Source organism: Mesorhizobium sp. LNHC232B00, assembly GCF_000502435.1.
GTDB classification, from domain to species: Bacteria; Pseudomonadota; Alphaproteobacteria; order Rhizobiales; family Rhizobiaceae; genus Mesorhizobium; species Mesorhizobium opportunistum.
Genome location: NZ_AYWP01000023.1, coordinates 57,672 through 114,160 on the forward strand (window position 1 = coordinate 57,672; position 56,489 = coordinate 114,160).

The following is a 56,489-nucleotide window of genomic DNA, read 5'->3' on the forward strand; positions in this document are numbered from 1 at the left end:
TCGGGATAACATTCGTACGGCTGTGCCTTGCGCAGGTCCCATGACGCTCCAGATCCACGCACCATCACACCGGAAAAACCCCACGCCCAGGCATCTTCCAGCCCGATCGCGCCGACATCGACATTGCGTTGCTTGAAAATACGGCTGCCGGTGAGCAAATCGTCGAGATTGTCGCAGACCTTGAGGAATGGGTCGCAGAAAGCCTGGATATCGTCCAGCAGCTTTGGCGGCAGATCCTGGTGCACGCCGCCGATCCTGAAATAGTTCGCATGCATGCGGGCGCCGGAGGCACGCTCGTAAAAGACCATCAGCTTCTCGCGCTCCGCAAACCCCCAGAGCGGTGGGGTCAGCGCTCCGATGTCCATGGCTTGGGTCGTGACGTTGAGGAGATGCGACAGAAGCCGGCCTATTTCACAAAACAGGACGCGGATGAGCTGTCCGCGCCTGGGCACCGATATTTCGAGCAATTTCTCGGCGGCAAGGCAGAAGGCATGCTCCTGGTTCATCGGCGCGACATAGTCGAGCCGGTCGAAATAGGGCAGGGCCTGCAGATAGTTCTTGTACTCGATCAGTTTCTCGGTGCCGCGGTGAAGGAGCCCGATATGCGGATCGGCGCGATCGACGATCTCGCCATCGAGTTCGAGCACCAATCGAAGAACACCGTGGGCGGAAGGATGCTGCGGTCCGAAATTGATGGTGAAGTTGCGAACGGCGGCTTCGGCCATGACGGCTCTCTGCAAGTGCGTTTGTTGGTTCGCAGCGTGATCCTGTCGGCGCGCCGCTCAAGTCGTCGTCTGGATGATCAGCGTCAAAGTGCCATCGCCATCGATGTTTGCCGCGACGACCTGCGAGGAGTTGAGCCCGTTCGCCCTCAATGCCGAGCTCGCCTGAGGCGAAGCGTCGACGGAGTTTTGCAGCCGAAGCAAGTCTTGCGCACTGGCCTGATTGATCACGGCATCCGCCTGCGCCTTGATTTCTGCAGGCAAATCCTCGACCGCGACAACGGCGACGCCGGTGAAATTCAAATCAGGAGAGCGTTGATTGGGCAGCGTCTGCTCCGGTTGGACTTCCCCCTGCGGTGACGTCATCTGGGGGAGCTGCGGGGTGATGGTTTGCCCATGGATGGGCTGAGTGATGACCGCCCCGGAAAGTGCGATGGCTATCGTCAAAATCCGCATGGTCGCTCCTTCATCCTCGAGAGACATCGAAAGAAACCCCTATGCCGGGGGGATGGTTCCGCAACTCTGACCACATCGGGACGTTTTTGCCCGGCAAACGTCTGATGGGATTTGGGAGGAATGCGGCTAGCGCTTTTCGGCCTTCGGTGTTGGAGACCGCAGCAGCAGGGCGAGCGGCACCAGGACCGCCGTCGCTACCGCGCAATACCGAAATACATCGACATAGGCGAGCAATGAGGCCTGGCGTGCTATCAACTGCCCGATCCAGCCGATCGCCTGCTGTTTTGCCTCGACCATCGGCGAGCCCTGAGCCACGAAGTGCTCGGTTGCCTGACGCAGCACCTGCTGGTAGGCCGGCGACGACTGTGCCGTGTGGCCGACGAGGTGTGCCTGGTGGAGTTGCGCGTTTTGGGCGATCACCGTGTTGGACAAGGATACGCCGATGCTGCCGCCGATATTGCGGGCGACATTGATCAGCGCAGATGCCTGGTTGGTCTGCTGCGGCGCCAGACCGACATAGGCCGCGGTCGAAATGGGGATGAACAGGAACGGCAGGCCGATCATCAGGAAGACGCGCGCAAACGCAAAGAAGCGGAAGCTGGCGTCCGGGGTCAGCGCCGTCATATGCCACAGGGCGATGGCGACAACGGACATCCCCGCCATGATCAGATATTTTGGCTGGATGATGCTGCCTGCAAATCCGGAAATCGGCATCAGTATCAGCATGGCGATGCCACCCGGCATCATCGAGAGGCCCGATAGTGTCGCCGTATAGTCGAAGGCGGTCTGCTGCAGCTGCGGCATCAGCTGCGTGGTGCTGAACAGCACCGCGCCCACGGCCATCATCACCAGGAACGACGTGCCGAACTGGCGGCTGAACAGCAAGCGGATATCGACGATCGGATCGCGGTGGTTGAACTCCCAGGGGATCAGCAGCAGGAACGAGATCGCCGAAATCACCGCGAAGGTCGTGATGAAGGCCGACGCGAACCAATCGTTGCGTTGGCCCTCGTCGAGAAAGATTTCCAGGCAGCCAAGCGCGGTGGCCACCAGAATGAACCCGACCCAGTCTATTCTGAGGCCGCCTTTCAGCCGCTCCAGGCGTTCGCGTTCAAGCACATCCGGTTCCACGACCAGCCACTGCACCAGGGCCAATGACATGATGCCGAACGGGACGTTGATGAAGAAGATCCAATGCCAGGAGAAATGATCGGTCAGCCAGCCGCCGATGGTCGGCCCCACCGTCGGCGCGACGATGACGGCGATGCCGTAGAGCGCGAACGCCTGAGAGCGTTTTTCGGGCGGAAAGGTGTCGGCGAGGATCGACTGTTCGCTGGGCGCCATGCCACCGCCGCCGAGGCCCTGCAGGATCCTGAAGACGATGAGCATTTCCAGGTTGGGCGCCAGCCCGCACAGCAGCGATGCGATGGTGAAGGTCGCCACGCAAAGCATGTAGTAACGCTTGCGGCCGATCACGCTGGCCAGCCAGCCGCTGACCGGGATGATCACCGAATTCGCCACCAGATAGGTGGTGATCACCCAGGTGCTTTCATCCATCCCGGCCGCCAGGCTGCCGGCGATGTTGCGCAGCGCGACGTTGGCGATGGAGGTGTCGAGCACCAGCATAAAGGTGGCGATCGAGACGACGATTGCAATCAGCCAGGGATTGCGCCCACCGGCGGCGGATCTGCTTTCGCTTTGCGCGCCGGCCATCTCGCCACTCACCGCACCTTGACGGTCGGCACCACCGACAGGCCCGGTCCCAGCAGCACGCCGGGCGGTTTGTCGAAGACGATCTTGACCGGCACGCGCTGCACGACCTTGACGAAGTTGCCGGTGGCATTCTCGGCCGGCAGCAGGCTGAAGGCGGTGCCGCTGCCCGCCTGGATACTGTCGACGCGGCCATGGAAGGATTTTTCAGGATAGGCGTCGATGTCGATGTCGACCGGCTGTCCAGGCCGCATCAGATCGAGCTGCGTTTCCTTGAAATTGGCCTTCACCCAGACCTCGTCGGGAACGAACATCATCAGCACCTGGCCGGGCTGGGCGTAAGTGCCCTGGCCAACCGAGATGCTGGTTGCATGCCCGGCAACCGGCGCGGTGATTGCGGTGCGCGACAGCGTGGTGTGCGCCTGGTCCTGGCTCGCCTTGGCTTGGTTGAGCTTGGCTTCGGCGCTCTTGCCCTGCGCCTGCAGGACCACGATCTGGCTCTTGGCGGCAGCCGCGTTGGCTTGGGCGCTGTCGAGAGCAGCCTGATCCTGGCGCAGCGTTGAAGCGGCCTGCTGGGCCTGCTGCTGCGTGGCCGTGCCCTTGGCCAGGAGCTCGCGGTTGCGCTGATCCTCGGCCTTGGCGAAATCGAGCGCCGCCTGGGCCTGGGCCACCTGTTTCTGCGCGGCGTCGATCTTTGCGTTCTGTGCTTCGATTTGGGCTTGAACGTCGGCAATCTCGGCCTGTGCCGCGGCCACACCTGCGTCTGCCTGTTTGAGGTTGGCCTGATAGTCGGCGTCGTCGATGCGCAACAGGATATCGCCCGCCTTGACCGGCTGGTTGTCCGTTACGGCGACGTCGGTGACGCGGCCAGATATCTCGGCGCCGATGGTCACCGTGCGGGCGTCGATGAAGGCGTCATCGGTCGATTCATACTGGCGCGCGTTCAGCCACCATAGGACGAGCCCCGCAGCGACCAGCAGCAGGACAATCAGGACGGCGATGGACAGGTAAGGACGCCGCCGCGGGAGGCTCAGCAGGCCAGGCTTCGCCTGCCCAGCGCTCTTGTCGCCCGCCTCATTCTCCGGGGCGTCGGTTCGCGCCGCAGCCCCTTTGCGTTTGGGCGAAGGGCCTGGCTTCGCCCGGCTCGAAGCTTCGCGCTTTTTGTACGTTTCATCTGGTTCTTTTGTCTGGGTTTTCGCGTCCACGGGAAAACTCTCGAGCAAAGGGTGCCGCCCGCTTTGTGGAGCCGAGTCAACGACAGCTGGCCGTAAAAGTTCCTGACGAAGGGTGCGACGGGCGCATTGCAGGTCTATTCTTCAGGTGCGGTGGCGGGGGCGGTGTAGCGGCGGCGCACGGCATCGAGCACCTGTTTGCGGCTCTCCTCGGCCGATAGCGTTTTGTCCTTCTCCGCTTCGGCGGTTTCGCGCGCCAGGTCCTTGTCCCTGATCTGGTTGCGGAACCATTTGGAATAGTCGCCGGCACGCAAGTGAAACTCCCAGGTCTTGTCGTCTATGCCTTCGGCGATCTGGGCGAAAATCATCAGATTGTGAGCCCTGAGGTTCATTGCATCGTCTGGTCCGTGGAAATAGAAGCTGCCCGCCTCATCGAGCTGGCCTTCGGCATATTTGCGGCTGTGCCGCTTCAGCGATTGGCGCGGCTCGACGACCTTGACCGTGGCGATTTTCTTGCGTTTCTGGGGCCGCCAGAACAACACCCGCTCGCCCTTGGGCGAGGACATGTCCTTTGGCGGGTCGATGCCGGTCTCGCGGCAGAAGACCTTCACGACGTCCTTCGCCTTGGGGCCAAGGGCAACAATGGCTGTTACCAGCCGAAGCGCATCGGTCGAGATCGCTTCGGGATGGACCGTGATCAAGACCGTGCCCGGCAATTCCAGTGACAGGACCGCACGCGTATCCTCGCGCCGCTTGGGAAGAAGATGGTGCGCTTCGTCGATGATCAGCCAGTGCGGTCTGGCCGTCCGGCGGCGGAAACTGCCGAGGTCGGGCAAAAGGTCGGCAAAGAAGTCCGGCCGCTCGTTGACGCGCAGCGCCAGCCCGTTGACGACGACATTGCTGTCGGCCTTGGCGATTAAGTCCAGCACTTGCGCTTTTGTCGGTGCGCTTGATCCGTCGCCCATCCGGACGGCGCCCTCGAGGCCGTCATAGTCGCCCTCGGGATCGAACACGCAGAACTGAAATCCGCTCTCGACGAAGCGTTCCGTCAGCGCTGTGGCCAAGGTGGATTTGCCGATGCCCGAACTGCCGGCGATCAGCACCGTATCGGTCGGCGACAAATAGACATCGTCGCCGGCGGCCGATCCCAGAACAATGCCGTCGTGCCGTCTCGAAACGATCTCGTGATCGTGTTTGATCAGTTTGTCGACCAGTTGCTCGACGCCTTTGCCGCGTGCGCCAGGCATGACCAGATCGGCGGTTTTCTTGACGGCGGGAATCGCGTTGTCCACGGCGACGCTGCAGCCGCAAGCTTGCAGGAAGGCATGGTCGTTTTCGGCGTCGCCGATGCCGACGACATTGTGTGGCGAGAGACGAAGATCCTGAAGCGCGACAATCAGTCCGGTGGCCTTGTTGATGCCGCTCGGCAGGACCATCACCGCTCCCTTGTTGAAGATGATTTCGAGTTCCAGGCCGGTCTCCTTGATGACGTCGAGCACTGTCGCCTGATGCGGCTCCCATGTCGCCACGATCGAGCGCCCCACCGAAAGCGGCTTGACGCCGAGCTTCTTCAGCCTGGCGACGAATTTGGGATCCGGCGCGGGCGAGATCGCCCGCTCCTCCTCGCTTGCCGGCGTGTAGATCAAGGCGCCATTTTCAGCCACCACCTTGTCGAACAGGCTGACTTCGGGAAAGACGCGTTTGACATCGGGCAGTTCGCGTCCGGTGACCAGAACCAGCTTGCGGCCACTCTTCTTGAAGCGCTCCAGGGCAGCGAGCGTTTTCTTGGAGACGATCCCGTCATGAGCCAGCGTGCCGTCATAGTCAGTCGCCAGGGCGATGAAGTACATTCTGCCCACCTTTCATCGTTGCCAGGTTGCGTTGAACTCAGGCTAGAACGAATGATCGCGATAAAGGCTCCCATTCGCAGGAGCTCCGGGAATCATTGGTTAAAAGAGTGGTGGTGTCCTCGCCTCTGAGATCCGGGCGGTCTCGGAACTGATCGTCCATGGCGCGTTTCAGATGCTCGACCTGTCGCCATTCAGTTACGAGCGCATACCGCGCAATGAACCCTTTCTCGAAGAAGCGGTGATCTCAGCATCGTCCCAGCGGCGCGGTCAGTCTACCTGTCACGTGGATTGCCGAATTTTGCGTCGCGCTTCCTCGAATAACGATCGATACGCGGCAGCTTGTCGTCGAATGCGACCCAAGGCAGCCTGAGTTCCCAATAGGCATGAGCTTGTGGGCGCAACCCTTCAGGTTTGTCGAAGAAGCCGATCGTTAGATAGAGTTCGTCCGGCAGGCCTTCGTCGCTGTAGCCGATGGAGCTCCCGCAGTCAGGGCAGAAGGTGCGGACCACGCCGGGTGTCCTCGAAAAGCTTTTCGGAGTTCCCTTCAAAAGCCGGAATTGGTCGGGCCGATACCCGACCCAGACCGTGAGCGGACCGCCAATGGCCCTACGGCAATCGTCGTCGTGATCGTAGCATATCCAGAAAGGCTCGCCGTCCATGACGGCGGCTATCGCACCGCAGAAGCAAGTCCCGGTCTCGCGCCGCGTCATCTGTCGCTCCCTGGTGCCGAAGCATCTGCCGCGTTTAGATCTCCCGGGATTGGCCATGCGGCCGCTCCCGGGACAGGGCAAATCCCTGATCAGGCGTCGTGATGCTCGGGCATTTTCTTGAGCTGATCCTTGGTCCAGTTGGTCACCGCGTGGACATCGCCATCTTCATCGCGCATGAAATCCAACTGGCTCGCGGGGACGGCCACCGGCTTGGCGCCGATGCCGAGAAATCCGCCGACGTCGATCACCACCTGACTGCCGGCGCCGGAACCATGAACATGGGAAACGGTGCCGACCTTGTTGTCGTCAGCGTCGTAAATCGTGGCGTCTTCCAAGATGTCAGGCGTCAATTCTGCGCTCGTGAGGCGGACGTGATTGGTGTGATCCATCGGTCAAGTCTCCTGTTGGGACGGGATAGTTGAACCACCCAGCGAGGCAATCGTTCCGAACGATTTTGGTGGTCTCGGATGGATGGGCTGGAGAACCACCCGAATTGAGCCAAGGTCCGATTTGACTCGCCAAATTCCGTACGAAATCGTACAAAGAGAAAATGGTTCGCGTGACGCTTGGGAAAGGCGATCGCGCTTTGGCCGGCACGAGGATGTCATGGCGAAAGAACCTGAGCGCCCGGGTCTGACGGCAGAGACGGTGCGTGCACTTGCGCGGGATTCCGGCGCTACGGAGCAGCAGATACGCGAGATAATATCGCTGGTCGGGTTCGACCGCGCCTCCATCCTGCGCGAGGCTCGTCTTGCGGCGAAAGATGGATAGCCCGCGAAGCCGCGATTTTTCCACAGCAGTAAATGTCGGTTTTATACCAACGTGCTAGCCCTCCTAGTGCTGCGTGAAGCGCAGTCTATGGTTCGTCACCGTCCGCTCGTTCGACGGGCGCGGCCGGCTAAGAGATGCGAGTGCTCTTGCCCAAGGGAGAGAGTCTCGTGGATCACCAGATCCTGCAAGCCAAGAGCGAATTGTTGCGCCGTATGAGCGTGGACGATTTCGCGCGGCTGAAGCCGCATCTCCAGAGCGTCTTCCTGGAGCTGCGCGCGCCGCTGGAAACCGCGGGTCAAAAAATTGAAGCTGTCTACTTTCTTGAAAGCGGGCTGGCATCGGTGGTGGCGAAGACATCGGCGAAGACCGAAGCCGAAGTGGGCATAATCGGCTTTGAAGGAATGACCGGCTCGGCGCTGGTGATGGGGGACGAACAGGCGAACTTCGACTGTTACGTGCAGTCGACGAGTGAAGCGATCCGCATACCGGCTGCCCCATTCGTCGAAGCCCTGGAGGACAGCCCGACGCTGCGGCCATTTCTGTTGCGCTATGTCCAATATCTTCACGTCCAGACCAGCTACACGGCAGCGATCAACGCGCGGCAAAGCCTGGAAGTTCGCCTGGCCAGGTGGCTTTTGATGTGCGGCGACCGCACTGTCGGCGACAGGCTCGTGATAACCCATGAATTTCTGTCCATCATGCTCGGCGTCAGACGCCCTGGAGTGACTGTCGGGCTGCAGATGATCGAGAGCTATGGGTATATCCGTGCCCGTCGCGGAGAAATCACGATCCGCAGTCGCGATGGCCTGCTGACGTTGGCGCGAGAGGCTTATGGGTCACCCGAAGCCCAATACCGCCGGCTTGTCGGGGACTTGGGTTCAAAAAACCCCGCAAGGCAGGAACGGCCTCCCACGTAAGCGTTGAGGGAAGCGGGACGGGTGCGTGCCTGTCGGGACCGGCTCGGATCATTTTGCGAGTGGCCGACGCGATGATGCCGGTGAGACACCATTGCCTAAGCCCGCGTCGGCCACTGCGGCATGAATTGGGGATGCCGCGTGGCCAATCTAGCGCTCCGCAAAAAGCCTGCAACGAACGCTCGAGGTTTGGTACGAACTGTACATAGCCTGGTAACGCATCGCATGCTGGGCAAATGGGTCACACTGCCTGTTCGATGCCGTGGAGATCGCGTGGTTGGCGGCCTCTCCCGCGATCGCGCTCAGAGACTCGCGACGGGTTCTGCGCCTGACAGTTGCTGTTCCGCCGAGCGGAACATGTCCTCGAATGCCAGCTCGGTTTCAAACACGGTGCTTCCGACACTGATCGCCAGGACGTCCTCGCTGCCCTTGGGCGCGAAATAGACCCGCGCGACGCCTGCCCGGATGCGCTCGCCAATGTCCTTGGCCTCGGCTTCGGTCGCACCCGGGAGGAAGACCCCGAACATCGATGTTCCTATGCGCCCCACCATATCCTCCTTGCGGACAGCGGACTGTATGGCCGAGGCAACGAGCCGCAAGGCCTCATCGCCCCAGCCGGGGCCGAAGCGCAGATTGATGGATCGAAGATGCTCGGCGTGGATCACCAGGAAGGCGCCCGAGCGTGGCCCCGACGCCGACGGCCTGGCTGTGCGCCGCTCGATCATCGAGGTGAAAACCGGACCATTCAGGCAGCCTGTCACCCTGTCATAGGTTCCAGACCTGTTGAGTTCCCGCCGGTAGCCGCGGATCTGGGTCTGCATCCAGCCGATCATCACGAAAAGCGGCAACCCAATGATCAGCGGCAACAGCACCGCGCTGACCATGCTGCGCCCGAACGGCGTCAGGGCATCGCTGAACAACAGCAGGTAGTTGAGGCCGACGGAGAGGCCAAGGCTCCCGACAGTTCCCAGAACGGTGAGCCAGGCGACGCTCTTCCACGCTGGGGCGGAGGCGTTCGCTGCGTTTTGTGCCATTGGCCAATCTCCTGTCAGATCAGCTGATATAGCACCGGCTCCCGCAATTTCAGTTTCGGCAAACCATACAATTTGATCGATGTGGGAGCGTCATCGATCCTGGCTGCTATTGCGGGGGGCCGAAGATTCCCATCTGCGTCTCTTCGGCGACCGCCTGCGCCTTGCCATAGATGCCGGTCGGCAGCGCCATCGCCCAGCCGTTGGACACAAGCCAGGCGCCGGCGTCCTGCTTGCCAAGACTGCACGGCGCGGCGATGGCGAAATGCTCTATGTCCGGCGGTACGAAACATTTCAGCGCGCGTCCCCGCAGCCAGGAGTTGAAGGCGTCTTGTGCGCGCTGGCCGCAAGGCCAGGCGACGTCTTGAAACGAGCAGGTTCTCTCCGGTTCGATGCTCGCGACGCCACTGATGATCACTTTGCGTCCCATGGATTCGAAAGTCGCCGACGACGTGGCGACCGGGCGAAAGAGCAGGGTTTCGCGCCAGTCACCGGGCCTCGGCCTTTTGGGGGGCACGGCGAGACCCAGATCGCCGAGCGGCGGCCGGGCTTCGGCCCGCTCGATTTCGGACAAGTCAATCGGCGGCGGCGCGACAAGGCTCTCGGCAACCCTGCGCGCGTCTCGCCATGGACCCTCGGGAACGGCCGCAACCACAGGGGTTGGATGGTTGCCGGCACGCTCCATTTGGGGCGCGGGGGCAGGCCGGTCGATCGCAAGCAAGGCTCCGGCCTGCATGATCAGGACAATCCCGAGCACGAGCTCGAAGCCTCCGACCGCGATAACCCAGCGGATGCGCCCGGGCATGCCCATCACGCCAGCGCAGCGTTCGAGCCAGGCCCCGTCACCGGCCGTTCAGAAACCAGAGGTCGATTTGGCAACCAGTTTGAGCGCACCTTTCTGAACCCGATAGAACGGCATCGATCTTTGGCTGGACCCGTCGGCGCGAAAGCGGAACAGGCCCGTCGATCCGCGAAATCCGTTCGGGTTTTCGAGAACCTGTTTGCTGAAACCGTCGGGTCCGACTGCGCTGGCAATTCCCGCTGTCAGGGCAACCATATCATAAGCGTAGGCTACATTGACGTCGGCCGGATAATTGTACGTCGTCCTGAAGCGGTCGGCGATCGGCCCGGTTTCGCTCGAATCGAGCGTGGCGATATACGCGCCCTCAAACAGGGGATCGATGGGGTGCTCCAGCCAGCGGTTCGTTCCCACGACAGAGATTGCTTTTCCCGGAATGCCCTTCGATTTGAGGGCGGCAAGCACGGACGAGGGGCTGCTGTCTCCGCTGGCAACGATGACCGCGTCGGGGGTGTCCACGAGCGAGCCCATTTCGTCGACCGCTTTCGCGGCACCGTCGCCGCCCGAATAGGGGACAGTGACCGCGAGCGTGGCGCCATAGATGCTGAGGCCGTTGGCGACCCGCTTCTCGACGGCGCTGGCGTTTGGGCCACCTGCGACAAGCAATACGAACTTCTTGCTGCCTTTGGCGGCAAGCCCCGCCGCACCTGCCGCCGCGCTGTCCGCTTCGCTGAGCGGCACCGCATAAACCCCGGCGCTGCCGGCGAAATTGTCGGCAAGTGCCAGAACCGGTGGCCGTTTCGATCCCGACAGCGTGGCGATGTGCTGAGCCGCCGGCAGCTCGGTTGGGCCGATGACGACTTTCACCCCGGTGGTGATGGCCTGTACCGCCAGCTTGCCGGCCTGTGTGCTGTCGCCCTTCGTGTCCTCTATCGTCAGCGTGAGCAATCCATTGCCGATATCCGTCATCGCCAGCTTGGCCGCATCGCGCATCTTGCGGCCGTTTTCACCTGCCGTTCCGGGTGCGGACAACGGCAGCAGCATCGTCACTTTTGCCGAACCGGTGCCTAGCGACTGGGTCGCCTGGGCGGGACCGGTGACAGCACCGCCATTCTGCCCCGCCGGCGCGGGCTGCTCGGCGGGCGCGGCAATTGCCGCCGGGTCGAGCACCTCGGTGACGTTGCCCTTCGACTGGCAGCCCGACAATGTCACGGCGAGCGCGAAGGCGAGAGCCGACGACCGCGCACAATAGACCTTTCGGCCAGTTTCCATGATTGTCCCGCCCTGTCTGCTGCCGGCTTGTTCTTTCCGGTCTGGTCTGCCACGCATGTTACGGCGGACTTGTCGCGCCGTCCTGTTGTTTTCTTTACCCGCCGAAGAGCCGGGCCCTCAGGGCCCTGATCTGTCTTGCTTGCCCCGCGGTCCTGTAGTCGGCGCATTTCATGTATCGCGGCCCGGGTACGAACACCCGGCGCACGCAGACACGGTTTTCCTGGGCGGCGGCTCCATCCTGCCCGTCTGTCGAAAATGTGGAAAAGCCGAATGTCGCGACCGGCAACGGCCCGGTCACTTCGAACCCGTCCCTGGCAAGGATTGCCCGCGCGCGCTGGCAGTAACGGACGGAGAGCGCCGAGAACCGGCTTTCATGATGCCCGGCGCGATACTTCATGACCGTGGTGCAGAGGTCACCGGCGGAGAGCCTGTTTGCCTGGGCAAGATATCTGACCCCCAGCGCGATGTTCGTCGCCGGCGTGCCCAGATCGTCGAGGGAACCTCGAAAGCCAAGCATTCGCGCTGTCGCCGGCATCACCTGCATCAGGCCGACTTCGCCATCGGCGCCCCGCACGTCGGGATCGAAGCCGCTTTCGATCTCCATGACGGCGTGCGCCAGCGCCGGCTCGAGGCCATAGATGGAGGCCTGACAGCTCGCAAATGCCTTGAACGTCTGCCGGGTCCACGCCGCGGCCGCGTCGCAACGCGGCGGCCGCGTCGAACCCGACGACCGATGTTGCGCCACGGAAGGCCGTTCGAGCCAGTTGGCGCGAGCCGGCGTGACACTTTGGGCAAAGCCAGCCAACGCGATCGTTGCGGCGATCGCCCTAAACAAGGATCCGTCGGCTGGCATGATGGCCAACAGGCGCAAATTTGCCTATCCGGTCAGTGCATGTACTCGACCATGCGATCGTGAAAACACTCGCATTTGTTGAGCGTGTCCTCGTCCTTGTAGTTCGTCTTCAGATAGCCATAGGCCATGCCGCAGGCGACCTTGGCTTCCGACGCCCAGACGAAGACCGGCCGCGACGAGTTGATCCATTCCGAGCTGTTGGCCGCGGCGACGGACTCGTCCATCAGTTTCACCACCTGGGCCTTGAGATCGACGATGTTGTCGTTCAGCACCAGGTTGGAAGTGCCGACGGTCCGGCAATAGTCGCCCGTCGGGCCTTCGATGATGTCGGCGGCGAAGCCTGTAGATCCAGCCAGCAACAGCGCGGCGGTGGAAACCAGTAGTCTTGCAGAACGTTTCATGTTGAGCTCCCCTCGATATTCCTAATGTATAACATAGTCATGTGGCCGCGCGCCATGCGCTTCAACCGAGTTGGCCGTCATAGAGCAGCGTGATCGTGGTAGCCAACGGCCACGGTCTGCTGGCGGACGATCGATCGGTGCTAAACCCTCGTCCCGATCAAGTGACAGTCTCCGAGTGAGTGGTTGCGCTGTGGTCATAAAGAATATTGATCACAGAACCAGCACTGACGTTGGACAGCGATGCCACCTCGACCATGTTGCCACCTGCGGCGGTTCCGTTGTTGTCGACAAGAACATGAGCGGCGTTGCCGGAGAAAGTAATGTCGACCAAAGCCGCTGCCTGGCTGTCCGTCGTCGGTCCTCCGGCTCCCAATGATGCGAGGACGTCTGAAAGATCGAGCACGTCCTGGGCTGGGCTAAAGTCGGCGATGACATCGACCATATTGATCTCGGCTAGTGCCGAATGGTCAATCACAAATGTGTCGTTCCCAGCGCCGCCGGTCATAGTGTTTAGCCCTGCGCCGCCGACGAGAGTATCATTGCCGCCCGCACCGTTGAGGGTATCGTTGCCGGCCCCACCCGCGAGATAGTTATCTCCAGAGTTCCCAAACAGAAAGTCATCATACGAACTGCCGATCAGACCTTCGATGCTCGTAAGCGTATCTCCCAGAGCATCACCACCGGCGATGTTGCCGTCAGTCGGACTGCTAAAGGAGCCGTGAATGCCGGATGCACTGCCATCGTCAGCCAAATTGATCGAAACGGCTGCCACGCTGCCAGTATAATCAGCAATGTCAGTTCCCACCCCCCCCGAAATTGTGTCGGCATGGGTGCTTCCAGCGATCACGTCGTTCGCGGTGCCGGCGAAACCTGCCAGCGTAAAGGATCCGCCCGAACTCGCGGCCACCTGATGGATATCCAGGGACTGGGTTGCACTGATATCTCCGTCGCCATCGACTGCACTGACTTGGAAATGCAAGATGGAGTCGGATGGCAATATCGTTTGTGAGATATCGACGGCAGACAACCTCATTTTCGCACCGGGATCGCCAGTTATGGAAATCAGGTTGAAGTCGATCGAAGGGTCGATAAGCAGATGTCCGCCTACTACCGTCGCCGTCCCGCTATCGGTCTGACCGGTGACGGAGTTGGTGGCGATCCAATGAACAGAACCGGAGCCATTGTTCACGCTGAAATCGAGGCTGCCGATGAGTTTCGGGTTCAGTGCCGGGGCGTCATCGCCGACAGTGGCAGAAGTATGGAACTCCATAGTGAAGTTCTCATCCTTTTCTACAAATTGATCCGCGACACCAAAGCCTTGTGTCGAAGAATTGACGCCAGTGCCACTGCCAGTGAACTCGATCAAGCCATTCGGAGTTTCAAGGAAAGGTGTCGGGCCACCCGGCGACAAGCCCGAGAGCGTTTGAGTTATCGTTGTTGCTGCATCGGGCGTGATAAGTGCAAATGTGTAGTTCCCGTCAGAGTGCACCGTCAGTGAATAAATGTCGGTTCCCGTAGAGTTCTCTGCCAGCAACACCGTCGTCCCGTCAGCTTGGACCGTCGTGCTATAGCTAATCCCTGCAATCACCGGTCCGGTTATGTTGAAATGATTGGTGCCGTCGGCTCCCGGGGCGAATGCAAACAAGCCGTTGACGGACCCGACCTCGTTGGGGATCGTACCTGGTGTGAAAGCTCCAAGCGTCGGTGCATCGTCATTGAAGGTGACGGTCAGCGTGCCTGGGGCGGTCGAGCCGTCGGCGTCGGTGATGACATNGAACGAGTAGTGGCCGTCGGCCATGACCTTGATCGAGCCATCGCCGATGTCGATTGCCTGCGAGTAGCCGTCGCCACCGAACACCAGCGCGGTGGCGCCGATATGCGTCACCGTGGCACCGTCGGCGCCGGCGACAAAGTCCAGCGTGCCGGTGATCGTCGCGCCTTCAACGACATTCTGCGAAGCCTCGGCCGTAGCCGTCGGTGCATCGTCATTGAAGGTGACGGTCAGCGTGCCTGGGGCGGTCGAGCCGTCGGCGTCGGTGATGACATAGCCGAGGTTGACCGTCGCATTGTTCTCGTCGTTCGGCCCCTGTGCCTGCAGCACGTTGTCGAGCAGCGCCACCGTATAGGCGCCGGTCGCCGGGTCCGTCACATGGACCGTGAACAGGGCCGTGCCGATGCGGCTGCCGCTGGTGGTGGTCGCCGTCAACGTGTTGGTGCCGGCGTTCCAGCTGTAGGTCACGTTCTCCTGGCCAACCGTGCCGGCGGTGCCATTGAGGGTCGCGAACGAGAAGCCGTTTGAACCGGCGCCGTCGCCGCCGACGCTGCCGCCTAGCGTGCCGTTGTAGGTTGCCTCGCTGGCGCTCGGCGGAGCCTCGCCCGCATTGGCGTTGATGTCGCCCGTCGTGCTCGCCGCATTGCCGCCGACAAGCCCGTCGTCGTCAACCGTGGCCGCAGCCGTGCCGGTCGTTGGATGGTTGGCGTCCGTCACCGCAAAGCTGATACCGGCCGTTGCCGTGTCGCCATCACCGTCGGTCACCGTATAAATTGCCGAAGCCGCGCCCGTGCCGATGACTGGATTGTCGGCGGTGAACGAGTAGTGGCCGTCGGCCATGACCTTGATCGAGCCATCGCCGATGTCGATTGCCTGCGAGTAGCCGTCGCCGCCGAACACCAGCGCGGTGGCGCCGATATGCGTCACCGTGGCACCGTCGGCGCCGGCGACAAAGTCCAGCGTGCCGGTGATCGTCGCGCCTTCAACGACATTCTGCGAAGCCTCCGCGCTTGCCGCGGGCACGTCGTCGACGATTTTGACAGACAGCGTATCGCTCGCGCTCCCACCGTCCTGGTCGGTCAGAGTGACGTTGAAATTTTCGAACAGGTTGTTCTGCCCCTGGATGGGGTCATGCGTCTCGTTGTCGAGAAGCGTGTAGGTGTAGCTGACCTCACCGGTGCCGGGGTTGTAGGCCGTCACCGTCAGCGTGTTGCCGAGCGCAGTGGTGAAGGAGCTGCCCGTGAAAACGCCATTGGTGATGAACGTATGGCCGTCGATCGCCAGCGAGGCAATGCCGTCGGGTGACGAGATGGTGAAGGTGCCGGTAGCGGTCTCGGTCGTGCTTGCAGGATCCGAACCAGGTCCGCCCGGCGTACCGACGTTCAATGCCGCCTCGTTGACGACGACGTCGCCACCACTGGCCTCCGGCGTCAGGCCGGTGATCACAGGCGTCGAGTTGCCGATCGAAATCGTCAGCGTTGTGTGCGAGGTGTCGCCGTCGCCATCCTTGATAGTGTATGTGAAGATGTCGTTGACGCCACCGGGCGTGCCGGCATCGCGCACATAGGTATAGCTGCCGTCGGTGTGCAGCGTCAGCTTACCATATTCACCCTGGATCGGCGTATTGAGCGTGCTCGTGTCGTTCAGGTCGGTGTTAGTCGTGCCCTTGGCGACGCCCGCCACCATCGCGCCATCGGCGCCTTGGGTGTCGGCAACGCCGTCTGTCGTGTTGACGTCGCCGGCATCGGTTCCGCCAACAAGCACATTGCCTGTCGCGGGGCCGAACTGGCCGGCAGCGATGCTGTCGGTGTCGGCAACCGCCGTCGGCACATCGTCGACAATGGCGACGGCAAAGGTGGTGCTGGCCGTATCGCCGTCGATGTCCGTGACGGTGATTGTAAAATTGTCGGGAACCGTGTCGTTGGGATCAAATCCGGTCGTTTGATTCTGATGAGTGACCGACTCGGTGACCGTGTAATTGTATTCGATGGCGCCGGTNGTGCTCGGATTGTAGGAGACGATCGTCAGGAAGCCGAATTCGCCAGGGATCTGCTGGCCGACGGCGGTGACGGTGACGCCGTTGATGACGATTGAACCAATTCCATCCGGTGCATCGATGCTGATCGTTCCTTTGCCGGAGGTTTCCGCGCTGCTCGGCGCGTCACTGCCCGGCGATTGACCATCACCGCCGTTAAGGCCGGTTTCGCTGGCCGCCTCGTCCGGGGCAAGCAGTGACGTGGCCACCACTGAAACCGGCCTGTCGACGAAAGACGGGAACAGTTCGCGGCGATCCAGAAGCCCAAACTGCAAGGCTGTCGGGGGCAACAGCGCCGAAAGACCGAACCCGTCGCCGATGCCGCCGGCGGGAACCGAGAAGTCTCCGCCTGCGCTGGAGGTCGAGCCTCCCGGACCGGCCGACATCGAGCCGTCGGCGCCGAAGGCGACATCGACATGGCTGGCCTCGAGCGCAGCGATCAGTGCAACGCGCGGCACCTCGACGTCGCCGATGAGGAAGGTCGGCACGTTCAGGGCGCCATCCTTGATCACGATGACCGAGCCATCGGCCTGCTCGAGCACGAGATTGTGCCCGTCGACCTTGATGTTGTCGATCGAGACATTGGCCGGAAGTCTCACCACATGGTTGGCGTCGGCCACGTATTCGTGGGGGGCGGCAGCCGCCGGTGCTTTCGCTTCCGCGGGTGCCTCGGGCTTGACGGGCGCGCCGCTGCCGACATCGACCGGCACAGGTTCGGCCGCTGCCGGCGCGGCCTGCTGCGTCGAAGCCGCCTGGGCGACCTGGATCTCCGCCGGCGATGTCTGACCGTGATGGTCACTGGCGGCGGAATGCTCGTCCCAGGACCTTGCAGCGGTGTCCAATTCGATATTGGTGGTCATTTGCTTGTACCCCTCCGGAATTTCCCGGAAAGAGACAGCGCTCACCATTGCTTTGCAACGGTTGATCAATCCATTTGATATACTGCAGTATGCACAAAATCGTATTTTTTACGCGTGGTAAACCGGTAACATATATTCCGTTATATATTGCCGGTATCGGCGGCTTTTGATGGCGGCTCGCCTCCGTCTGGATCGTAAATAAAAGTATAAATTAGAATAAAATTTTATGCAAAACAGACGAAGTAAGTTCCGTCGTCGTTATCTACCTTCGTTGCCAATAATTTGAGACAAGATTGGTACCGTCCACAGTCAAAGGTGGGCGTTATGAAAAAAGAAAAAACCGCGCCGGGGACAGCCGGTCTCAAACTGCTCTTGCTGGCGATCGGCCTTGCGGGCCTGCCGCAGCCATTGCTCGCGAGCCCTCGTTTCGAGGGTGTCGCATCAGTCGGCGGGCTCGTCGAAAAGGTCGAGGCGCCGCGTAGCCTGGGTGGCGTTTCCCTGGAAAGGTCCCGGCCCTGGCAGCCGGTCGCGGGATACCAGCCCGGCATTGTCTCCATGAGCTACGCCATCGACGACGCCAATGCCGCCGTTGCGCCAACGCCCGCCGATGTCGGACCCGCCGATGTTGGAATTGATCCCATCCAGACGGCTGCGATCATTCCCGGCGTGTTCGGGTCGGTCGCGCTGTCCATGCACAACTTTCCTGTCGCGGCGCGGTGGGCGCCTGTCTACCAGGCAATCGTCGGCTGCACGGCAGGCAGTGCCTGCGAGCACAAGAGCGCGGCTTTCGCCACGCTGATCTCGACGGCACAGGGCAAGGGATTCACCGAGAAACTGTCCCTCGTCAACAGCGGCATAAATCGCCTGATCGCCTACAGGAAGGACAGTGTCGTCTATGGCAAGCTCGACTATTGGGCGAAGCCTTCGGAGGTGCTCGACAAGCGCGCCGGCGACTGCGAGGATTTTGTCATACTGAAGATGACGGCGCTGCTCAGGGCCGGAATTCCCGCGCAAAGCATGGCGCTCGTCGTCCTGCAGGATCGCAAGCGCGGGTTCTTCCACGCCGTCCTGTCGGTGAGCACTGCGGATGGCGTATTCATTCTCGACAGCCTCCACAACACCGTCCTGCGTGACAGCGATCTCCCCGACTACGTTCCGCTCTATTCCTTCAGCACGGATCGCGCCTGGATCCATGGCTCGAGATCGGGCAATGCGCAGGTTGCCGAGATCAAGGGCGGCTTTGCGGGCGTCGCACCCGGCGAAGGATTGCAGCCGGATATGGCTTTGGGGAAGCTTGTGCGAAAGTAAGCACAGCCGGCGGACGTTGGATCGAAGCTACACTCTAAAGCGTGTCGCGATTTAAGGGATTCAGGATTCCCCTTGATTTGAGTTCGTGATTCATTGCGGTTGAAAGGAGACCGCGATGGGCAAGCCGCTACCGCNGAGTTGCGTCGGCGTGTTGTTGCGTATGTTGATGAGGGGCATGGTCACCGGGAGGCTGCGCGCCATTTCCGCGTTTCACCTCGCTTTGTAAACAATCTGATCAACCTGCGCCGGCAGACCGGTTCGCTTGAAGCCCGCCGGCAGGGCCATGTGGGGGGCGGAAAGCTTGAGCCGCATGTCGAGTTTGTCCGCTTGCGATTGGCCGAGACCGGCGAACTGACGCTGGATGAGCTTTGCGTCGAACTGGAGGTGCGTGGGGTGAGCGTTCACCGCTCCAATGTCGGGCGCCTGCTCCAACGCCTGGGGCTCAGTCATAAAAAAAACTCTACAGGCCAGCGAGCAGCAGCGGACCGACGTGCGCCAGGCGCGTGAACTATGGATGGGGCGGCGAAAGCGCTTCTTCAACAAGGCTTTGACGCGGTTGATCTTCATCGATGAGACGTCGACCAACACCAAGCTGACCAAACGCACCGGCTGGGCGCCGAAGGGCAAGCGCTTCAGGACGCATGCACCATTCGGCAAATGGCAGACGCAGACCTTTATCGCCGGGCTGCGATGCCACGGTCTTGTCGCACCATGGATCGTCAACGCGCCGATGAATGCCGCCATCTTCGAACACTACGTCGAAACCCAGCTCGCTCCCGAACTGTCGCCCGGCGATGTCGTCATTCTCGACAATGTCGGCTTCCACAAGAACGAGCGCGCTGCGCAACTGGTTCGCCAAAGGGGCGCCTGGCTCCTGTTCCTGCCGCCATACTCGCCCGACCTCAACCCGATCGAGATGGCCTACTCAAAACTCAAGGCGCACCTGCGAAAGAAGGCGGCCAGAACCTTCGACACGCTTTGCGAGGCTCTCGGCGATATCTGCCACCTGTTCGAGCCNCCTGCGAAAGAAGGCGGCCAGAACCTTCGACACGCTTTGCGAGGCTCTCGGCGATATCTGCCACCTGTTCGAGCCAGCCGAATGCAGAAACTTCTTCAAAGCGGCCGGATATGAGGCCAATTAATCGCGACACGCTTTAGCCGCTGACGAACGCCATCAGCAGGTCCTGCTCGATCAGCGGCGCCCGCACCGCGTTCAACTGGCCGCGATAGCGGCGGTCGCCGGCGCCGATGACGAACCCGCTGGCGACCGGGGTTTCGCCATTGGCATCCAGCCGTGCAAATATATCCGCGACGTTGAGGTCGAGTGCCAGCCTGAGATCCTGACGCCCGTCATCGTTCGGCGCCGTCGGCAATTGGCGCTTTACCAGCTGTTGGAACGGAGCGTTGAAGGTCAGGATTTTTTTCGATGATGAAAGAGCAAAGGCGGGCGAGGGACAGGCGACAAGTATCGCGCTGATCGTCCTTATCGATGCTAGCCTTTTCAACGTCAGGTTTTCCTCCGCCATGTCACGTATGCAGGCAACTCTGATCGCCGATGTCAGGTTGCCAGAAGCAGGCTGACCTTCGGCGATCTCATCGACAAGCATGCCGATCGTGCACTTCCGGCTTTCCGCCATATGCCTCAGCGACGTCCAGAAAGCCCGCTCCAGGCGGATTCCGCGTCGTATGCCGAGGCGCGCGACGACCCGGAACTCCATGCCGAGGTCTTCTGCCTTCGTCGGCACGAGCAACCGGTCGAGGACGGCGGGAGGAGTGGCGCTATCGTTCACTCATTGCCTCCTCTCGTGCCTTGTTGATCGGCTTCAGGAGGTAGGTCAGGATGGTCTTGCGTCCGGTCTTGATATCGACGGAACAGATCATGCCGGGAATGATCGAATAGACCTTGCCATCCCGTGTCAGCGTGGATCGCTCCGTGGCGACGCGCACCTGATAGTAAGGTTCGCCGGTTTTCTGGTCGACCAGGCTGTCGGCGGTGATGTTGGAGACCTTGCCTTCGATGCCGCCGAAGATGGAGAAGTCATAGGCGGTTACCTTGATCAGCGCGTCCTGGCCCGGTCGAATGAAAGCGACGTCTCGCGGCGAGACCCGGGCTTCGACCAGCAATGTCTCGGAGGTCGGGACGATGCCGGCGACGACCGCGCCGGGCTGGACGAAGGCGCCGAGCGTATTCACGTCAAGCGTGTTGACGATGCCGTCCACGGGTGAACGGATATCGGTGCGCGCCACCTTATCTGTGGCGCCGCGTATCGTCTCGTCAACCACCGAGAGGTCGGCCAGCGCCTGCGTCAGATCGCTGAGCGCCTCCTGTTGCAACTGCAGACCGAGTTCGTCGACCTGAAGCTGAGCCTCCGTGATGGCCGACTTGGCTTTCTTGATGGTCTCTCCGGCGAGCGTCAGCTGGCCGTTGAGTTCGGTCAGCTCGCGCTCGACGCGCAACTGCTCGGTTCGTGCCATCAGGCCCTTCTTGACCATCGATTCGACCAGCTTTGCCTCCTGGTCACTGACGGTCAGATTCTGGGTGAGGCGATCGGAATTGGCGGTCGCTTCGTCCAGCTCCTTCTCGCGCTGATCGAGACGCGACTTGAGAACCGACAGCTTGACTTCGAAGTTGTCGCGGCGGGCTACGAGCAGCTTCTGCTCGTTGTCACAGATTTCAGGGGCGACTTTCTGGATTTCGGACGGACATGGAAATGAGCCTTCGATATTCCCGGTCTGTTCGAATTTGAGCCGGGCAATGCGCGTCTGCAGAGCCCGCGCCTTGGCCTGCTGTTCGCCAAGACTGGAGGTGTTGAACGTATTGTCGAGGCGGATGATGAGGTCGTTCTTCTTGACGATCTGCCCGATCGTCACCGCGATTTCCTGAACGACGCCCGGCTCGCTGGCCTGGATGATCTGAGTCTTCGAGGCGGGTATGATCTTGCCGTCGCCGCGTGCGATTTCATCAACCTCAGCATAGGACGCCCAAGCGACCGAGCTTACAAAGAGCGCGCCGATGATCAATATGGATGCCGACGCAAAAAGCGGCGGCCGATCTTCCCTAGCAAGCATTTACCAAACCCCATTATATTGATCTGGATCAATATAATTTGTCTCAAACATTTGTTTTCTGCAGCGCCTGTATGACTTGTTCTTTCGGTCCGTCGGCGACGATCTTGCCCTGCTCGATCACGATCAGCCTGTCGGCCAACTCGAGCATGCTGAAGCGGTGGGTGGAGACGATCAGCGTGGTGCCGCGGTCAAAGGCCATCTTGAGCTGCTTTATCAGCTGACGTTCCGACGCCAGGTCCATCGAGCCGGATGGCTCATCCAGGAAAACGATTTTCGGCTTGGTCAGCAGCAGCCGGGCAATCGCCACCGTCTGCCTCTGCCCGCCGGAAAGATTGGTGCCACGCTCGCCGACGTTCATGTCGTAGCCACGCGGATGGCGGGAGACGAACTCGTCGACACCGGCAGCCCTGGCCGCGTCGATGATCTGCTCATCGGTCGCTTCCGGGCAGGCCATCAGCAGATTTTCCTTGATCGTGCCCGAGAACAGATCGCCAGCCTGCGCAACGATGCCGACCGCGGCGCGAACCTCCGACGGGTGATATTGGCGGATGTCGATCCCGTCCAGCAGCAACTCGCCGGAGGTCGGCAGGAAGAGCCTGCCGATCAGCCGGCCCATGGTCGTCTTGCCGGATCCTATCCGCCCGATTATGCCGATCCGCTCGCCGGGCTTGACGGTGAAATTCAGGCCGGACAGAACCTCGTTTTCGGAACCGGGATAGACGAATCCGACGTTCTTGAATGCCATCGCGCCATTGCGGATCGGGCGGTTTACGAAGCCCACCGTGTCCGGCCGGTCTTCCGGTTGGGCCATGATCGAGTTGACCATCCGCAACGAGAGCATGGCCTGGCGAAACCGCGACAGTGTTATGGCGATCTGGCCGAGGGGGGCCACGGCCCGGCCCGCCAGCATCACCGTCCCGATGATCGCCCCTGTCGAGACGTGCCCCTCCGAAAAGGCATAGGCGCCAGCCACCACCAGGGCGACGGTGACCAGTTGCTGTATCGCCTGGGTGATGTTGCCGGCTGCCGCCGAAAGCTGCTTGATCTTCTCGGACGTGTTGGCGGCGTTCTTCGAGTGCTCGCCCCATTTGCGCAGGAGATAGGCTTCGGCGCGCAGGGATTTGATCGTTTCCAGCGTGGAGATCGACTCCACCAGCAGGGACTGGCGCTGCGAAGCCTCGTTCATCGAGGCCGCGACCCGCTTGCCGATGCGCCGCTGCGTGACCAGGCCAACGGCGACCGACGCCAGGAAGGCCACGGCCGGAATGATGACCAGCCAGCCGCCGATCGCATAGATGACCAGCAGGAAGACGAACACGAAAGCGGTGTCGATGAAGACGCTGATGGTATTCGAGGTGAAGAACTCTCTCACGAACTCATATTGCGTTATCCGGTTTGCGTACTCGCCGGTCGAACCGGGTCGCGCCGAGAGCGACGAGTTGAGCACTTTTTCGAACAGCATATACGAAATCCGAAGATCGGCTTTGCGCCCGGCATAGTCGATGAGCGACGCCCTGGCGGTCTTCAGAAGCAGGTCGAACACGATGACGGCGCCGATGCCGATGGCCAAGACCCAGAGCGTCGATATCGCCTTGTTCGGGAGGATCCTGTCATACACGTTCATGGTGAAGATCGGCGAGGCGATGGCGAGCAGATTGATGAACATCGCCGACAGCACGACTTTCGAATATGTGCGCCAGAAGCCGCCCATCGTCCCGGTCAGCCAATGTCGCCGCTCGATCTTCGGCGCCGAGCCGACGCTCATCGCCTCCGTAGCGTTGGCGTAGGTGATCGAGAAGGACACACCGCCGCTGATATAGCTGGCGGCGAGTTCCGATCGGCTGATCGCGGTGCGCCCGTCTTCCTGGGGGGCGGTGAAATAGTCGCCGCCTTCCTCCTCGGCGAGCAGGGCAACAGGCAACTGGCTGACGCGAAAGACAATCGCGGGAAGATCGATCCGCCCGCGCAGGAAATCGCGATGGCCGAACGAACGCGCTTCCAGACCTATGCGTTCGGCAAGGTTGCGGATCTCGTCGACCTCGACGCGGGTATCCGACAGCGGCACGCCGGCGAACAGCACGGTCTCGGCGCTCGGTCGGCCGAGATACGCGGCAACGGCCGAAAAGCAGGCCTTGAAAGCCTCCTTCGGCGACAGGATATGGGGTTGCTGGTTCACGATCTGCCCGCGAGGACTGTCGGTCGCGCCTTATGTCGCTGCTTACTTCTTCCTGACCGGCGCCAGAATGTCGAAGGGCAGGTCATTCTTCTGTTCCGAAGGCGTGCGCGCATAGGTTTCGGTGTCAGCCGTTTCCGGTGCGGCGAACTCGGTCCGTGCGTAGGCGTTGGCCTGCTTTGCCGGCTGGATATCCATCGTCTTCAGCAATTCCCCGGTCGCAGCCAGAAGCCGGTACTGGGCAAAGAGTGACGCATAGGATGCGGTGTCCGCCAGCGTCGCGGTGTTGAACCGCGTATTCTGCGCATCAAGCACGTCTAGCAACGAGCGTTGCCCGACCTTGAACTGTTCGCGATAGGACGCGACCAGCTTTTCGTTGGAGGCGGCCTGAAGCTTCAGGGTCTTTGCCAGGTCGGCCTGCCGGAAGCGGCGATCCCATGAGGTGCGAACGGCTTCTTCGATCTCGCGCAGAACCTGATGCATGGCGAGCCGCTGTTCGCTGGTGCGGCGGATCTGCTCCTGTTCATTGGCCTTGTCGATGCCGCCGCGATAGAGGTTCCAGCGCAACACCAGGCGCGCCTGCAGGTCGGATGTGTCGCCATTGTCGCCGTCGATATCGTATCCCGCCCGGGCCGTGCCCTCGGCGACGATCGAGGGACCGTACTTCGCTCGGGCCGCGTCCACCAGCGAGGCCGCCGCGGCGATATCGCTGTTGGCCATATGGACGCGCGGGTTGTTTTCTCGTGCCAGGCCCAGCGCATCGTCCAGCGACCTCGGCAGCGCTGCCGAAACGTCGCCCGGCCGCGACGCATTGGTCAGCGGTTTCCCGACGGTCTTGAAAAACCGTATCTTCGAAGCCTCCAGTTCCTCCGAGGCTTCCTGCATGCGGGCCTTGGCCGCGAACAGCCGCTCCTCGGCCTGTTGCCGGTCGGCTTCGTTCAGCCCGCCGCCCGCGATGCCTTCCTGGATGTCGTGGAGGATAGCCTGATGGAAGCCCAGGTTCTTCTTCGCCTCTGAAACGATCGACGCCTGCAGCATGTATTCGAGGTAGTCCTGGACCACCGAGAGCCCGATAAATTCGGACCGCTCCAGCACGCGGAACGACGCGCCATCGACCCGCGATGCCTGACGATTGAGCTCGGCCCGCCTTGCACCGCTGTCATAGACGGTCTGTGAAACCGTCAGATCGGCTTCTGCCGGGTAGAGGTTGTCATCATCGAGGGAAAGCGCGCGACGCGACGAGTTGTCGAGACGGCGAGCCCCTCCGGATGCTTCCACGTCGACGCTGGGAAGATAGAGCCCTTTTGCCTGGCGCAATTCGAATTCGATCGCCTCGCGATTCTCTATGGCCTGGCCGATCTCGGGATTGGACTCGACGGCAACCGCCACGGCCTCCTTGAGCGTGAGGGCATTTGCACCCCCGCAAGACAGCATCGTGGCCGCCATCAAAAGACCCAAGCGCTTGCCCATGGCCGAAATGCGTGTTTTTTTCATTTAGCCCGCCCCAACTTTTCCCCAACGCCCTTTTCCGGGGCGCCACAACCAAACCTGGGCCCAAGCAAGGCCGGCCGTCGGTGGATCATCTACCAGATTACACGAAATATGTGGGTAATTATTATTTTAGGAAACGCTAAAAGTATTTTCCGGCCAGAACGTCCGCGTGATGTAGCAAAAATGGCACATAAAACCGACGTGTACGGTTAGGGAAATGTGAAGGCCGCTGCTGATGCGCCGGCCAATCTTCCTAATGGGCAATCCCGGCCGTTAAGGGTTGCGCAAGTTCTGCCGTCTATCATCGATTGCTAATGTGGAGGGCGACATGAAACGCAAGCCGATTCTGCTCTTTCTCTTTCCCGCTCTTGTCCTTGCCATCCTGGCGGGAGCGCGTATCGCGACATTCTTGCTGGGCGCCTATCCGGCGAGCCCCACAATGTGGTGGATCTGGCTTGAACTGCGGCCGTTGTCGACGATGTTCTGGCAGCAGGTCGACTTCTATCTGGACAGCTCGATGGTTCTCGATTTCACGATCCTGGCCGCCGCCTTGATCGTCAGCTGGCTTGCCTGCCACGCCCGCAAGCGGGCTCCATTCTTTCTGGCCAACCATCTGGCGCTGCTTTTCGTGGGGCTGATGATAGCCGCCAGCAGCCAATCTCAGACGGCGAGCACCATTGCCGCCTTTACGGCGCCCAGCGGGCTCCAATTCTCGCTGATGGTCGATTTCTCCTGGCAGAACAGCATGGTCCTGCTTCTGGGCACGGCCGCGTGTGTTTACTGTCACGTTGCCTTCCTCACCGAAGCGAAACAACGCGCGGAGTTGCGGGCAATGCAGCTCGTAACCCTGCAGCGGGATCTCTAAGACGCCGTCAATACCGGCACCCGCGGTCAATTGACCTTGCGGTAATAGACCTTGCCGTCCGGCTGCTCTATGCGCTGGTAGTTGGAGTTGGGGGGAGGCGGCGCCGAAGCGATCCTCTTCTTGGGCGGTCGCGGCGCCTCGATGACACTGGCCTCGCCAGCGGTTTCGCTGTCGAGCGCCTCGGGCGCTTCCGCCACCGTGCTGGTGGTAACCTCGGATTGTTCCGCCATGTTCGGCGGACTGTTGCCGGCGACGGCGGGCGGGGTCTGCTCCAGCCTGGCAAGGCTGCCATTGATTTCGTTGAAGTTGCCCTGCAGCTGGCTGTCCAGTTTTTCGAACCGGCTCTGGAAGCCGTTGTTGACCGTATCGAGCCGCGCCGCGATCCGTTGCTCGAATGCTCCGAGTTGCTCCAGCCGCGCCTCGACGGAGCGCAGGTCGTTGATGCCCCGATAGAGGTAGATGGCAGCCGCCATGTTGACCAAGGTGACCAGCAAGGCGCCGGCGGCGACGATGCCAATCGCTTTTGTGTTGCCGGATCTGTCGACGGCGACCTGTTCGCGTTTGCCAACATCGATCGCCGGCATGCCCGGCTCGCTGATCGTCGTCATTGAACCACCACCTTGGCGCCGATCGCGACGCGCTTGAAAAGGTCGATCACATCGGTGTTGGTGAGGCGGAAGCAGCCCGATGTTCCGTCGAAGCCGACCCCTGACGGGTCATTGGTGCCGTGGATTCGGTAGAGCGTGTCGTGCCCGTCCCGAGACAAATAGAGCGCCCTGGCGCCAAGCGGATTGTAGGGGCCGGCCGGCACCATTTCCGGCAGCTCCGGTTGGCGGGCACGCATTTCCTTGGGCGGGCGCCATTGCGGCCATTCGGTCTTGGCTCCGACCATGACGACCCCCGTCCAGCCAAAACCATCGCGCCCGACGCTGATCTTGTAGCGAAGTGCCTGGCCCTGGCGCGTCACCAGGTAAAGCGCCTTCTCGTCCTTGCGGATGATGATCGTTCCAGGCTGTTCGGCGGTTTCGAAGGCGACCGTCTTGCGCAGGCTTGGGCCCATGGCCGGCAGTGGCGGAGCGCCCGCGGACCCGGCATGGGCGCCGGCTGGCATCACAAGCGCCAGGCCCGCGATGCAGGCGGCCGCCAGCCCCGAGGCGATCCGATGCCTATCGGGCAGCGTCATCGAGCCGCTCTTTGAACATCGTCTTCAGATCCTTGTTGAAGCGCGCGCGCCCATCCACTTCCGAAGGCAGGATCGCCCGGTTCAGGGCATCGGCGAGAAGCGCGTTGTCGAGTGCCAGCGACTTGATGTGCGGCGCCTTGAATATCTTCTCCAGCTCGCTGCGCGAGAAGTGGTTCCCGAACCATTTGCGCTTGTGCTTGTTGGCGACGAGCGTGATGTTGACCGCGTTGCCGCGCAGTTCGCGGATCTTGCTGTAGAGCCGCTTGCCTTGCCGCAGCGACGCGACGTTGAGCTCGAACACGATGAAGATCTCGTCGCTCGTCGAAAGCACGGAATTGTGCCAGGGCGTATCGAGATTGGGCAGGTCGATGACGATGTCGTCGAAGCGGTAGGCGACGAGGTCCAGAAGCCGGAACACGAAATCGCTGCCACGCGGCTCGAAGGGCAGTTGCGGCCGCTCGAACGCATAGAGGGTGAGGCCGGACGGGCGCGAAAGCTTGATCACGTCCATCAGCTCGACATCGAGCCGTTCGGGCTGGCCGATGATGCCCGTCAGGTCGAACTGGTTGAACTGGTTGATATAGGCGCCGCAATTGGCGCTCTGGAAATCGAGATCGACCAGGCAGGTCGAGGCCGCGCGCTCGGCCGATTTCGAGGCCAGGAATTCGGCCGCCGACAGCGCGAGCGTCGTGGCGCCGGCGCCGCCGCTGGCGCTGATGAAGGTGATGATGCGGCTTTTCGTTCCCTGGTTGCCGGTGTCGTGGAAGGTCACCGCGTTGAGCAGCTCCTTGCCGTCGAGCGGCTTGTGCAGCCAGTCCGAGGCGTTCATGCGCACCAGCACGCGCGTCTGCTCCGACGTCAGCTCGTCGGAGACCGCGATCAGCGGCACGGACGCCCACAGCGCGCGCGCCTCGACGATGCCGGGCCTGCCGAGCAGCCCGCCGCTGCCGAGATCGAGGATGACGATGCCCGGGCGCGCATCGGCAGGCGGGCCCTTGAGAAAATCGTCCGTCTCGGAAACCCTGACGTCATAGATGGCCAGCGCATCGAGCCGCGTCGCCACCTCGCGCTTGAAATTCGGATCCGACGAGAACAGTGCCACCTGCTTTCGCTTGGTCGGTGTAACCTTGGTGTTCATCGCATTCATGGGAAGGTGCTCTTCATGTCTTCGCCCGTAGCCGTGCTCAGCATGGAGGGCATGGTGATGGTTCCAAGGCCGAGAAACCCGGCCAGAAAGAAGAACTGGAAGGGATGTTTTTCAATGCTGACGGTGATCGTTGGTACCGGCCCATTGGGGCGCGTCCAGTAGCCCAGGCCGGAAGCCTGATACTGAATCTGGACCTCGGATTTCAGGAGGGTCGGCAGGAATGTCAGCATCCCCGGCCGGCTGCTGCTGCCGCTGAAGATGAAGTCGAAAGCGGCCTGGCTCACATTGAGGTTTTTGCATGTGGCGCCTGTTCCACAGGTGCAAGACACAGCTCCTGCAGCATTGGCCGTACAGATGTAGTTGTAAATGTTGGCCGGAACAGCCTTTCCCACATCCAGTGGGTTGCTGGGGCTTTGTGCCTCGAGCAGAAGTCCGCTGGCGATCGGAGCGGAAATCTGCGCCAGCCTGGCGCCCGCCTGCACCGCTTTGTTGCCGGCATTCCACTGGTAGAAGGCGTAGCCAAAGTCGACGAAACCAAGCAGCAGGGTCAGCAGCATTGGCATTGCAATGGCCGCCTCCACCATTGTCGCGCCGGATTGGTTTCTCCAGAACGTGCCGCGCGGCATCACCATCCCAAGACACGCTCCTGATGGAAAACATTGAGCGTAAGGTTGGCAAAGCCAAGATAGGACCAGAGGCCTAGAGTAGGATATGGATATGCCGTGCTGACCTGCACCACAATGACCGTGCCGGTGCTGCTGAGATAGAGCTCGGTGCCGGTCGAATCGATCGCTTGGAGCGATTGCACTGGCGTGATGGTGACTTGACCCACGGTCCATCCGGTAACCCTCTGGCTGCCGTTCGTGACGGCCCCGTTTACCGCGAGGTTTTTTGCCAACGTTGAACAAGTATTCCAGTCACTGCTGCAGCGCGCCATATAGCGAGCGGCATCCTCGACGCCAGCTGCGAGAAGCAGACGCGTGTTGAAGATGTTCGAGAACTCGAAGACACCGGCCGACAGCAGCAGCACGAATGGTGTGACGATCGCTATCTCGACCAAGGCGGCGCCTTGTTCGTCATGGTGGAACCGCTGGAGGAACTGCCTTATCTTGATGAACATGGCACTACCGGTACAATTGCGCTTCGTTGCGAAACGCCTTGTCGACAAGCGTGTTGTTGGCAAATGCGCCATCGACGTCGACGATCTCCAGACTAATCGGTTTCTCGCCTGCGGAAGGGTCGTCTGGATCCTTGGTGTTGTCCTGCTTCTGAACCGGCGTGTTGATGAACACGCTGACATAGCCGTCCGGCTTGATCGAGACGTGACCGTTTAGCTTGTCCTCGTTGGCGAGGCAGTTGACGATTGCCATGTTGAGCAGCCGGCGATCGGGGTCGAGTGTCGGAGTAGGGCCCTTGTAGCAGGATGGATCGCCGCTTTCCTTGGTCGGATTCAGCGACTTGTCACCGACAAGGCTTTTGGCGATCTCGTACTTGTAGACGTCATATCTTGATGCGGGAGCGCTCGTGGAGCCGGTCGGGTTGGTGGTGCTGGGGACGTTCGGATACGTCGTGCCATGGTTGACTTGCCAGTAACTCGTCCAGAAGCTCTGCGCCCCAATCGGGTCGGACATTCCTTTCGCATCGTCATAATTGGAGCCCGGAGGCAAGGGCAGCGCTGTGTTGTCCGTCACAGGGTCGTACTTGCTGCAGCCGGTCTTCTGGCCCTTGCGAACGTTGGTGGCCGGCCTGTAATTGAAGTCCTTGCTGTCGTTGTTCAGCGAACCGCTGTAGAGGTCGAACCGGGTGTTGAGGCCAGTGTTGACCTGGCCAAGGGTGACGCCGGTCTTCGTGGTCAGTGCGTTGCGATTGTAACAGGTTCCTGAGGTGCCGATCGCAAGGGCATCACGCAGCGAACTTAGATTGTTGTCGATCAGGCCGAAATTGCCGGGGCCAGGATTGGAATCGACTTTCAAAATACGGAACTCTCGCCCGTAGGTGTCGCCCGAGGCAAAGGCTTGCTGGATCGTCTTGCTGGTCGAAGAATCCGCTGTTTCGAACGGGTTGCACATGAACAGGGGAACGGTTTCGCAGATTGATTGAACGAACCCCGCCACCGCCTGCGGCTGGATATCCATGGTGTCTTTGCTGCCGACCAGACTTGCCGGAAAGATTGTCGCGAAGGCACCTGCGCCAGCTGCAACGCCGGAAGCGTTGATCGTCACTTCAGCGAATGAAACAGCCTTGGGATCGGTGCTTGCCCAGTTTGTGCCATCGGCATCGACGCCGGCAGCGCTCAATGCGGTTTCGTCGCTGGCGGGGATGCCGGTCAGATAGGTGACGGTCATATCGGCTAAAACCAGCGGATGATCGCCCGATGTCGAAAACAGGGTGTTGTTGGAGACGAGGGTCGTCACGGCCAAGTTGGCCCGGGTGATGGAATCCGATCTGCCGTCCAGTTCCGCCGCGGCGGCAAGCGCCATCGCGTCGATACCCTTCTGCAGATCGTTGTGCAGCCCGTTGAGCCGGCTCATGTCGATGGCCAGCACCGAGAAGCCGATAAGCACGGGCAGCATGATGGCCACGAGGATCATCGCTACGCCGCGTTGATCGTTCCAGAAGGCTCGAATGGTCCCCAACATGACCTTACTCTCTGCTTTCCTGCGCCAAGGCCCCCCGCTTGCCCGGCGCCCCCCGCATCCCTCTGTTCAGCTCACGGCGTCACGCCCGAACCGCCGACATTGACCGTGATCGCCGGCGGTGGTGGCGGTGGCGGCGGAAATTTGTAGTTGTGCGCGACAAGCGCGGCGCGCGTGCCGTCGCCCTCGATATGTGTGTTCCTGGAGTTCGGATTGAGCGGATCCACCGTCTGCAGCATCGAATTGTATTTCTGCGTGTCGCCGGCGGCTAGAGTCACCGAGTCGTAATGGTTGAGATAGTCGGCGGCGCAGCCCGTCAGCAGGCCGGTGCTCAGAATGAGGATCAAGGCGCTATTTCTTGACATAGAGCATCTTGTCCTTCGATTTGAAGTCGAGCATGTGGCCATAGGGGCCGGTGACGCCGTCGCCCGTTTCATATTTGCGGATCATGTCCTTGTTCACCTCGAGCTGACCGAGCACGAAGAATTCGGGATCGTTGGCCGGCCGCGTCTTGTCGAACGGCGTCGCCAGCTGTTCGCCGGGCTTCACCGGCCGCACGATGTGCGGCGTGACGATGACGACCAGCTCGGTCTCTTCCTTCTGGTTGCTCGAATTGCGGAACAGCGTGCCGATCACCGGCACCTGGCCGAGCCACGGCACCTGGTTCTGCAGCTTGGTGGTCTTGCTGGACAGCAGGCCGCCGACCGCGAAGCTTTGGCCGTCGCGCAATTCGACGACGGTATCCAATTTGCGGTTGGTGAAGATCGGGTCGCCGGCGGTGGTGAAGCCGGTCAGGTCGCTCACCTCCGGCGCCAGCTTCATGTGGATCTTGTCGTCGGCGAGCACGACCGGGGTGAACTGGAGATTGACGCCGAACTGCTTGTATTCGATCTGGATCAGCCCATCGGCGGTGACGCTGCGGATCGGGACCTGGCCGCCGGCGTTGAAGCTGGCCGGCTCGCCGGAAAGCGTCGTCAGGTTGGGCTCGGCCAGCGTGCGCACCACGCCCTTGGCCTCAAGGGCTTCGATGATCAGGTCGACCTTGATGTTGCTGTCGATGACGCGCGTGATCAAAGCTGCGAAGGGATTGCTGTTCGAAAGCAGACCGCTGACGAGATCACCCGCTCCGAGTTCCGCTCCGTCCTTGTCCACGGTGGCGACCCCGGTTCCTACCCGGGTCGTGCCCCTGCCGTTCGTGCTTCTGATCGACACTCCAAGATCCCGCCCGGCATTGCGCTTGGCTTCCAGCACGCGCACTTCCAGATTGACCTGCTGGCTGTCATCCACAGTGACGGAATTGATGATGGCGTCGGGGCCATATTGCTGCGCCACCTGCATGATGGCCTCCAGCGTGGCGCCATCCTTGACATGGCCGCCAAGCCTGACCTTGCCGTTGATCGAGCCGATTTCGATGCGCGACCGTGGTGCTACCTGCCGGATCGCCTGCGCCATGTCGCTCACGTCGACGCCAACCTCGATCTGGATGACGCCGAGCGAGCGCTTGTCGGTGGAGAACAGATTGACCGTGGTGGTGCCGGCGCCCTTGCCGATGACATAGAGCGTCCGGTCGGTCATCGGCTGCGCATCGGCGATCTTCTCGTCGCCGACGACGATATCGCCCAGATTGGCATTCACCTGGATGGTCACCGATTGCGACATCGGCAGGAAAACACGATGGACGCTGGGGTTAGACACGTCGATGAAACGGTCGGCCGCGTCGGCCGCCAGGCCCGATAGCAGCAGCGTCGCCCAACAGGACAACGCGGCCACCGCCGTCCTAATCCAAAACCCCTGCATCCCCGTCTCCCCAATCGCTGCCCGCGGCAGCGCCAAACTTACCGCCGCGCCGCTGTTATGGTTGTCGCGGCACGTCATATGTCTCGAGCTTCACACCCCGAAAAACACCAACCGTCACCTGTTTTGGCGGCTCCGGCTGCACGTATTTGACCACTTCCTTGACGACTTCCCGGACTTCCGGAGCCGACACCACGGCCGGAGCCGGCTTCACCTTGCCCAACTCGTCGAGGCGGCTTCCCACCCGCTCCACCGCCTGGGTCAGTCCGGCAATCTTGTCCTCGGCATGCTTGCGCTCGGCCGCGGCCTCCGCTTCGGCCGCGGCCTTCTTGTCGAGCTCGGCTTGCCTTTTGGCAACGTCCTCCGGCGTTTCGCCGGTCAGATCCGACAGCGTCACCCTTTCGGTCGTCTCGCCCTTGCTGGCGGCGGCCTGGCGAAGCGCCAGCGACAATTGGCCGGCGCCCGCCGCCAAAGTCAGCTTCTGCGCATCCTTGGTGCTGGCCTCCAGTGTCACGGATTTCACCACTGTCGGGCTGTCCTTGCTCTCGTCGGCCACCTGGTCGACGGCAAGCACCTTCATGCTTTGCAGCAAGACGTCGACAAAACTCTTGTCCGTGCCGTCGTCGCCGCGCGCCGTGCGCGTCAGGAGTATGTCGACCCGGTCGCCGGGAAAGACAAAGCCGGCGACGCCAAGCACGTCGTTGACCCTGATGGAAACGGCCTTCATGCCTTCGCCGAGCACCGCCGAAAGCGTGGCGCGCTGGCCAGGGCCGGTGATCTTGGTGGCCAGAACAGGCTCGTTGGTGCCGATCGCCTGCAACGCCTGCTTGGTGCCTTCGCCAGCCAGCGCTTCCTTCGTTGTCTTGAAAGCGCCGGCCGGAACCGCGCCCGCCGGCCACGCGACTTCGCGCAGCTTGTCCTCTGTCAGCATGTCGCCGAATTTCAAGGGCTCAGCCGCCACCACGACCGTATCGCGCGGTATGTCATCCGTTCGCGCCATCGCATTGCGCTGGCTGGCCAGCCAGATATTGGCGAGCACCACCGCCAGCACGCCGAACACGCCGGCGAGAACAATCATGATAAGCGTATTAGCGCGCATCTTCCCACCCCACCATCGCCCGCCGGGCGAATCTCAGCCCCTTCAAAGCGCAAGATCCTGGGCCGAAATCGAGCGATTCCGGCCCAGAAGATTTCTAGCAAGTGCTCCCGGCAACACCATTTGTGCCGAGCTTGACGCAAAGGCCGGTGAATTGACTGCCGACCCATCCGCCGATGGCAATAACCGCAACGATCGATGCCGCTGCGATGATGCCGATCAGGATTGAGTATTCCACCATGGCAGCGCCGTTCTCATCGTCGTGAAACTGCCTGGCTAGATCGATAAGCTGCTTCATGCCTATCACTCCAACGAGTTGATTTGCAGCGTCAGCATTTACCGACGCCGGTGCCGGCAGCGTCGAGACCCTTGCCGTTCAGCTTCGTGCAAAGACCGGTGAACTGGCTACCGACCCATCCGCCGATAGCGATGACCGCGACAATCGATGCCGCGGCAATGATGCCGATCAGGATTGAATATTCGACCATAGCAGCGCCGTTTTCGTCGTCGCGGAACTGCCGGGTCATCGTCATGAGCTTCTTCATGTCAATTTCTCCCTTTGGAGGTTTGAACCCGACGAGACAGAGCCAAGGATGTACCCCATACCCAGCATCCCCCGTCATCTCGATCCTAGGTCCCGAGAAATTGCCGAGTCAAACGGGATTAATGGTTCCTTAACTCTCCAATACATGAACTGGCGAGTTCAACGCGGCCCTAAATTTCAGCAAGAGCTTGATTCGGCTAATTTTTCAAGCGCTCTTAACCATTCGTTCACAATTATGCCGCCCAGCTAATTGAGTAATCATTAATTTAGCTAGTTGACATATTCTTTTATATCTAAGGGCTTAAGAACCGATTGCCGGATCGGGTCACCTGCCCGAGGCACGCAGGGGTTGCAGGATACTCGTAGCTAAAGGCGCCACCACAATTTGAGCAATGCAAAGGTGAAAATAAAAACGATTTTTTTCCGCAGCGGTCCTTAACTATGTTGAAAGTATTGACTGCCTGCAGGCGTTCTGGCGCTTGTGCCGCACGTGGTTAATGTTTAGTTTCGCCTAATATGCAGTGAAGGGGAGCATAGGGGATTATGCTGGGGCGGTTTATCAAGGGGGCGAGCGAGCAGCCGGTAGCCACCAAGGCCGACTCGTTGGCGGTTCTGCCTGTCGCGCCGGTCCTTTCGCCGGCTTCCGACATTGAGTCCCATGGCGATAATTTCCTGACACTAAAGGTCGAGCTTCATCGCCATTTGATCGATCGGTTCAATCTGACCGCGCTTGAAAGTGCCTCCAAGGATGAGATCCTGAATGAGATCCTTCCGATCGTTCGAGAGTTTGTCCGGAACCGAAACGTGCCGCTGAACGCGCGTGAGCTTGACCAAATTACCAGCGAAACCGCCGACGAGATGCTGGGTCTCGGGCCGATCGAACCGCTGCTCAAGGACGACACGATCACTGACATAATGATCAACACCCATAAGCGCGTCTTTATCGAGCGACGCGGCATCGTCGAAGAGACGGCCATCCGGTTTCGCGACGAGGCGCATCTGCTGCGGGTCATCAACAAGATCGTCTCGAACATCGGCAGGCGCGTCGATGAGTCCTCGCCGATGGTCGATGCCCGGCTGGATGACGGCTCACGCGTCAACATCGCGGTGCGACCGATTTCGGTCGACGGCCCGCTGGTCTCGATCCGCAAATTCTCCAAGAATCCCTATTCGCTCGAACGTTTGATGGCATTCAATTCAATCCGGCCGCCGATGATCGAACTGCTGCGCATCGCCGTCCAGGCACGCAAGTCGATCCTGGTTTCCGGCGGCACCGGCAGCGGCAAGACGACGTTGCTCAATGCGCTGTCGAGCTACATCCCCTCGAGAGAGCGGCTGATCACCATTGAGGACGCGGCGGAACTGCAGCTGCAGCAGCCGCATGTCGGTCGGCTGGAGACGCGCCCGCCCAATGTCGAGGGCAAGGGCGAGGTCCGCCAACGCGAGCTGCTGAAGAACGCGCTGCGCATGCGGCCCGACCGCATCATCGTCGGCGAGGTGCGCGGCGAGGAAGCCTTCGACATGCTGCAGGCGATGAACACCGGCCATGAAGGCTCGATGACCACCATCCATGCCAACACGCCGCGCGACGCGATCTCGCGGCTGGAGCAGATGGTCGGCATGGCCGGCATGCCGATGACCCACGAGTCCATCCGGGCGCAGATCGCTTCGGCCATCGACATCATCGTGCAGACCCAGCGCCTGTCGGACGGCGGCAGGCGCGTGACGTCCATTTCCGAACTGACCGGCATGGAAGGCAACATCGTACAACTGCAGGAGATCTACAGCTTCGTGCGGCGTGAGGTGACCTCGGACGGCAAGGTCATCGGGGAGTTCCGCGCCACCGGCGTTCGTCCGCGTTTTGCGCCGGAGGCAGCGACGCTCGGGCATCATTTTGCCAAGGATGCCTTCAACCCGCAGGTTGCTCTCTGATGCCGACCGGCCAGGCATTGCTGTATTTTATCTATATGCTGGCGGCGGCTTCGGTCATTCTCGCCGGCGAGGCTCTGTATCTTTCCTTTGCCGGGCGCCGATCCCGAATTGGGGTGATCAACCACCGGCTGCGGCGGCTGGCGGACGAAGCGCCGGCGGAACAGACCCTGCAGGGATTGCTGCGCGAACGTGGACTGACGGAATCAGGCGATTTTCTATTCGGGATGATCTGGCTGAACAGGCTTTACACCCAGTCCGGCATCACCGGAAACCCAATGGTTTTCGCCGCGACGTTTCTCAGCGCCGGACTGGCGATTGCGTTGCTGATGTCGGTCCTGTTGCATTTCTCCACGTTGGCGTCGCTCATCGCTTTTCTGGTGATCGGAGTTGGGCTGCCGCTTCTCGTTCTTCGCCGCGCCCGCAACAAGCGCATTCTGAAATTTGCAAAACAGCTTCCGGATGCGCTCGACATGATCGTCCGTTCGCTGCGCGCCGGACATCCGGCTTCGGTCGCGGTCGCACTCGTAGCGCGCGAAATGCCTGATCCGCTCGGCACCGAATTCGGCATTGTTTCCGACGAAATCACATTTGGTCTCAGTATCGAGCAAGCCGTGCGGAAGCTGTCGCAACGCGTTGGCTTCGAGGGCCTTCACCTGCTGTCGATCTCGCTGTCGATCCAGGCCAAGACGGGCGGCAATCTTACCGGGATCCTGTCCAATCTTTCCGTGGTGCTGCGCGAAAGACAGAAACTCAGGATGAAGATCAGGGCACTTTCGGGAGAGGGCCGCGTGTCCGCATGGATCATCTCACTGTTTCCCATTGTCATGTTCCTGATTCTTCTGCTGCTTGCCCCGTCCTATTACGGCTCCGTCTGGGGCAATCCGCTGATCTTGCCGGTGTTCACGATTTTCGGGCTGTGGGCGCTATTGGGTGACTTCATCATGTACCGCATGGTCAATTTCGATTTCTGACGGGAGCGAAGCAAAAACTTGTTTTCGATCATCCAGGATCTGAGCTTTTTGATCTCCGCTGCCGTCTTCGTGGCGGCGGTTGCGCTGTTCCTTTTCGGCGCGCTTGTGTTTCTCCCGGCGCTGCAGACGCGGACGCTGGTCGCGCAAAGCCTGAAGACGGAAGGGATTGCCGATCGCCGCTCGCTCGCTGGACAGGAACTGCTCGCGAAGATATCCGCGCAGCGACCGGTCGACGCCTATTTCCGGTCGACGGAGAAGGAACGGGACGAACCAAATGCGCTCGAGGCGAAGCTGTTTCGAGCCGGCTTCTATCAGACCAGCGCTCCGCTCATTTACACCTTGTCACGGCTTGCTGCTGCCTGTGCCGGTTTTCTGGCTGCCTATGCGCTCTTGTCGCGAGTTCTCCCGCCTCAAATGCCCGGTTTCATAGGCTTTGCCGGTTCTGCTCTTTTCGGGCTCGCATGCATCGTGGTGCCCAGCATTCTGCTTGATCGCTTTGAGAGTGCGCAGAAGGAAGTCTATCGCCGCGCCTTTCCTGATTTCATGGATATGATGATCACCTGCGCGGACGCGGGCATGAGCCTGGAAGCAGCGGTGGAGCGTGTCAGCAGCNGATTTCATGGATATGATGATCACCTGCGCGGACGCGGGCATGAGCCTGGAAGCAGCGGTGGAGCGTGTCAGCAGCGAACTGGCTGGCACCCATAAATGGCTCGGCATCCAGCTTTCGATCATGAATCTGCAGCTGCGTGCCGGAAAGCCGCTGCGCGAGGCGCTGCGCGACCTCGCCGACCGAATCGGCCTTGACGAGGCGAGGGCGCTGGCCGTCCTTTTTCGGCAGTCGGAAGAGCTCGGCACCAGCCTGACCGACGCTTTGCGCGTCTACAGCGAAGAGATGCGCAGCCAGAGAATTCTTCATGCGGAAGAACGCGCCAACTCCTTGCCCGTCAAAATGATGATTCCGTTGGGGCTGTGCATCTTCCCGGTGGTGATGATGGTGATCATGTTGCCGGTGATCATTCGCATGAAGGGCATTTTCTTCTGAAACGGGATATGCTTTGATTCTAAAACAGAGTCGCAGGACTCTCGGGGGATAAAATGACAGGGCCAATGCGCCTCTCAGTCGCAGCCGCAGCCAGTCTGTTGATGATGGCGCTTGTTGGCTGCCAGACGAACGGCGCGGACACCACGGGTGGTGTCGTCCGCACCAACGAGCCGTCGAAAGGCGACGTAACGTCGTTTGGCGATGCCTTTGATGGGTTGAAGACGGTCAGCGACGTCGAATATTACGCCTCGGACCAGGCCGTCGCGGAAGCCAAGAACCAGTTTCGCGCCGAAAACTACGGCAACGCCGGCGCCCTGTTCTTCAAGGCGACGCAGCTCGCCCCCAATGACGGCGGCGCCTGGATGGGGCTGGCCGCCTGTACCGACCGGATCCACCGCTTCGATCTTTCCGACAGGGCCTATGGCCGAGCCTTCAAGCTGATGGGTGCGTCGCCCGAATACTATAACAATGTCGGCTATTCCTATCTGCTGCGCGGCAAGCTGCAGGATGCACGCGCAAATTTCCTCAAGGCCTATGAATTGGCACCCAACGATCCTACGGTAGCCAACAATCTGAAGCTGCTGTCATCCAGCGTGCAGAACATAGAACGGTAGGCAACCAATGCTGCTCGCCGTCGCGCTTCTGTTCAAAGCTTTCGCCATTTTGCTCCTTGCAAAAATCGCCTGGACGGATTTCAGCGTGCAGAAGATCACTAACCGCGACGTATTGCTGTTGCTCTGCTTGGGACTTGCCGCGCTGCAACTGCATTCACTGCAGACCGGCTCGTGGCTGGAGATGGGCATCAGTGCGATTGGCGGCTCCATCCTGTTCGTCGCACTCTTTCCATTCTGGCTGTTACGCAAGATTGGGGCTGGCGATGTGAAACTGTTGAGCGTCACCCCTTTTCTCATCGGGGGAAGCAATCTTGCCGTCTTTTCCGTGTTGCTGTTGGTCTTTGCGATCGCCACCGCCGCACTGGTCAAGAATCCCTTTTTGCTGCCAGCAGGACTATTTCGCCATTATGTCGAGCACATGGATCGCAAAGGCGTCGTACCCTTTGGCGTGCCCATATCGGCAGCTGCCATATGCGCAATGGTTACGCAGATATATTCGGCGCTGGTGGTTGCCACCAGTTCGGGAATTCTGAATCAGCTTAACTGAACCTCAGCTCCGAGAGTCGCTATCGACCAGATTCCGGTGGTGATCATCAAGGGAATGGCGCGCGATCGAATACCAAAGGTTCAAACGGATATAGGCAGCGTCCTTGATCTGGTCCTTGCAAGTACTTCGCTTCGTCGCTGCGCTGATGGTCGTCTATGTCCACGCAGCCCAGACTGCCGTTACGGCCACCGGATCCAATGGCCTGTTGCCTCACGATTTTCAGGTTGCCGGCTTCGCGGGCGTAGACATCTTCTTTGTCATATCGGGGGTGATCATTGCCAGGACGGCACCTGGTCTGACCTGGCGATCTTTCGCCTGGAGACGGTTCCGGCGCATTGTTCCGCTTTACCTGCTGATCAGCATCCCCTATGCGATCGTCGCCTACAAAACCGGCTTCGGCTGGCGGGACGCGTTAGCGACGCTCCTGCTGTGGCCTGCCACCGACCAAATGACCGCGCCAGCATTGCCAGCGGCCTGGACGCTGTGCTTCGAAATGCTTTTCTACGCCGCCGCGACCATCGTTCTCATCGACCGGCGACTGCTGGTCGGACTCGTCGGTATTTTCGGCCTCGCGATGATGTTTCGCTCGGCGGGTCCGGTCCCGCAGTTTCTTGGCAACCCGCTGATCATCGAGTTCGGCTTCGGCGTCGGTCTCGCCTACATGCCCAAGTGGAAACCGGCGGTTTGGTGCCTGCCGATCGGCGCCGTGGCGATGATAGCCGCCGGCTTCATCGGGATAGCGCCGGGAGGGGGGACGATGGAGTTTCTCGCCGGCGATAATGGCTTCCAGCGCGTGCTCGTCTACGGCCTCCCGGCGGCGATGATCGTCTTCGGCACGATGCAGATCGACGCGAAACCGAGCGTCTGGACGGCTCTCGGCGATGCCTCCTATATGCTCTATCTGATCCACACTCTGCCGATAACGCTGCTTCTGATGGTGTGGACCGCTTTTCCGATTCCTCCGGACCTTGTCATCGTGATCGGCACAGCCACATCAGTTCTTTTCGCTTGGCGGATGTACATCAGGTTCGAGCTGCCGCTGCGCAAATTCCTGCGCCGGCATGATCCCCACCTGGAAACTGGCTTCCGTCCTGCCTAAAAAGGTCGATGGCTGCTGCCCGCAGGCTCCCAGCAGCAATCCTCGACAAAATCAGCTGTGTTTATTCGCGAATGGCCCTGTATCTTTATATTCGCAAGTGCTAATAAATGAGGGTTCGCGGTACCGACGACCCCCCAGTACCCCCAACCACCGCGATCGTCGAGCGTCGGCGAACCAAGCCCTCCAACCCCGGTTTGCCGACGCTCATTCGGGCTTCGGCGGCAAGAATGTTTGCCATTCCAACGGCAATCGATCGCGTCGGCGGTCGCACTGCCGGCAAAACCCCTGAGGCCTGTCGCGAGACGCGATGAAATGCGATCCGAGGGCCTTCAGGCTCCCGTCAGACGTACCCGCGCCAGGCGTTGCCGTGATGATCAAGGTTGGAAGAAGACTCCTGGTTTTGGGTCTGTTGCTGGCGATAAGCGGCTGCCAGAGCGGTCACCGGGCGGGTCCAAGGCCCCGTCAGCCATGCCGACCGCACATGCATCCCGAGCGGCTTCGGGCAGATGGCGCATTGCTTCAGGGCAATTCCAGGAAAAGCGCGTAGCTGTCATGCCACGCGACGGTAGCTGTAGCGATCCCGGATGAATTCGTTGAAGAAGCGGCCTTTCGAGTAAGCCTTCCTGAAAGCGGCATAGGTCGCCGGGGCAACGTCCAGATAGTCATAGCGATTGCCGCTCGGCACGAACCAGACGGAGAGGGTCCTGGTGGCGGGATCGTATTGTGTGTTCCGGATCGCGGTCGACGGCATATCGGCACCTGCTGCCCAGCCGGATCAACCCGCCAGGCCTGGTCCGGTTCCGTGCCGCGCGGTGGCCTACATGGCGCTCATGCCGCCGCGTATGGTCATCAGGCTTGCATCCGGATGCTGGTGGATTGGGTGCGCGAAGGCCCGAGTGCCGCGGCATTCTGGACCAGCGCGCGCATGTAACCTAACGCAAATGCCTTTCCGGCATGCCATGGCGCATCGCAGGACATTTCCGGCGTATGGTCGGGGATCATCACGCCGTCATAGTTTTCATCGCGCAGGATGCGCACGATCTCGGCCATGTCGATGTCGCCATCGTCGACGAAGGTCTCGTGATATCTGGGCACCTTGCCGCGCACGTTGCGGAAGTGGATGTAGCCGATGCGTTTGGTGCGGGCGAAGCGCCGGACATGTCCGTAGATCTCGTCCGTGCCCGGCATTTCCTGCAGCGAGCCGAGGCAGAGTTCCAGCCCATTGGACGGCGAGTCGACGATGTCCATCAGCCGGTCGTATTTCTGCGGCCGGTTGACCAGCCGCGCGGCGCCCCGCAGCGCCTCCGCCGGCGGATCGTCGGGATGCGCCGCCAGCATCACGCCGGCCTCCTCGGCCACCGGAACGAGTTCCCGCAGGAAGCCGCCGAGCCGCTGCCAGAGTTCCTCGCTGCTGACCGTCACCGGTTCGGCATTCGGCCGGCCGGCACGGTAGCGCATGTTCCAGACGACGCCGTCGGGCAGCGGCAGGTCGGGGTCGATGGCGGCGAGATCGAGCCCCACCGACATCGCCTCGCCGCGCGCGAACGGCCCGCGCGACCAGCCCCAGACACCGGCGATCGAGAAGTTGTAGCCGATGCAGGGAATGCCGGCGCGCCCGGCATCACGGACAAGCCGCTTCAAGCCTTCGATCTGCCTGGCCCTGTCGGGACCGCCGAGCAGCACGTCCGACCAGAAGCGCGGCGAGAAATTCTCGATCGCGGCGATTTCCAGACCATTGTCGCGCACCGTCTTCACCAGGCCGGCGAAATCCTCGTAGTTCCAAAGTTCGTCGGTGGAGCAGTCGCCCCAGCCTTCCTTCTCGCTGCCGGCGGACAGCGAAGGATCGCGGCCGCGAAAATAGTTGGTGAGGTGGGCGACGATATGAGTGGCGCCCGCCTGACGGGCGAAGCGGAAATTGTCGGGGGTGAGCGACTCCCGGTAAAGGCCAAGACCGATCTTCATGGTCTACTTCACGCCGATGCCGGCGGTCAGGCCGCCGTCTATTTTGTAGTCGGCGCCGGTGCAGAAGCCGGCTTTCGCCGAACACAGGAAGGCGATGAGCTCCGCCACCTCCTCCGGTTCGCCGATACGGCCAAGCGGATGCGCCGCCCCGAAGCGCCTGTAGGCCTCTTCGACATCGGCGTCGCTGCCGCCTTCGCCGCGCGCGGCCTTCTCGAGGATCGGCGTTCGGATCGAGCCGGGGCTGACCGAATTGACCCGGATGCCGGATGCCGCGTAGTCGAGCGCCAGCGAGCGCGTCAGCGTGTGGATGGCGCCCTTGGTGGTGGCATAGGCGGCCACGTTCTGCTGGCAGGCGAAGCCCTGCACCGAAGCGACGTTGACGATGGCGCCGCCGCCGCGCTTGACCATCTCCGGAATGCCGAAATGCGCGGTCAGGTAGATCGATCCGACATTGACGGTCATTGCCCTGTTCCACGTTTCCCAGTCGGTCGTGGTCGCCGTTCCATAGGGATGGACCGCCGCGGAATTGACGATGATGTCGATGCCGCCAAACCGTTCGACGCCGGCCGCGACCGCGTCGCGAACCTGGTCCGAAACCGAGACATCCACTGTCTGCACCAGCGCCTTGGCTCCGGCCTTGACGAGGCCTTCCTGCATGGCGGCATTGGCCGCCCGGTCGATGCCGCAGCCTATGATGGCGGCGCCGCCCTGCGCCAGCCGCCTTGCGGTGGCGAGTGCTATTCCAGTCGTGCCGGTGATCAGCGCGACCTTGTTCTCAAAATCAGACATGGTGCAAATCCTTGGAAGAAGGCAGATCCCTGGAAGAAGGCAGATCCCTGGAAGGAGTTGGGGTCCGTACGTTTTCGAGGTCGTCGGGAACGAAGCGCAAGCCGAAATCGAGATGCCGGCTCATCAGGTAGCTATAGGCGATGCGGTCCCGCGCGCGCAGCGCCGCGATGATCTCGCCATGGGCGCGGCGTGTTTCGCTGAGGATCGGCCGGATGGATTTGCCGACCGTCATGATGTGCAGGATGACCGGCGACAGGAACTGATAGGTCTGCACCAGCATGCGGTTGCCGGCGAGCTTCACCAGCGCGAGGTGGAAATCGAAATCGCGCTGCGCGGCCTCCTGCACATCCTTGCTGGCCTCTATCAGGCCGTTCACCTCGTCCAAGCCGTCGATTTCGGTGGCGCTGGCGTTGAGAATGACGTGGTCGCCGATGCTCACTTCGATGATGCGGCGAAAGCCCTGGATGTCGTGAAAGGAGGTCTTCGAAATGTCCATCTGGGCGGCGAAGAAATTCTGGATCGCGACATTCTGGCGGTCGGCCAGCACCGCGCCGACACGCGGCTTGGGATCGATCAGGCCATAGGTCCGGATCGTGCGCAGCGCCTCGCGTATCGTGTTGCGGCTGGCGCCGAACAGTTCGCAAAGTTCCCGCTCGGTGGGCAGCACGTCGCCGACGGACATCGAGCGATTGCGGATGAGATCGAGGATCTGCCGTACGGTCTGGTCGACGGCCGAACTGCTGACCACCGCGTCGTCTGTCGGTCCGGCCAGGTCGGAATCACCTTGTTCCACGCGAATACCTCGTGCCATTTGTTGGACCAAGGCTACGTCGAACACGATGAGAAATCAACTGGATGCGGGATGAGATGGCCAAGGGCGGTCTTTGGGAGCCATAGTTCTGGCTTGTTGACAGCCTTGTGGTCCAACAATATGGTTGCCGAAAATGTCGAGGAGGCTTCATGGAACAGTGTTGGCGCTGGTATGGTCCGGAAGATCCGGTGACGCTTGAGCATGTCAAGCAGGCTGGAGCGACCGGCGTGGTTTCGGCGCTTCATCACATCTATGACGGCAGGGCCTGGTCTGAGCCCGAAGTGCTCGAGCGCAAGCGGATCATCGAGGCCGCCGGCCTGACATGGTCGGTCGTCGAAAGCATCCCGGTCCACAATTCCTTCAAGATCGGCGCGCCGGAACGCGAGCGCTATGCCGGCTACTATCGCGACTCGATCCGGTCGCTTGCCAAGGCCGGCATCGCGACGATCTGCTACAATTTCATGCCCGTGGTCGACTGGACCCGCACGGACCTGGCCTATCGGCTGCCGACGACGGGCTATGCCCTGCGTTTCGATGCGATCGACTTCGCGGCCTACGACCTGTTCGTGCTGAAGCGCAGGAATGCCGAGGCAAGCTACACGCCGGCTCGTATCGCGGCGGCCGAGACGCGGCTGAAGGAATTGACGCCTGAGAAGATCGACCAGGTCGAGCGCAACCTCATCGCCGGCCTGCCGGCGACCGAGCGCAGCTACAACCGCGACAGCTTTCGCGAGGCGCTGGCGGAATACGATGCGATCGGCCCGAAGGAACTGCGCGAAAACCTTGCCTGGTTCCTGCGCGAGATCATTCCGGTGGCTGAAGAGGAGGGGGTGCGCATGTGCATCCATCCCGACGATCCGCCCTTCTCGCTCTACGGCCTGCCGCGCATCGTCTCGACCGCCGAGGATGCGCGTTTCATCCTCAAAACCGTCGACAGCCCGGCCAATGGCCTGACGTTCTGCACCGGTTCCTACGGCACGCGCGCCGACAACGACGTCGTCGCAATGGTCAAGGAATTCGCCGACCGCATTCACTTCGTCCATCTGCGCAACATCACCATCGAGGAGGATGGCTCCTTCTATGAGGCCGAGCATCTCGAGGGCGGCACCGACATGGCGCATGTCATCCTCGCCTTGATGCAGGAAGAGACGCGCCGCCGCGGGGAAGGCCGTGCCGACTGGCGGATTCCGATGCGTCCCGATCACGGTCATCTGCTTGCCGACGACATCGGCAAGAAGAAGATCAATCCCGGCTATTCGCTGATCGGCCGCCTGAAAGGGCTCGCCGAACTGCGCGGCATCATGCGCGCCGTGGAGCGGTTCGGGCTGGCATGAGAATGGTCAGCCAGCGATAGGTTCGCTCTTTGCATATGTAAAAACTATTTGTCTAGGTGAAAATACCTGCTACTACAACGGGCCGGGCACGCATGTCCGGTTCCAGGGAGGAATTGCCTGAAATGACAAGACTGCGCGGTCTTGCGTGGGATCATCGACGTTGCTGGGGTCCGCTCGACGCCAGTATCGGGCCGTATTGCGCTGGCAATCCGGGCCTGGAAATCGAATGGGACCGCCGTAGCCTGTATGAATTCGGCGAGGGTGCGCTCGGCCCGCTGCTTACCACTTACGATCTGGTCGTATTCGACCATCCCTTCATCGGCGACATCGCGCAGGACGAGTTGATGGTGCCGTTCGACGCCTATCTGTCGGCGGAGCAAATCCGGTTCTTCGAACGCGATTCCGTCGGTGCCTCCTGGCAATCCTACGAAAAGAACGGGCGCCAGTGGGCGCTGCCCATCGATGCCGCCTGCCAGGTCGCCTCCTATCGCCCGGATCTCCTGGAACGCTGCGGGCCGGTGCCGCGCACGCACGACGACATGGTCGAGCTTGGCCGGCAGGTGCGCCGGGATGGCAAGTGGCTGGGCCTGCCCTCGGTGCCGACGGATGCCATGTGCATGCTCCTGACGCTTGGCCATCCACAGGAGACCGGCGAGCACTTCATCGCCAGGGACATGGTCGAACAAGCCATCGGGCAACTGCGCGAGCTTGCGGCGCTGTCGCATCCGAACTCATCGAAATGGAACCCGATCCGCTGCTACGACCACATGGTCGCGCATGATGATGTGGTCTATGTGCCGTTCGCCTTCGGTTATGTGAATTACGCCGCGAAGACCGACAGGCCCTATCTGCGCTTCGCCGACGTCGCGACCCCGAATGCGGCCGGCGCCTTGCTCGGCGGCGCCGGCATCGGCGTCAGCGCCCAGTCGAAACACAAGCAGGAAGCGATCGACTACGCGCTGTTCCTGTGCTCGCCCGAGTATCAGCGGGGCGATTATGTCAGGTCGGGCGGGCAGCCGGGATCGCTGGCGGCCTGGAAGGATGTCGAGGTCAACCATCTCTCCGGCAATTTCTTCAGTTCGACGCTGCGCACGATCGCCTCGTCCTATCTGCGCCCGACGCATCCGGGCTTCATCGCCTTCTTCCGCGAGTGCGCGCCGCATGCGGCTGCCGCCATCGCCGGCGACATGCCGGCGGCCGAACTCGCCGACCATCTGAACCGCCTCTACCGCGAAACCCGGCAGGGCCAGCCGCAACGGAGCGTTGCGTGATGGCCAGTGTCGCCGAGACTCCAGATGAAAGCGAAGCCGGCCGCAACGGTTACCGCGTGCCGGCTGTGGAGAAGGCGCTCGACGTCCTGGAGTTCATGGCCTCCAGCGCCGAGACGCTGACCCAGACCGAGATCGCGGCCGCTCTCGGCCGCTCCATCCACGAAATCTACCGCATCCTGCTTCTGCTGGAGAAGCGCGGCTACATCTTCCGCACACAGTCCGATCGCTTCCGGCTGTCGCTGAAACTGTTCGAACTGGCGCACATGCATCCACCGGTGAAACGGCTGGTCGAATGCGCGCTGCCTGTGATGCGCGAACTGACCGCCAATGCCGATCAGAGCTGCCATCTCGTGGTGCGCGAGGGCCGGAGCGCGCTGGTGGTGCTGCAGATCGATTCGCCGCTGCCGATGCGTTATTCGGTTGCACTCGGGTCGCATTTCCCGATTCTCGAAACCAGTTCGGGTGCCGTGCTGCTTGCCCATTCGAACCGCGCCGAGCGCGAGCGCATAATCGAGCGCATCGTGGCCGCCGGTGAAGGGCAGGGCACACGGGCCGAGATCGAGGCTCGGCTGAACGAGGTGGCAAGGCTCGGCTACGAAATGCGCGCTTCGCTCGCGGTCGAAGCCTGCACCAACATCTCCATGCCGGTGCGCGATCATACCGGCGCCGTCATCGCTGCGCTCACCGTCCCGCTGCTGCCGCAGAAGGCGGCGCGATTCGACCGCGAAACCGTCTTCGAGCGTACCCGGGCGGCCGCCGAGAAGATATCGGCGGCACTTGGCTGGGGCGAGGCCACCTCTTCGTTACGTGCCGACCCGGAACGGCGGGATTACCCGTTCAGCGACTAACAAAAGCGATAAAACCTGGGAGAAGAAAATGCACCGGTCCAAATCAATCCTGTTCGCATCCGCGGCCCTGCTGGCCCTGGGCGCCGCGGCGGCGCATGCCGAGAACATGCCCAAGCGCATCGGCTATGTCACCAACTACGCCACCCATGAGTGGTATCAGAACGTCATCAAGGGCATGAAGGCTCACGGCAAGGAACTCGGAATCGAGGTCGAGGTCCAGGACGCCAATCTCGACATATCCAAGCAGGTCGCCGCGGCCGAGGATTTTATCGCCAAGGGCGTCGACGTGCTGATCATCACCCCGGTGAATGAAGAAGGCGTGGTGCCGCTGCTGCGTCAGGCCAAGGCCGCCAATATCCCCGTGGTGCTCGAAGGCAACCCCGTCAAGGGCATGACCACCATGGTCGCCATCTGCGACTACGACACCGGCTATATGTCCGGCGTGGAAGCCGGCAAATACGCCAAGGACAAGCTCGGCGGTGTCGCCAAGGTGATGAATGTCGGCCTTCCCCTGCTTTCCGCCACGGTGCTGCGCTCGCACGGCTTCATGGACGGGCTGAAGACCATCATCCCCGACGCGGTCATGGTCCACGACCTTGATGGCGGTGGCAATCCGGACCGTGCGCTCGAAGTGTCTTCGGCCGCGCTCGCCAAGAATGCCGACATCAACATCATCTATGGCATCAACGACTCGTCCTCGCTGGGTGGCCTGCAGGCCTGGAAAGCGGCCGGCAAGTCGCAGGATGGCTTGCTGACCGTCGGCACCGGTGGCGAGGGCCTTGCCTTCATCAACGCCATGCAGAACGAGCCGTCCTACCGCATCGAGGCAGCGATGTTCCCTGAAAAGGAAGGCTTCACCGCCATCGACGCCGCGGTCAAGCTCTTCAACAACGAGGAAGTGCCGGAGCACATCGTCAGCCCGACCGCGCCGATGAACGGCGAGGACTGGAAGAAATACTACGACTATGACGGCACCACCCGCACCATCAAATGGGATGCCGTCAACGCACTGCAGCCGCCGGCAAAATGCATGAAAACCTCGGCTGACCTGAAGAAGTAAGGCCGCCGACATTGCCCTTCCCTCATCGCGGGAAGGGCACTTGGCAAGTGGCCGGGAATGGACTGACATATGAGCGAGCTTACACACGCCTCCGCGCCGAAGCGCTTTATGGGCGGCCAGCTGTTGGGCAGCAGCCAGCTTGTGCTGGGCGTCATCCTGGCGGTGCTGTGCATCGCCATCTCGATCGCGGCGCCGCAATTCTATTCGGAGGCCAACATCATCGCCATCCTGCGCCAATGCGCGCTGGTGCTGATCGTCGCCTCGGGCATGACCATGCTCATCATCACTGCCGAGGTCGACCTCTCGGTCGGTGCTTCGCTCGCCTTCGTCGGCTGCATCGGCATGGCGGTGCTGAATTCAACCCACAGCCTCACACTCGGCATGTTGGCAGCGCTCGCCTTTGCCGGCGGCGTCGGCCTGTTCAACGGCCTGGTCGTTACCCGGCTGAGGGTCAACTCGCTGATCGCCACCATCGGCACGATGATGATGCTGCAGGGTGGCGTCTACCTGTTCACCCGCGAGGCGGTGCAGAACCACAATCAGCTCGCAAGCTTCACCGATCTTGGCGCCGGCTATGTCGGCGCGGCGCCGGTTCCCGTCATCCTGGCGGCGCTGATCTTCGTCGTCGCCTATGTGACGCTGCGCTTCACCACGCTCGGCCGCTACCTCTATGCGGTCGGCGCCAATGAAAAGGCGGTGCGCCTGTCCGGCCTGCGCTCGGAGCGCCTCAAGCTGTTCGCGTTCGTCGTCACCGGGCTCTGCGTCGGCATTGCCGGCATGATCCTGTCGTCGCTGATGAATGCCGGCCAGCCGACCGCCGGCCGCGGCTTCGAACTGACCGTCATCGCCGCCGTCATTCTCGGTGGCACCAGCCTGCTCGGCGGCCGTGGATCGCTGTTCGGCACCTTGCTCGGCGTGCTGGTGCTGAAGGTGATCGACAATGGCATCATCATCCTCGGCTGGAACCAGGACCTGCAGATGGTGGTACCGGGCGTCGTCATCATCCTCGCGACCTATCTCGACATCATCCGGAACAGAGCCAATGTCCGTTGATTTCCTGCACCCCGGCGAAGCCGCGGCCATCGACACCAACGTGCCGGCGCTGGAATTGCGCGGCATCGACAAGCGCTTCCCGGGCGTCGTGGCGCTGGACAATGTCGACTTCACGCTGGAGCCCGGCAGGATCCATGCCTTGATGGGCGAGAACGGCGCCGGCAAGTCGACGCTGATCAAGATCATGGCCGGCGTCTACGGCAAGGATGCCGGGACCATCCGCATGCGCGGACGCGAGGTCGACATCAAGTCGCCGCGCGACAGCCTGAAGGAAGGCATCAAGGTCGTGTTCCAGGAGATCGCTCTGATCTCCGAATTCACCGTCGCCGAGAACATCTTCCTCGAAGGCTATCCGACCGGCAAGATGGGCTCGATCGACTGGAAAAAGATCCGCGCCGATTCGGCAGCGCTCTTCAACCGCATCGGCTTCAATGTCGACCCGGCGGCGCGCACCGGATCGCTGCCGGTCAGCCAGCAGCAGATGGTCGAGATTGCCCGCGCGCTCGCTCATGAAGCCCGCGTCGTGGTCATGGACGAGCCGACCTCCTCGCTGACGCCAAATGAAGTCTCGCTGCTGTTCACCGTCATCCGCCGGCTGGCCGCCCTCGGCATCGCGGTGGTCTATGTCAGCCACAAGCTCGACGAGGTGTTCGAGATCGCCGATACGGTGACGGTGCTGCGCGATGGCAAACACATCTCGACCAGGCCGATCGGCGAGCACACCAACGATACGCTGATCCAGGACATGATCGGCCGGCGCATCGACAATCTGTTTCCCCGCCAGCGCGGCGCGGCAGGCAGCAAGATTGCTCTGTCCGTGGAAGGACTGAGCACGGCGAAGAAGCTGCATGACGTATCCTTCGAGGCCCGCGCCGGCGAGGTTCTCGGCTTCTTCGGATTGATGGGCGCCGGCCGCACCGAACTCGCCAAGGCGATCGTCGGTTACGACCCGATCACATCGGGGACGATCATAATTGATGGCGGTCGCCTCGCGCCGCACGACACGCGTACCGGCGTCAGGCTTGGCATCGGCCTGCTCACCGAGGATCGCAAGAGCGAAGGTCTGATGGCCGAGCTGCCCGTCTACCAGAATGCCAGCCTGGCCTCGCTTGGCGCCTTCGCCCGCCTGGGGTTCGTCGACAAGGCCAGGGAGCACCAGGCGGTGCAGGATTATGTCGATCGCTTCCGTATCAAGACCCCCAGCCTGTTCCAGCAGGTGAAGAACCTGTCGGGCGGCAATCAGCAGAAGGTGCTGATCTCGCGCTGGCTGATGCGGGGCCTGAAGGTAATCGTCGTCGACGAGCCGACACGCGGCATCGATGTCGGTGCCAAGTCGGAAATCTTCGCGCTCATCGACCGGCTCGCCGGCGAAGGTTTGGCGGTGGTCATGATGACGTCCGAGATGCCGGAACTGCTCGGTCTCGCCGACCGGATCGCGGTGATGTGCGAAGGCCGCCTCACCGTGATCATGTCGCGCGAAGAGGCTACGCAGGAAAAGATCCTCAATGCGGCGATCGGGTGAGACCATGGTGGTTCGCGGCCTACCCCGTGGTCCGTACTTGAAAGGGAGCAAGCGATGAGCCTTGCAAGCACGGCCTCAGCAAAAACCCAGCCATCTGTGCTGGCGCGGCTCTTTGCCCGGCAGGAACTGGCGCTGCTGATCTGCTTCATCCTGGTGTTGGCGTTCTTTTCATTCACGGTCGAGAATTTCTTTTCCGTGCGCAACCTGACCAACGTGCTCGGCCAGGCGTCGTTGCCGTTGATCGCCGGCATCGGCTGTGCCGTCGTCTTCATTTCCGGCGAGGTCGACATTTCGATCGGCTCGCTGCTCGCGACCATCGCGCTGCCGCTGATCATCATCATGAACGACACCAACTCGCTGCTGCTCGGCATCGGTGGCGCGCTGCTGTTCGGGCTGATCATCGGGGTGGTGAACGGCTATCTCACCGCCTATGCCGGCATCAACTCGCTGATCGTGACGCTGGGCACGATGTTCATCATGCGCGGCGGCGTCTATCTCTACACCGGCCAGCGCGCGATCCCGGACGACGCCAGTCTCGACAGCTTCATTGCGCTGTCGGACGGCCGCCTGTTCAACATCATCCCCTATTCGGCGGTCATCGCCATCGTCCTGCTCGCCGCCTTCGCCTACATGATGCAGCACCGGCCGTTCGGACGGCAGATCTATGCCGTCGGCGGCAACCAGGAAGTGGCGCGGCTGGCGGGCTATGACGTGCGGCGCGTCAAGTTCATCTGCTTCATCATCAGCGCGCTGCTGGCGACGGTCGCCGGCATCATCCTGGCCGCGCGCGTCGGTTCGGCGCAGCACACGGCAGGGCTGAATTTCGAATTCCAGGTGGTTGCCGCGACGGTGCTCGGCGGCGTCAGCCTTGCTGGCGGCATCGGCAGCCTGACCGGCATGGCGCTCGGCGTGCTGATCCTGCAGTTCCTGTCCAACGGCCTGCGCGGGCTCGGCCTGCCGACCGAATGGCAGCTGGTCATCACCGGCATGATCATCATTGCCGCCGTCGCCTTCGACGAGGCGAAACGCCGGCGCGCGAACGGAGGCTGACATGGCTCGTCTTGAAGGGAAAACCGCTGTCATCACCGGTGCCGCCGACGGCATCGGCCATGCGATCGCGCAGGCGATGGCGCGCGAAGGCTCGCATGTCTTCCTGGGCGATATCGCCGACAGTGCGGGCGAGGATTTCGCGGCCGCGCTTCGCGCGGCAGGCCACCGTGCCGACTATGTCCATTGTGACGTCTCGAAGGAAGCTGACATCGCCGGCCTCATCGATAGTGCCGTCGGCAAGACCGGACACCTCGACATCTTGGTCAACAATGCCGCCATCGCCATCGGCGGCATGCCGGTGCACGAGATGACCGACGAGCAGTGGCACCGGCTGATCGCGGTCAACCTGACCAGCGTGTTTCGCGGCTGCAAATACGCGCTGCCACACATGATCGCGCAGAAGTCGGGCTCGATCATCAACATGGCCTCGGCACAGGGCCATATCGGGCTCGATGGCTGGACCGCCTATGCCGGCGCCAAGGGCGCGGTGATGGCGATGACGCGGCAGATGGCGGTCGAGTTCGGGCCGATGAACGTCCGTGTCAATTCGATCTCGCCGGGCACCATCAACACGCCGATGAACGACAGGCTGATCAAGGAGATCGGCGGCAATCTGGCGAAAGCCTGGGTCAAGATGCATCCGCTCGGCCGCATCGGCGAGCCTTCCGAAGTGGCGGAGGCCGCCGTCTATCTGGCGTCGGACGCCGCCGGCTTCACCACCGGCACCGACCTGCGTGTCGACGGCGGGCTGACCGCTGCCCCCCGCTACGTTCCCGAACTGCTTTGAAAACTTTGAAACGAGATTTGAAATGAACAAGGCCCTCGAAGGCGTCCGCATCCTCGATTTCAGCCATCTGCTGCAAGGACCGTTCGCCACGCAGCTGCTCGGCGACATGGGCGCCGATGTCATCAAGATCGAGCGTGCCGGCGCCGGCGACATGTTCCGCGGCATGACCTTCTTCGCCAAATGGGTGGGCGGCTCGGAGAGCCCGAATTTCCTTGCCTGGAACCGCAACAAGCGTTCGATCGCGCTCAATCTGAAGAGCCGCAAAGTGCATGCCATCCTCATGGAGATGGCCAGGAGCGCTGACGTCGTGGTGCAGAATTTCCGCCCCGGCGTGCTGGCCAAGCTCGGCTATGGCTACGAGGACTTCAAGGCCGTCAATCCGCGCATCATCTACTGCTCGGGTTCGGGCTATGGCGAGGAGGGCCCCTATGTCGAGCGCCCCGGCCAGGACATGCTGATCCAGGGGCTCGCCGGGCTGATTGCCAACACCGGCCGCGGCGACCAGGCGCCGGTTCCCGCCGGCGCCGGTCTTGCCGACCAGATCGGCGCCATGAACATGGTCTACGGCATCCTGTCGGCGCTCTACTATCGTGAGAAGACCGGCAAGGGCCAGAAGATCGAGGTCAACCTGCTGGCCGGCCTGCTGGCACATCTCAATCAGGAATATGTCGCCGTGCTCAACCTCGGCGAGGATTTCGTGCGGCCGAAATCCGGCATCGGCCATCCCGGCATGCAGGCGCCGTTCGGCATCTACGAGACAAAGGATGGCGGCTATGTGTCGATCGCGATGAGTCCGTTCAAGACGCTGTACGAGGTGCTGGAGGCGCCGCAGCTTGCAGTCTACGACGACCTGAAAACCTTGTTCGACAAGCGCGACGAAGTGTTCGACAAGGTCAATGCCGAGACCAAGAAGTTCGGCACGCAGGATCTGCTGGGACGCCTGCTCTCGGTCGACATCTGGTGCGCCGAGGTGAAGGACATCCGCCGCGCGGCCGAGGATCCGCAGGTCACGCACATGGGCATGATCACCAGCTACGATCATCCACGCGGCGGCAAGGTGCGGGTGGTGGCGCCCGCAGTCAAGATGAGCGAGACGCCGGCGACCATCGATCGGCCGGCGCCGCTGGTTGGCCAGCACGGCCGCGAGATCCTGGCCGAGTTCGGCCTGTCGAAGGACGAGATCGCCGCTCTCGAGGCATCCGGCGACATGACCGTGGATGCAGCCTGACGATGCGCGCCTACCAGACACTCACGGTCGAAATGTCGGGCCGCGTCGCGATCGTCACCTTTCGGCGCGCCGATCAGCTCAACGCCATGAACAGGCTGATGCAAGGTGAGATCACCGAGGGCTTCGAGGCGCTGTCTCAAGATGCGAGTGTCGGCGCGATCGTGGTGACCGGCGAGGGGCGAGGCTTCATGGCCGGCGCCGACATCAAGGAATATGCCGCGCAGACCGGCCCTGAATTCGACCTGTTCCAGGCCGCCGGCACGCGCATGTACGCGGCCATCGAAAACAACAGCAAGCCGGTGATCGCGGCGGTCAACGGTTTCGCCTTGGGCGGCGGCATGGAGCTGGTGCTGTGCTGCGACATCGTCATCGCCAACCAGTTCGCCAAACTCGGCCTGCCGGAGATCAAGCTCGGGCTGATCCCCGGCGGTGGCGGCACGCAACGCAGCGTCGCCAGGCTCGGCCGCAACCGCGCCAATCTTCTGCTGATGACCGGCGCCATCGTGCCGGCCTCCGAATTCGTTGCCGCCGGCCTGGTCAACGAGATCGTCGATGTCGAGAGGCTGCTACCGCGCGCGTTGGAACTGGCTGCGATGATCGCCGCCGAACCGGCCGCGGCGATCGAAGGCCTGAAGGCGCTGACGGCGCATGCCGTGTCGGGCGATCTGGCCGACGGCCTCGCCATGGAGCGCGACATATTGGGAGACCTCTACCGTAGCGAGATCGGCCAGCGGCGCGTCAGGGAGTTCGCCGAGCGGAGCACGACAAAGGCGAAGAAGGCCGGACCGTGAAGACCAACGACGCCTATCGCGGGTTGGGCTGGGCGCATGGTGCGCTGACCGTCCAGCGACTCGGCGCGATGCTGGCGCCGGTGACCTTCGTCCTGGACAATGGCCGGCAGGTCTCGCCGATGCACATCGCGCCCTGGTCGGACGACCCGGAGGTGGAAGCGCTGCCGGGCATTCTGCGCAAATTGCGCGGCGAATGGCCTTGCGTGCCCTTCGGTTACTCGGTGCCCGCCGACGGATGGCCGGAGGACTGGGCAGGCGTGATGGGGCCGCCGGAGCGCGACGAAGAAGTCCATGGCCACAGCTCCAACCATGACTGGACATGGCGCGACAGCGACGGCGCATCCTTGTCGCTGGGGCTAGCGTATCCCGAGCGAAGTCCGGTCGAGCGCGTTGAGCGGACGATCACACCCGATCCGTCGGCGCCGGCCATCGACATTGAATTCAAGGTCGTCGTTCGCCGTGCCTGCCGCTTGCCGATCGGTCTTCATCCAGTGTTCCGACTGCCGTTCGAGACAGGTGCCGCCACGCTGGAACTCGGCGGCTTCGATGAAGGCCGCACCTATCCACACGATGTCGAGCCCGGCGCCGCGCTGTTCGCCCGGAACAGATCCTTCACTGAGCTGGCCAGCGTACCCACGCGAGCCGGCGGCACGGCGGATGCCTCGCGGGTCCCGCTAGCCGCCGATACCGAAGAACTGCTGCAGATCGAGGGTCTCGACGGCGCGGTGGCGCTTGCCAACCATGAGGACGGCTACCGGGTAAAACTCTCCTGGCAGAAAGAGCATTTCCCAAGCCTTCTGCTCTGGTATTCCAACCGCGGCCGCAAGGCTGCACCCTGGAATGGGCGTCATGTCGCCATCGGCATCGAGCCGATCTGCTCGCCCTTCGGGCTCGGTCCGGCAACCACGTTGGCCGACAATCCGATCGCCCAGTCCGGCATTGCGACGGCGTTGGAATTCCCGCCGGAAAAACCGTTCATGACCCGCTATCGCATCGAGGCATCCGCGCTGTGACGAACCGTGCCGCAAAGTCGCTGGTCAAGCCGAACCGGCCGCGCTTCACCGATATCGAGGGGCTGGTCGCGATGGTCGGCCAGGGCGATGCGCTCGGTGTCGGCGGCCACCATTTCGCCCGGCTGCCGA

At 61.7% G+C, this 56,489-nt stretch carries 56 protein-coding genes (2 of these 56 cut by a window edge); 24 read left to right on the top strand and 32 right to left on the bottom strand.

All coding sequences use genetic code 11. The features are described from left to right. The 7 genes from X743_RS145735 to X743_RS145705 all read right to left on the bottom strand — a co-directional run. On the bottom strand, positions 1–725 hold the 5' portion of the coding sequence (locus X743_RS145735; RefSeq protein ID WP_023767769.1) for an NADH-quinone oxidoreductase subunit D. The gene continues 466 nt to the left of window position 1, outside the view; 725 of the gene's 1,191 nt are visible here — the first part of the coding sequence; it begins with the start codon at positions 723–725; its stop codon lies beyond the left edge, outside the window. A 57-nt stretch (positions 726–782) separates the two neighbouring features. Next, a complete protein-coding gene (locus X743_RS145730; protein WP_031258199.1) occupies positions 783–1,178 on the bottom strand; it encodes a hypothetical protein in 396 nt (131 codons plus the stop codon). Positions 1,179–1,304: 126 nt separating this feature from the next. Beyond that, positions 1,305–2,891 carry a DHA2 family efflux MFS transporter permease subunit gene (locus tag X743_RS145725; RefSeq protein ID WP_023767771.1) on the bottom strand — a complete coding sequence of 529 codons (1,587 nt, stop codon included), beginning with the start codon at positions 2,889–2,891 and terminating at the stop codon, positions 1,305–1,307. An 8-nt stretch (positions 2,892–2,899) separates the two neighbouring features. Then, positions 2,900–4,093, bottom strand: a complete 1,194-nt coding sequence (locus X743_RS145720) for an HlyD family secretion protein (RefSeq protein ID WP_023767772.1) — start codon at positions 4,091–4,093, stop codon at positions 2,900–2,902. Between the two features lie 104 nt (positions 4,094–4,197). Then, positions 4,198–5,910 carry an HAD-IIB family hydrolase gene (locus X743_RS145715; RefSeq protein WP_023767773.1) on the bottom strand — a complete coding sequence of 571 codons (1,713 nt, stop codon included), beginning with the start codon at positions 5,908–5,910 and terminating at the stop codon, positions 4,198–4,200. Between the two features lie 272 nt (positions 5,911–6,182). Next, positions 6,183–6,620 (bottom strand): GFA family protein, encoded by a 438-nt coding sequence (locus tag X743_RS145710; protein ID WP_023767774.1) that lies wholly within the window; start codon positions 6,618–6,620, stop codon positions 6,183–6,185. A gap of 89 nt (positions 6,621–6,709) precedes the next feature. Then, positions 6,710–7,009 (bottom strand): PRC-barrel domain-containing protein, encoded by a 300-nt coding sequence (locus tag X743_RS145705; RefSeq protein WP_023767775.1) that lies wholly within the window; start codon positions 7,007–7,009, stop codon positions 6,710–6,712. A gap of 217 nt (positions 7,010–7,226) precedes the next feature. Here X743_RS145705 and X743_RS1000000172940 point away from each other — a divergent pair, with 217 nt between their 5' ends. Both X743_RS1000000172940 and X743_RS145700 read left to right on the top strand, forming a co-directional pair. Further along, complete coding sequence (locus tag X743_RS1000000172940) at positions 7,227–7,391, top strand: hypothetical protein (protein ID WP_023767776.1); 165 nt, start codon at positions 7,227–7,229, stop codon at positions 7,389–7,391. 134 nt (positions 7,392–7,525) lie between these two features. After that, positions 7,526–8,308 carry a Crp/Fnr family transcriptional regulator gene (locus tag X743_RS145700; RefSeq protein ID WP_023767777.1) on the top strand — a complete coding sequence of 261 codons (783 nt, stop codon included), beginning with the start codon at positions 7,526–7,528 and terminating at the stop codon, positions 8,306–8,308. Between the two features lie 299 nt (positions 8,309–8,607). On the opposite strand, the gene X743_RS145695 is transcribed toward X743_RS145700, so the two are convergent. The 6 genes from X743_RS145695 to X743_RS145670 form a co-directional block, all read right to left on the bottom strand. Then, a complete protein-coding gene (locus X743_RS145695; RefSeq protein ID WP_023767778.1) occupies positions 8,608–9,339 on the bottom strand; it encodes a GGDEF domain-containing protein in 732 nt (243 codons plus the stop codon). A gap of 106 nt (positions 9,340–9,445) precedes the next feature. Further along, positions 9,446–10,141, bottom strand: a complete 696-nt coding sequence (locus X743_RS145690; RefSeq protein WP_245264295.1) for a thermonuclease family protein — start codon at positions 10,139–10,141, stop codon at positions 9,446–9,448. Between the two features lie 48 nt (positions 10,142–10,189). Beyond that, positions 10,190–11,407, bottom strand: coding sequence for an ABC transporter substrate-binding protein (locus tag X743_RS145685; protein ID WP_023767780.1), 1,218 nt, complete (start codon positions 11,405–11,407; stop codon positions 10,190–10,192). A 94-nt stretch (positions 11,408–11,501) separates the two neighbouring features. After that, entirely contained in the window at positions 11,502–12,260 is a 759-nt protein-coding gene (locus X743_RS145680) for a transglycosylase SLT domain-containing protein (RefSeq protein ID WP_031258206.1), read from the bottom strand. A 32-nt stretch (positions 12,261–12,292) separates the two neighbouring features. Beyond that, entirely contained in the window at positions 12,293–12,661 is a 369-nt protein-coding gene (locus X743_RS145675) for a hypothetical protein (RefSeq protein WP_023767782.1), read from the bottom strand. 157 nt (positions 12,662–12,818) lie between these two features. Then, positions 12,819–17,327: a type I secretion C-terminal target domain-containing protein gene (locus X743_RS145670; RefSeq protein ID WP_023767783.1), complete on the bottom strand. Its 4,509-nt coding sequence runs from the start codon at positions 17,325–17,327 to the stop codon at positions 12,819–12,821. A gap of 324 nt (positions 17,328–17,651) precedes the next feature. On the opposite strand from X743_RS145670, the gene X743_RS145665 reads away from it, so the two are divergent. The 3 genes from X743_RS145665 to X743_RS1000000171110 all read left to right on the top strand — a co-directional run bounded on the left by X743_RS145665 (position 17,652) and on the right by X743_RS1000000171110 (position 19,767). After that, positions 17,652–18,635 (top strand): transglutaminase-like cysteine peptidase, encoded by a 984-nt coding sequence (locus X743_RS145665; protein WP_023767784.1) that lies wholly within the window; start codon positions 17,652–17,654, stop codon positions 18,633–18,635. Between the two features lie 138 nt (positions 18,636–18,773). Then, a complete protein-coding gene (locus X743_RS1000000172320) occupies positions 18,774–19,142 on the top strand; it encodes a helix-turn-helix domain-containing protein (RefSeq protein ID WP_156934491.1) in 369 nt (122 codons plus the stop codon). Next, positions 19,048–19,767, top strand: a complete 720-nt coding sequence (locus tag X743_RS1000000171110) for an IS630 family transposase (protein ID WP_156934492.1) — start codon at positions 19,048–19,050, stop codon at positions 19,765–19,767. Before X743_RS1000000172320 ends, X743_RS1000000171110 begins: the two co-directional genes overlap by 95 nt. A gap of 22 nt (positions 19,768–19,789) precedes the next feature. Here X743_RS1000000171110 and X743_RS145655 read toward each other — a convergent pair whose 3' ends face one another. From X743_RS145655 to X743_RS145640, 4 genes are read right to left on the bottom strand one after another with little or no spacing between them, the layout of a single operon-like run. Then, positions 19,790–20,425 (bottom strand): ribbon-helix-helix domain-containing protein, encoded by a 636-nt coding sequence (locus X743_RS145655; protein WP_023767787.1) that lies wholly within the window; start codon positions 20,423–20,425, stop codon positions 19,790–19,792. Beyond that, a complete protein-coding gene (locus X743_RS145650) occupies positions 20,415–21,704 on the bottom strand; it encodes an HlyD family type I secretion periplasmic adaptor subunit (RefSeq protein ID WP_031258209.1) in 1,290 nt (429 codons plus the stop codon). Before X743_RS145650 ends, X743_RS145655 begins: the two co-directional genes overlap by 11 nt. Before the next feature lie 43 nt (positions 21,705–21,747). After that, positions 21,748–23,880, bottom strand: a complete 2,133-nt coding sequence (locus X743_RS145645; RefSeq protein ID WP_023767789.1) for a type I secretion system permease/ATPase — start codon at positions 23,878–23,880, stop codon at positions 21,748–21,750. A 42-nt stretch (positions 23,881–23,922) separates the two neighbouring features. Beyond that, positions 23,923–25,371 carry a TolC family protein gene (locus X743_RS145640; RefSeq protein ID WP_023767790.1) on the bottom strand — a complete coding sequence of 483 codons (1,449 nt, stop codon included), beginning with the start codon at positions 25,369–25,371 and terminating at the stop codon, positions 23,923–23,925. A 325-nt stretch (positions 25,372–25,696) separates the two neighbouring features. Between X743_RS145640 and X743_RS145635 the strand changes: the two genes are divergently transcribed. After that, entirely contained in the window at positions 25,697–26,233 is a 537-nt protein-coding gene (locus X743_RS145635; RefSeq protein ID WP_031258210.1) for a hypothetical protein, read from the top strand. A 26-nt stretch (positions 26,234–26,259) separates the two neighbouring features. On the opposite strand, the gene X743_RS145630 is transcribed toward X743_RS145635, so the two are convergent. The 11 genes from X743_RS145630 to X743_RS145580 form a co-directional block, all read right to left on the bottom strand. Beyond that, positions 26,260–26,841, bottom strand: a complete 582-nt coding sequence (locus X743_RS145630) for a hypothetical protein (protein ID WP_023767792.1) — start codon at positions 26,839–26,841, stop codon at positions 26,260–26,262. Beyond that, on the bottom strand, positions 26,838–27,416 hold the full coding sequence (locus X743_RS145625) for a L,D-transpeptidase (RefSeq protein WP_023767793.1): 579 nt from the start codon (positions 27,414–27,416) through the stop codon (positions 26,838–26,840). Before X743_RS145625 ends, X743_RS145630 begins: the two co-directional genes overlap by 4 nt. Continuing rightward, on the bottom strand, positions 27,400–28,563 hold the full coding sequence (locus X743_RS145620; protein ID WP_023767794.1) for an AAA family ATPase: 1,164 nt from the start codon (positions 28,561–28,563) through the stop codon (positions 27,400–27,402). Before X743_RS145620 ends, X743_RS145625 begins: the two co-directional genes overlap by 17 nt. Continuing rightward, positions 28,560–29,195, bottom strand: a complete 636-nt coding sequence (locus X743_RS145615) for a TadE/TadG family type IV pilus assembly protein (RefSeq protein WP_023767795.1) — start codon at positions 29,193–29,195, stop codon at positions 28,560–28,562. Before X743_RS145615 ends, X743_RS145620 begins: the two co-directional genes overlap by 4 nt. Beyond that, complete coding sequence (locus X743_RS145610) at positions 29,189–29,683, bottom strand: TadE/TadG family type IV pilus assembly protein (RefSeq protein WP_023767796.1); 495 nt, start codon at positions 29,681–29,683, stop codon at positions 29,189–29,191. Before X743_RS145610 ends, X743_RS145615 begins: the two co-directional genes overlap by 7 nt. Before the next feature lie 4 nt (positions 29,684–29,687). Then, on the bottom strand, positions 29,688–31,202 hold the full coding sequence (locus X743_RS145605) for a pilus assembly protein TadG-related protein (protein WP_084555601.1): 1,515 nt from the start codon (positions 31,200–31,202) through the stop codon (positions 29,688–29,690). Between the two features lie 71 nt (positions 31,203–31,273). After that, the gene (locus X743_RS145600) at positions 31,274–31,546 is read right to left on the bottom strand and encodes a hypothetical protein (RefSeq protein ID WP_023767798.1); all 273 of its coding nucleotides are present in this window, start codon (positions 31,544–31,546) and stop codon (positions 31,274–31,276) included. Positions 31,547–31,550: 4 nt separating this feature from the next. Beyond that, on the bottom strand, positions 31,551–32,996 hold the full coding sequence (locus tag X743_RS145595) for a type II and III secretion system protein family protein (protein ID WP_031258212.1): 1,446 nt from the start codon (positions 32,994–32,996) through the stop codon (positions 31,551–31,553). A gap of 55 nt (positions 32,997–33,051) precedes the next feature. After that, entirely contained in the window at positions 33,052–34,092 is a 1,041-nt protein-coding gene (gene cpaB, locus X743_RS145590) for a Flp pilus assembly protein CpaB (RefSeq protein ID WP_031258213.1), read from the bottom strand. A 94-nt stretch (positions 34,093–34,186) separates the two neighbouring features. After that, on the bottom strand, positions 34,187–34,387 hold the full coding sequence (locus X743_RS145585) for a Flp family type IVb pilin (RefSeq protein WP_023767801.1): 201 nt from the start codon (positions 34,385–34,387) through the stop codon (positions 34,187–34,189). Between the two features lie 31 nt (positions 34,388–34,418). After that, on the bottom strand, positions 34,419–34,634 hold the full coding sequence (locus X743_RS145580; RefSeq protein ID WP_023767802.1) for a Flp family type IVb pilin: 216 nt from the start codon (positions 34,632–34,634) through the stop codon (positions 34,419–34,421). 542 nt (positions 34,635–35,176) lie between these two features. On the opposite strand from X743_RS145580, the gene X743_RS145575 reads away from it, so the two are divergent. From X743_RS145575 to X743_RS145555, 6 genes are all read left to right on the top strand, one after another. Next, positions 35,177–36,565, top strand: coding sequence for a CpaF family protein (locus X743_RS145575; protein WP_023767803.1), 1,389 nt, complete (start codon positions 35,177–35,179; stop codon positions 36,563–36,565). Continuing rightward, positions 36,565–37,536, top strand: a complete 972-nt coding sequence (locus X743_RS145570) for a type II secretion system F family protein (protein ID WP_023767804.1) — start codon at positions 36,565–36,567, stop codon at positions 37,534–37,536. The genes X743_RS145575 and X743_RS145570 overlap by 1 nt, the downstream gene beginning before the upstream one ends. 619 nt (positions 37,537–38,155) lie before the next feature. Then, positions 38,156–38,581: a type II secretion system F family protein gene (locus X743_RS1000000173580; protein WP_245264296.1), complete on the top strand. Its 426-nt coding sequence runs from the start codon at positions 38,156–38,158 to the stop codon at positions 38,579–38,581. A 65-nt stretch (positions 38,582–38,646) separates the two neighbouring features. After that, positions 38,647–39,195, top strand: a complete 549-nt coding sequence (locus tag X743_RS145565) for a tetratricopeptide repeat protein (protein ID WP_023767807.1) — start codon at positions 38,647–38,649, stop codon at positions 39,193–39,195. Between the two features lie 7 nt (positions 39,196–39,202). Next, entirely contained in the window at positions 39,203–39,742 is a 540-nt protein-coding gene (locus X743_RS145560) for a prepilin peptidase (RefSeq protein ID WP_023767808.1), read from the top strand. A 103-nt stretch (positions 39,743–39,845) separates the two neighbouring features. After that, on the top strand, positions 39,846–40,841 hold the full coding sequence (locus tag X743_RS145555; protein ID WP_023767809.1) for an acyltransferase: 996 nt from the start codon (positions 39,846–39,848) through the stop codon (positions 40,839–40,841). A 550-nt stretch (positions 40,842–41,391) separates the two neighbouring features. Here X743_RS145555 and X743_RS145550 read toward each other — a convergent pair. The 4 genes from X743_RS145550 to X743_RS145535 form a co-directional block, all read right to left on the bottom strand. Then, positions 41,392–41,592: a KTSC domain-containing protein gene (locus X743_RS145550; RefSeq protein ID WP_023767810.1), complete on the bottom strand. Its 201-nt coding sequence runs from the start codon at positions 41,590–41,592 to the stop codon at positions 41,392–41,394. 98 nt (positions 41,593–41,690) lie between these two features. Then, positions 41,691–42,803, bottom strand: a complete 1,113-nt coding sequence (locus X743_RS145545) for a mannonate dehydratase (RefSeq protein ID WP_023767811.1) — start codon at positions 42,801–42,803, stop codon at positions 41,691–41,693. 3 nt (positions 42,804–42,806) lie between these two features. Beyond that, on the bottom strand, positions 42,807–43,592 hold the full coding sequence (locus X743_RS145540; RefSeq protein ID WP_023767812.1) for an SDR family oxidoreductase: 786 nt from the start codon (positions 43,590–43,592) through the stop codon (positions 42,807–42,809). Continuing rightward, entirely contained in the window at positions 43,585–44,385 is an 801-nt protein-coding gene (locus tag X743_RS145535; RefSeq protein WP_023767813.1) for a FadR/GntR family transcriptional regulator, read from the bottom strand. Before X743_RS145535 ends, X743_RS145540 begins: the two co-directional genes overlap by 8 nt. Positions 44,386–44,552: 167 nt before the next feature. Here X743_RS145535 and uxuA point away from each other — a divergent pair, with 167 nt between their 5' ends. The 12 genes from uxuA to X743_RS145475 all read left to right on the top strand — a co-directional run. Continuing rightward, positions 44,553–45,737, top strand: coding sequence for a mannonate dehydratase (uxuA, locus tag X743_RS145530; RefSeq protein ID WP_023767814.1), 1,185 nt, complete (start codon positions 44,553–44,555; stop codon positions 45,735–45,737). Between the two features lie 122 nt (positions 45,738–45,859). Beyond that, positions 45,860–47,008 (top strand): extracellular solute-binding protein, encoded by a 1,149-nt coding sequence (locus X743_RS145525; protein WP_023767815.1) that lies wholly within the window; start codon positions 45,860–45,862, stop codon positions 47,006–47,008. Continuing rightward, positions 47,008–47,856: an IclR family transcriptional regulator gene (locus X743_RS145520; RefSeq protein ID WP_023767816.1), complete on the top strand. Its 849-nt coding sequence runs from the start codon at positions 47,008–47,010 to the stop codon at positions 47,854–47,856. The genes X743_RS145525 and X743_RS145520 overlap by 1 nt, the downstream gene beginning before the upstream one ends. A 28-nt stretch (positions 47,857–47,884) precedes the next feature. After that, a complete protein-coding gene (locus X743_RS145515) occupies positions 47,885–48,916 on the top strand; it encodes a sugar ABC transporter substrate-binding protein (protein WP_013893838.1) in 1,032 nt (343 codons plus the stop codon). 69 nt (positions 48,917–48,985) lie between these two features. After that, positions 48,986–49,969, top strand: coding sequence for an ABC transporter permease (locus X743_RS145510; protein WP_031258215.1), 984 nt, complete (start codon positions 48,986–48,988; stop codon positions 49,967–49,969). Further along, entirely contained in the window at positions 49,959–51,491 is a 1,533-nt protein-coding gene (locus X743_RS145505; protein ID WP_023767818.1) for a sugar ABC transporter ATP-binding protein, read from the top strand. Before X743_RS145510 ends, X743_RS145505 begins: the two co-directional genes overlap by 11 nt. A 54-nt stretch (positions 51,492–51,545) precedes the next feature. Beyond that, complete coding sequence (locus tag X743_RS145500) at positions 51,546–52,541, top strand: ABC transporter permease (RefSeq protein WP_031258216.1); 996 nt, start codon at positions 51,546–51,548, stop codon at positions 52,539–52,541. Between the two features lies 1 nt (position 52,542). Further along, positions 52,543–53,328, top strand: a complete 786-nt coding sequence (locus X743_RS145495; RefSeq protein WP_031258217.1) for an SDR family oxidoreductase — start codon at positions 52,543–52,545, stop codon at positions 53,326–53,328. 22 nt (positions 53,329–53,350) lie between these two features. After that, the gene (locus tag X743_RS145490) at positions 53,351–54,556 is read left to right on the top strand and encodes a CaiB/BaiF CoA-transferase family protein (RefSeq protein WP_023767821.1); all 1,206 of its coding nucleotides are present in this window, start codon (positions 53,351–53,353) and stop codon (positions 54,554–54,556) included. Between the two features lie 2 nt (positions 54,557–54,558). After that, positions 54,559–55,347 carry an enoyl-CoA hydratase/isomerase family protein gene (locus tag X743_RS145485; RefSeq protein WP_023767822.1) on the top strand — a complete coding sequence of 263 codons (789 nt, stop codon included), beginning with the start codon at positions 54,559–54,561 and terminating at the stop codon, positions 55,345–55,347. Further along, the gene (locus X743_RS145480; RefSeq protein WP_023767823.1) at positions 55,344–56,360 is read left to right on the top strand and encodes a hypothetical protein; all 1,017 of its coding nucleotides are present in this window, start codon (positions 55,344–55,346) and stop codon (positions 56,358–56,360) included. The genes X743_RS145485 and X743_RS145480 overlap by 4 nt, the downstream gene beginning before the upstream one ends. Next, positions 56,357–56,489, top strand: the start of a protein-coding gene (locus tag X743_RS145475; RefSeq protein ID WP_023767824.1) for a CoA-transferase. The gene runs 1,643 nt beyond the window's last position; only the first 133 of its 1,776 coding nucleotides appear in the window; it begins with the start codon at positions 56,357–56,359; the stop codon falls past the right edge of the window. Before X743_RS145480 ends, X743_RS145475 begins: the two co-directional genes overlap by 4 nt.

What these genes read in the sequence shown, in the direction of transcription:
- X743_RS145625 (WP_023767793.1), bottom strand. Translation starts at nt 27,416, where the DNA reads ATGACGCTGCCCGATAGGCATCGGATCGCCTCGGGGCTGGCGGCCGCC.
- X743_RS145690 (WP_245264295.1), bottom strand. Translation starts at nt 10,141, where the DNA reads ATGCCCGGGCGCATCCGCTGGGTTATCGCGGTCGGAGGCTTCGAGCTC.
- X743_RS145635 (WP_031258210.1), top strand. Translation starts at nt 25,697, where the DNA reads ATGAAACGCAAGCCGATTCTGCTCTTTCTCTTTCCCGCTCTTGTCCTT.
- X743_RS145565 (WP_023767807.1), top strand. Translation starts at nt 38,647, where the DNA reads ATGCGCCTCTCAGTCGCAGCCGCAGCCAGTCTGTTGATGATGGCGCTT.
- X743_RS145580 (WP_023767802.1), bottom strand. Translation starts at nt 34,634, where the DNA reads ATGAAGAAGCTCATGACGATGACCCGGCAGTTCCGCGACGACGAAAAC.
- X743_RS145570 (WP_023767804.1), top strand. Translation starts at nt 36,565, where the DNA reads ATGCCGACCGGCCAGGCATTGCTGTATTTTATCTATATGCTGGCGGCG.
- X743_RS145490 (WP_023767821.1), top strand. Translation starts at nt 53,351, where the DNA reads ATGAACAAGGCCCTCGAAGGCGTCCGCATCCTCGATTTCAGCCATCTG.
- X743_RS145495 (WP_031258217.1), top strand. Translation starts at nt 52,543, where the DNA reads ATGGCTCGTCTTGAAGGGAAAACCGCTGTCATCACCGGTGCCGCCGAC.
- X743_RS145675 (WP_023767782.1), bottom strand. Translation starts at nt 12,661, where the DNA reads ATGAAACGTTCTGCAAGACTACTGGTTTCCACCGCCGCGCTGTTGCTG.
- X743_RS1000000172940 (WP_023767776.1), top strand. Translation starts at nt 7,227, where the DNA reads ATGGCGAAAGAACCTGAGCGCCCGGGTCTGACGGCAGAGACGGTGCGT.
- uxuA (WP_023767814.1), top strand. Translation starts at nt 44,553, where the DNA reads ATGGAACAGTGTTGGCGCTGGTATGGTCCGGAAGATCCGGTGACGCTT.
- X743_RS1000000173580 (WP_245264296.1), top strand. Translation starts at nt 38,156, where the DNA reads ATGGATATGATGATCACCTGCGCGGACGCGGGCATGAGCCTGGAAGCA.
- X743_RS145715 (WP_023767773.1), bottom strand. Translation starts at nt 5,910, where the DNA reads ATGTACTTCATCGCCCTGGCGACTGACTATGACGGCACGCTGGCTCAT.
- X743_RS145665 (WP_023767784.1), top strand. Translation starts at nt 17,652, where the DNA reads ATGAAAAAAGAAAAAACCGCGCCGGGGACAGCCGGTCTCAAACTGCTC.
- cpaB (WP_031258213.1), bottom strand. Translation starts at nt 34,092, where the DNA reads ATGCGCGCTAATACGCTTATCATGATTGTTCTCGCCGGCGTGTTCGGC.
- X743_RS145610 (WP_023767796.1), bottom strand. Translation starts at nt 29,683, where the DNA reads ATGTTCATCAAGATAAGGCAGTTCCTCCAGCGGTTCCACCATGACGAA.
- X743_RS145640 (WP_023767790.1), bottom strand. Translation starts at nt 25,371, where the DNA reads ATGAAAAAAACACGCATTTCGGCCATGGGCAAGCGCTTGGGTCTTTTG.
- X743_RS145500 (WP_031258216.1), top strand. Translation starts at nt 51,546, where the DNA reads ATGAGCCTTGCAAGCACGGCCTCAGCAAAAACCCAGCCATCTGTGCTG.
- X743_RS145705 (WP_023767775.1), bottom strand. Translation starts at nt 7,009, where the DNA reads ATGGATCACACCAATCACGTCCGCCTCACGAGCGCAGAATTGACGCCT.
- X743_RS145520 (WP_023767816.1), top strand. Translation starts at nt 47,008, where the DNA reads ATGGCCAGTGTCGCCGAGACTCCAGATGAAAGCGAAGCCGGCCGCAAC.
- X743_RS145710 (WP_023767774.1), bottom strand. Translation starts at nt 6,620, where the DNA reads ATGACGCGGCGCGAGACCGGGACTTGCTTCTGCGGTGCGATAGCCGCC.
- X743_RS145725 (WP_023767771.1), bottom strand. Translation starts at nt 2,891, where the DNA reads ATGGCCGGCGCGCAAAGCGAAAGCAGATCCGCCGCCGGTGGGCGCAAT.
- X743_RS145540 (WP_023767812.1), bottom strand. Translation starts at nt 43,592, where the DNA reads ATGTCTGATTTTGAGAACAAGGTCGCGCTGATCACCGGCACGACTGGA.
- X743_RS145585 (WP_023767801.1), bottom strand. Translation starts at nt 34,387, where the DNA reads ATGAAGCAGCTTATCGATCTAGCCAGGCAGTTTCACGACGATGAGAAC.
- X743_RS145505 (WP_023767818.1), top strand. Translation starts at nt 49,959, where the DNA reads ATGTCCGTTGATTTCCTGCACCCCGGCGAAGCCGCGGCCATCGACACC.
- X743_RS145595 (WP_031258212.1), bottom strand. Translation starts at nt 32,996, where the DNA reads ATGCAGGGGTTTTGGATTAGGACGGCGGTGGCCGCGTTGTCCTGTTGG.
- X743_RS145680 (WP_031258206.1), bottom strand. Translation starts at nt 12,260, where the DNA reads ATGCCAGCCGACGGATCCTTGTTTAGGGCGATCGCCGCAACGATCGCG.
- X743_RS145615 (WP_023767795.1), bottom strand. Translation starts at nt 29,195, where the DNA reads ATGGTGATGCCGCGCGGCACGTTCTGGAGAAACCAATCCGGCGCGACA.
- X743_RS145575 (WP_023767803.1), top strand. Translation starts at nt 35,177, where the DNA reads ATGCTGGGGCGGTTTATCAAGGGGGCGAGCGAGCAGCCGGTAGCCACC.
- X743_RS145685 (WP_023767780.1), bottom strand. Translation starts at nt 11,407, where the DNA reads ATGGAAACTGGCCGAAAGGTCTATTGTGCGCGGTCGTCGGCTCTCGCC.
- X743_RS145695 (WP_023767778.1), bottom strand. Translation starts at nt 9,339, where the DNA reads ATGGCACAAAACGCAGCGAACGCCTCCGCCCCAGCGTGGAAGAGCGTC.
- X743_RS145730 (WP_031258199.1), bottom strand. Translation starts at nt 1,178, where the DNA reads ATGCGGATTTTGACGATAGCCATCGCACTTTCCGGGGCGGTCATCACT.
- X743_RS145630 (WP_023767792.1), bottom strand. Translation starts at nt 26,841, where the DNA reads ATGACGACGATCAGCGAGCCGGGCATGCCGGCGATCGATGTTGGCAAA.
- X743_RS145650 (WP_031258209.1), bottom strand. Translation starts at nt 21,704, where the DNA reads ATGCTTGCTAGGGAAGATCGGCCGCCGCTTTTTGCGTCGGCATCCATA.
- X743_RS145605 (WP_084555601.1), bottom strand. Translation starts at nt 31,202, where the DNA reads ATGTTGGGGACCATTCGAGCCTTCTGGAACGATCAACGCGGCGTAGCG.
- X743_RS145510 (WP_031258215.1), top strand. Translation starts at nt 48,986, where the DNA reads ATGAGCGAGCTTACACACGCCTCCGCGCCGAAGCGCTTTATGGGCGGC.
- X743_RS145560 (WP_023767808.1), top strand. Translation starts at nt 39,203, where the DNA reads ATGCTGCTCGCCGTCGCGCTTCTGTTCAAAGCTTTCGCCATTTTGCTC.
- X743_RS145550 (WP_023767810.1), bottom strand. Translation starts at nt 41,592, where the DNA reads ATGCCGTCGACCGCGATCCGGAACACACAATACGATCCCGCCACCAGG.
- X743_RS145545 (WP_023767811.1), bottom strand. Translation starts at nt 42,803, where the DNA reads ATGAAGATCGGTCTTGGCCTTTACCGGGAGTCGCTCACCCCCGACAAT.
- X743_RS145485 (WP_023767822.1), top strand. Translation starts at nt 54,559, where the DNA reads ATGCGCGCCTACCAGACACTCACGGTCGAAATGTCGGGCCGCGTCGCG.
- X743_RS145525 (WP_023767815.1), top strand. Translation starts at nt 45,860, where the DNA reads ATGACAAGACTGCGCGGTCTTGCGTGGGATCATCGACGTTGCTGGGGT.
- X743_RS145620 (WP_023767794.1), bottom strand. Translation starts at nt 28,563, where the DNA reads ATGAATGCGATGAACACCAAGGTTACACCGACCAAGCGAAAGCAGGTG.
- X743_RS145515 (WP_013893838.1), top strand. Translation starts at nt 47,885, where the DNA reads ATGCACCGGTCCAAATCAATCCTGTTCGCATCCGCGGCCCTGCTGGCC.
- X743_RS145700 (WP_023767777.1), top strand. Translation starts at nt 7,526, where the DNA reads ATGCGAGTGCTCTTGCCCAAGGGAGAGAGTCTCGTGGATCACCAGATC.